Source organism: Vibrio sp. E14, assembly GCF_020515785.1.
Lineage (GTDB): Bacteria > Pseudomonadota > Gammaproteobacteria > Enterobacterales > Vibrionaceae > Vibrio > Vibrio diabolicus.
Genome location: NZ_JAHPJI010000008.1, coordinates 57672 through 115342, shown reverse-complemented (window position 1 = coordinate 115342; position 57671 = coordinate 57672). Strand labels below are relative to the sequence as shown.

The window sequence follows — 57671 nt, the reverse complement described above, 5'->3', positions numbered from 1 at the left end:
AAAATACCGACGATGTTAAGCCATGCCATTAGACCTACACCTACATCACCCATCGCCCAGGCTAAGTTGGCGGTTTTCACGGTTCCGTAGAACACGGATGAAATAATGATGACTTTCAGAATAAACATCAGCCCATTTACTTTGAATGTACGACGAATGTAAGCAATGTTCGTTTCTGCAATGTAGTAGTAAGCCAGAATGGTCGTAAACGCAAAGAAGAAGAGTGCGATTGCGATGAATGGCTTACCCACACCAGGTAGCGCACTTTCGATCGCCATTTGCGTAAATACAGGACCATTCGCACCAATATCAGCCGGTAGGTTTTGAATTAGGAACGTACCTTCAACTGCACCATTTACGTTGTACGCGCCAGTGATAAGAATCATAAACGCGGTTGCTGAACACACAAGTAGTGTATCGATGTAAATAGAGAAAGATTGAACAAGACCTTGCTGAGCTGGGTGATCAACACTCGCTGCAGCTGCAGCGTGAGGACCTGTACCTTGACCTGCTTCGTTGGAGTAAACGCCACGTTTTACACCCCAACCGATTGCCGCACCAACACCTGCCATTGGTGTGAACGCGTCACCAATGATCATGCCGAAAATGCGTGGAACCTCACCAATGTTTAGAAGGATGATGACAAATGCAGTGATGATGTAAGCCAGCGCCATAAATGGCACAACGATTTGGGTAAAGTTCGCAATACGTTTTACGCCACCGAAGATGATGAAGGCCAGAATGACACAGACAACCGTACCAGTGAAAATTTTAGCAAAACTGAAGGTACCAATAGCGGTTTCAATCATGTCACCTGAGCCAAATGCTGCTTCTACTGCGTTACCGATGCTGTTCGATTGAACGCCTGGAAGTAGAACACCACATGCAAAGATGGTTGCGATAGCGAAGATCCAAGCGTACCATTTTTGTCCCATTGCTTTTTCAATGTAGTAAGCAGGACCACCACGGAATTCACCTTCGTCTTCTTCTTTATAGATTTGTGCAAGTGTCGACTCTGCGTATGCGGTTGCAGCGCCAAAGAAGGCAACGACCCACATCCAGAATACGGCGCCTGGGCCACCGAAACCGATAGCGGCAGCAACACCAGCAATGTTACCTGTACCTACACGGCCAGATAGTGAAACGGCAAGTGCCTGAAATGATGATATCCCTTTTGTTGAACTCTTCCCTGAAAGTAATAAGCGCCACATCTCAAAGAAGTGACGAATTTGTACAAAACGCGTCATGATTGAATAGAACAAACCTGCACCAAGGCACAAATAGATCAGTACCGGGCTCCAAATAATTCCATTCAGAAAATCAACTAATGACTGCATGAGTATTTTCCCTGTTAGTTGTGTTTGTGGTTGTTTTTCACACAATACATTACCCTTTATGTAATGCAATTGTTAACTTTTTTGGCTATAAATCCTTTGTAGCGTGATGGTGAACACAGAATGGAGAGTGATTGTTAAAATTTAGTTCTTGTTGCTTATTTGCTCCTTTGAGGTAGAAGATTTGTCTGATGATTAAATATGCAGCACATTGTCATTAAAATGTGCTGCACATTTGATGAGTTAAAAATGCCAAATAATATGCATTTTGTGGAGTAAAGGCCTGTTTGTTTTTTATGCAGATATGTCCTTATGCATAACGGCAAAGGTTAAGCTCTGTGTCATCCATCACTTTCGCTTTTTCACCAGTCATAATGCTCGCTAGTAATTGACCAGAACCACAAGCCATAGTCCAACCCAGAGTGCCGTGTCCGGTGTTAGTAAAAAGGTTATCGTATTTAGTTGCGCCAATAATCGGTGTGCCATCAGGCGTCATTGGTCTAAAGCCACTCCAAAACTCGGCTTGGCTAAAGTCGCCGCAGCGAGGGAAAAGATCACGGATGACCATTTCGATGGTGTTTTTTCGTTTTTGCGGAAGGGAGGCATCAAACCCTGCTAATTCTGCGGTGCCCGCTACGCGAATTCTGTCATCAAACCGAGTCATGGCGACTTTATAGGTTTCATCCATCACAGTAGAGCGAGGAGAGAAGTGCTCATCTTCCATTGGGATGGTGAGCGAATAGCCTTTTACTGGATAGACAGGAATCTCAATGTCGATTTGCTTGAGTAGCGCTGTAGAATAGCTGCCAGAGGCAACCACATATTGGTCCGCTTTAAACTGTCCTCGATTCGTTTGGACACCTATGATCTTTTTGCCTACTGTAACCCAATTGCTTACTTCGGTGTCGAACTCGAACCTCACGCCATGGGCCTTAGCGAGTTCTGTTAGTTGTTGGCAAAACTGATAGCAATCGCCTGTTTCGTCATCTGGCAGGTGCAAGCCACCAACCAGTTTATCTTTCACAAGATCCAGTCCAGGTTCTTGTTCAATGCAGCGTTCTACGTCCATCAACTCAAACCGAGTCCCGCTTTGCTCTAGAAGCTGCATATCCTTTTCAATGGCTTGCAGCTGTTGAGGCGTTCGAAATACTTGCAAGGTGCCGAACTGGCGACCTTGATATTCAATGGCATGTTCTTGACGTAATTGTTCCAGACACATACGACTGTGGTTAGCTATCGAAAGCATGCGAGCTTTGTTGACTTGGTAGCGAGACAGGGTGCAGTTGGCCACCATCTTACTTGCCCAACTGATCATATCGGCATTGAGGGTTGGTTTGATTTTGAGTGGAGCATGCTCTTCCATTAACCACTTTATGGCTTTAACAGGAACACCAGGCGCAGCCCAAGGCGAAGAATAGCCGTACGAGATCTGCCCAGCATTGGCGAAACTTGTTTCCATTGCACTGCTTGGTTGACGGTCAATAACAGTAACTTGATAGCCTGCTTGAGATAAATACCAAGCAGAGGTTAAGCCGATGACGCCGCTGCCTAATACGATGACTTCCATTGATGTACTCCACACATTTATCTGAGTGGTTAGTTTCTTTTCTTTACCTTTTGTTAACAATCGATATAAATTACATACAGCGTTTAGAAAAACTATAGGCTCAAGGATGAGAAGTAATTTAATAAGTGGCTTGTGTCTGTTTAGCCAAGTCGCGGAACACAGCAGCTTTACTGGCGCGGCTAAGTTTTTGCACCTCACTACGGGAGCCGTGAGCCAACAAATTATTCATTTGGAAGAGTTATTAGGTTTTACTTTATTTGAACGCCATTCCCGCGGTATTCGTTTAACCGCTAAAGGCACTCAGTTACACCAAGCAACGCAGTTTCACTTTTCTGAGCTGAGCAAACTGCTTGATGAGCTCAAAGTAGAAAAGCACACCAATGAGATCCGCTTAAAATTAACGCCTTCTTTTGCTTTTAAATGGTTAGTCCCAAAGCTGGAAAGTTTTCATCACGAGAACCCGGATATCCAAGTGCAAATCTTCGCGGAAGGGGCGTTAGTGAATAGTGAGATAAAAGATTATGACGTCGCGATAGACTATGGTCTTCATCCTTACCGAAATGCTAACGCGGAGTTGATTTTGGATGAGCAACTGCTGCCCGTAATGAGTCCGAAGTACCTTGAGGATCATGGTTGGCTAAAAGTGCCTTTTGATGAACAAGAATCCTCAATGTCAGTGAAGAAATGGCAGGAGGCGACGCTACTACACGATGCGATGCCATGGGAAAAAGCGACGCGTGACTATGAGTGGCTATATTGGGCGTCAGCAATGGGATTAGACTTTAAAACCGATGTTGGACACTTTTTTAATCGAACGGATATGGCGATGTCTGCAGCGGAAGCAGGAGTTGGGATTGCGATGGCACGAATGGCACTGATTGAGGATGAATTGACGACAGAGCGTTTAGTTTCTCCCTTTCAGCCGGTTCCAGCCAATGCAGGGTACTACTTGATCATGAACACACGAAGCCAGTCCACAAACAAGTTTCGTACTTGGTTATTACAGCAAGTGGAGAGTAAATAGATATAGTGCTTGGTGAGTCAGATAGAAAACACCGCCTCGATGACGGCGGTGTTTTATTTTGGATTACTGTCGTTGATAAACCGACTCGCCTCGGCTGATGGTTTCTTCCACGTTTAGGTCTTTTAGCGCCTTAGGTTCAATCTTCATCGGGTTGTTATCGAGGATGATTAAATCCGCATTCTTACCCACCTCGATAGAACCTTTATACGACTCCTCAAAGTGTTGGTAAGCCGGCCAAATGGTCATGGCTTGCAGCGCGGTATACGTGTCAACACGCTGATCTGGTCCCAGTACTTTATCGGTTCTGGTGGTGCGATTGACGGTCGCATCTAATACTCGGAATGAACTTGGCAGCGCCACAGGTGCGTCATGGTGTGTACTGAATTTTAACCCCGCCTTTCTCACCGCTTGAGTTGGTGAAATGAAATCGGCACGAGGATGGCCGAGTACCGAGTCCACATGCCAGTCACCCCAATAAAAAGTATGCATTGGAAATAGAGAAGGGAAGATGCCTTGCGCAGCTAAGCGATCTACTTGGTCTTGGCGCATGGTTTGGCCGTGAATGAGAACAGGTCGGCGGTCTTGCTTTCCTAGCTTTTCATTTGCTTTGGTTACCGCATCGATAAATTGCTCGATCGCCGCGTCACCATTGGCATGCGTCAGCACTTGCCATTCATTTTTAAAGGCTGTTTCTACGTAATCGTAAGCTTGTTGATCTTCGAAAGTTGGGTAGCCAGCGTAGTCTTTATCTTGTCCATGTGGTGGGTGGAAGTAAGGCTGACTTAGCCATGCCGTTTTACCTTGTGGAGAGCCATCAAAGTTCAGCTTTACGCCACCGATGCGGAAATGGTTGGTGTACTCTGGCGTGTTGTATTCCGAGTCCATAAAATCACTGCTCGATACCATATCGGCGTACGCAACCAAGTCGATCATCAGTTTGTCGTTTTTCGACGCGCGTTTCATCGCTTCATAACCTTCTGATGTTGCTCGTCCTTCTTGAGCCGTGGTATAGCCATATTTCGCGTACATACCTTGCGAGGCTTCTAACATGCGATCTTGAAGTTCAGAATCAATCAACTTATTGAGGTTGAACAGCATTGCAAAGTGCGCGTTTTCTTCTAGAACACCATTTGGTTCTTGGCTGTTTTCCATTCGGCGGATAATGCCACCTTTTGGATCTTCCGATTCTGCCGTGATACCTGCTAGCTCTAACGCTTTACTGTTCGCGACACTCAAATGCCCCGAAGTGTGGATGATTAATACAGGCTTATCTGTGCTGACTTTATCGAGATCCGCTTTGGTAGGGTAGTAATCCAGTTGGGCGTCGTCGTAACCAAAACCTAAAATCCATCCGGTTTTCTCAATGAATAGGCGTTGCGTATTATTGTTCTCGGCATTTTTCAGAGTTTCTATGATTTTCGCAACGGTATCGGCTTCGCCATCAGGAGATGGCAGCACGTTTGCGACCATGGCTTGCAGACCAACACCATACACATGACTGTGCGGATCAACAAAGCCAGGCAACATAGTTTTGCCTTTTAAGTCGACCAACTGTGTTTTACCGAACTTGTGTTCCATCGCTCCATCTTTGCTGCCGACATAAATGATTTTCTCGCCTAATGTGGCGACGGCTTCGGCGTACTCTGGCTTATCGCTAGCCATGGTTAGGATATCGCCACCATAATAAATTATGTCTGCGGCGGTTACTTTTAGCGGCTCGGCGACGGCTTCTACTTCTTTCGCTTCTTCAGAAAAACACCCCGTTAAAGCAAGCCCAGAGAGGGCAATAGGGATCCAGTTTTTGTTCATCGGTCATCTCCATACAGAGTAAGGTTTTTGCCTATTGCCCCCATCTCAATGAGTTTGAGAACTCAATAGGTCACATTCACTTTAGTTCATATTGAAGGAGGATTATCAACAAGATTAAAGACTTTCAATCAAGCGCAAGTTATACCTATCGATGAATATCAAAAATGTTACCTTTTCCCATTTCATAAACGTTTCTGGACTTGGGCAATGTGACCCATAACGAGGTTCTGTGGTTAAAAAATCGGCATGATAAGTCCACGATTTATCTCGATGACGCTCAAGGAAGAAAATGAAAGACGAAACGCTATCCATCCATTTTGGTTACGAAACTGACCCTACCACTAAATCTGTCGCGACACCGATTTATCAAACGGTCGCGTACGAGTTTGATAACGCGCAGCACGGCGCTGATCTGTTTAACTTGGAAGTACCGGGGAATATCTACACTCGCATCATGAATCCGACTAACGACGTTCTGGAAAAGCGCATGGCGGCGTTAGAAGGCGGCATTGCAGGGTTGGTCGTGAGTGCGGGGAGTGCAGCGATTAACTATGCAATTCTGACGTTAGCGCAAGCGGGCGATAACATCGTTTCTACGCCGCAACTTTATGGCGGTACTTATACCTTGTTTGCGCATATGCTGCCAAATCAGGGTATTCAGGTGAAGTTTGCCAAAGATGACAAGCCAGAAAGTTTGGCCGAGTTAATTGATGAAAATACCAAAGCGGTATATTGCGAGAGCATTGGTAACCCTGCAGGTAATATCATCGATTTAGAACGTGTGGCGGAGCTTGCTCACGCACAAGGCGTACCTGTGATTGTGGACAACACCGTTGCGACGCCAGTGCTTTGCAAACCCATCGAATTTGGTGCGGATATCGTAGTTCACTCTCTCACTAAATACGTTGGTGGGCATGGCACCACATTAGGTGGCGTGATTGTGGATTCCGGTAAATTCCCTTGGGCGCAGTACAAAGACCGCTTTCCTGTTTTCAACCAACCAGAACCTTCTTACCACGGCGTGGTGTATACCGAAGCGTTTGGTGAGGCGGCATTTATCGGGCGCGCGCGTACCGTACCATTGCGTAATACCGGTTCGGCATTATCACCGATGAATGCATTTATGCTTATGCAAGGGCTAGAAACGTTACCGCTGCGTATGGAACGCCATACTGAGAATGCACTCAAAGTGGCTGAATTCTTGGAACAGCATGACAAAGTCAGTTGGGTGAGTTATGCCGGCTTGCCAAGTTCAGCACACTTCAACCTCGCCGAAAAATACATGAAAGGTAAGCCTTCTGCGATTTTGTCGTTTGGTTTAAAAGACGGTTATGAAGCAGGAGTGCGTTTTTATGATGCTTTGAAAATCTTTAAACGTTTGGTGAACATTGGCGATGCAAAATCATTGGCTTGCCATCCAGCATCGACGACTCATCGTCAGTTGAGCAAAGCAGAACAAAAACAAGCTGGTGTGTCACCAGAGATGATTCGTTTATCTGTAGGTATTGAGCATATTGACGATATCCTAGCCGATTTAGAACAGGCACTAAACGCGTAAAACGATTCTGTTTTTAGCTTTTGGTTACCCATAGGCCAGCCTTTAAAAAAGCTGGCCTTTTTTTGTTTTATTATTTAAATATCAAAGGCTTTGGTTCTTTTGGTTTGTGGTATTCCAAAAGCTCATAGAGGGTGAAATTTATTCCCTTGTCACGCTTGGGGTTGTTCCTGATGATGTGTGCAAATATTACACATTGGAAGGGACTCAAATGTCTTACGTATTTCACCGTCATTGCCATGCCACGCTGCCAATCATCGATAAAGGTGAAGGTGTTTATCTATTCGATAAGCATGGAAAGCAGTACCTCGATGCTTGTGGCGGCGCTGCGGTATCAAACCTTGGCCACAGTCACCAAGCCGTTAAAAAAGCCATGTTGGAACAGATTGAGCGAGTGCCGTTTGCTCATACTGGATTTTTTACTAGTGACAGCAGTGAGCGACTAGCGGAATTGATTTGTCAGCACATGCCTGAGCAGTTCAACCATGTTTATTTAGTCAGTGGCGGGTCAGAAGCGGTGGAGTCGGCACTAAAAATGGCACGGCAGTATTTCGTGGAATCAGGTAAGCCAGAGAAGAAGCAAGTCATCGCGCGTCAGCAAAGTTATCACGGCAATACGTTGGGAGCTCTAGCGGTCGGTGGCAATGAATGGCGACGTGAACCGTTCAAGCCTATCTTGCATCCGAGTCATCACATTGCCCCTTGCTATGCTTATCGTTATCAGCAGAGTCATGAGTCGGAATTGGATTACTCATTGCGAGCGGCGAATGAACTAGAGGCAAAAATTTTTGAGTTGGGGGCTGAGAATGTAATGGCTTTTGTCGCCGAGCCTATTGTGGGAGCCACCGCTGGAGCTGTGCCAGCGACTCAAGGTTACTTCAAACGTATTCGCGAAATATGCGACCAATACGATGTGCTATTGATCTTGGATGAAGTCATGTGTGGCGTTGGGCGAAGTGGCAGTTTCTTTGCATTTGAGCAAGAAGAGGCAGAGCCCGATCTGGTTTGTATGGCTAAAGGGCTTGGTGCGGGTTATCAACCTATTGGTGCGGTGGTTGCGAATGATCGAGTCTATCAAGCTATTGCTGATGGAAGCGGTTTTTTTCAACACGGTCATACCTTTATGGCGCACCCTGTGGCGTGCGCTGCCGCCGTGGCAACAATTGAAACCATCTTCCAAGATGACTTATTAACGGCGGTGAATCAGCAAAGTGTTTTGCTGCGTAATGAGCTTACTTCTGCATTGGCCCATTTACCATACATTGGCGACATTCGTGGTAGAGGCTTGTTTTTTGGCATTGAGCTGGTGGCGGATAAAGAAAGCAAGGCGCCTCTGAGTAAAGCCACATTGGCAGACAAACGCATCAAACAGCGAGCAATGGAAAATGGCTTAATGTGCTACCCAATGGGCGGAACGATTGATGGCGTTAATGGGCACCATATTTTGCTCGCACCGCCATTCATTATTCAGTCTCATCATATTGATGAACTAGTCGGCAAACTCTCACTGACGTTAAAAGAGGTGGCGGAGACATGGAAGTAGCAAACCAATATTTGCGAGAACCTATCGCCATTATCGTGGCTCCAAACGGCGCAAGAAAAACCAAGCACGATCACGTCAACTTACCCATGACAACAGACGAACTGGTTGCAGAGGCTATCGCTTGTCAAACAGCAGGGGCTGCCATGATCCATTTGCATGCTAGAGACGCCAAGGGACGTCATTCATTAGACATCGACGACAACATGGCAATTTACCATGCCGTGAAAGAAGCGGTGGGAGAAACCATGATGGTTCAGCTCACCACAGAGGCGGTGGGTTTATATTCTCCGCCACAACAGCGGGCGTTAGTTAAAGCTGTGAAACCAGAAGCGGCTTCTTTCGCATTGAGGGAGTTAATCCCCGATCGCGCAAGTGAGAAAGAAGGGAATGCCTTTTTCCATTGGTTGGCAGAGAACAGCATCGTGAGCCAAATTATTCTCTACGATACAACCGACATTGAACGTTATTTCCAACTGCGTGATGCGGGCGTGTTACCTAAAACGCATCTGCATGCATTAGTGGTGTTAGGGCGTTATCACCAAGCTCAGCAGTCTTCACCATGGGATTTACGAGGTTTGAGTTTGGCGCGTTTTGTCGAGGAAGAAATTCGATGTGCCATTTGTGCTTTTGGCGCGCGAGAACAAGACTGTTTAGCGAGTGCGATGTTACTTGGATTCGATGTGAGAGTGGGGTTTGAGAACAACCACGTCGATGTGGCAGGCGAATTAGCAATCAGTAATGCGGCTCAGGTGGAAGCTCTACGCGATGTGGCTAGACACTTTGCGATTCCTTTACACAGTGCGCAAAGTTTGCGTTCAGTTTTGAAGTAAATCTGTTCGCGGCAAGGAAAATAAAGAAGAAAGTAAAAAGGCTCCTTCGGAGCCTTTTCGGTATTTGTCGCTAGTTCTCAGTTTGCACTTCAGGTTGACGTGCGGGATGTTTGATAAACACCGCAACAACAGCAGCTATCGCTAATGCAAAGCAGTAGTAAGAATTAGCAACCACTTCAATTGGCGATAGGTTGAATACGGAACCTAGCAGCAACACTTGAGCGCCGTAAGGCAACACGCCTTGCACCACGCATGAGAAAATGTCTAACAAGCTTGCTGAGCGGCGAGGAGAGACATTATTCTCTTCCGCCAGTTGGCGAGCAACGCTGCCCGAGACAATGATGGCTACGGTGTTGTTTGCCGTACAGCCATTGACCATCGACACCAAGCCTGCGATACCTAGCTCGCTCGCGCGGCTGTTGGCATGCTTAGAGTGGTTAGAGCCAAACGCGTGGATAAGGCTGCTAACGAAATTGGTTAGAAAAGCAAGGCCGCCTTGACGACGCATCAGTTCACTCAAACCACCAATTAGCATGGACAACAAGAAGATCTCTTGCATGTTGCCAAAGCCTTTGTATACGTCTTGGGCTAGATTAGTCAGTCCGTAATTGTCAATCGATGCCAAGCTCACGCCGCCAGCCAAAAGGATACCAATCGACAGAACCACAAACACATTCACACCAGATACCGCTAAGATCAAAATAGTGATGTACGGCAAGACTTTCAGCCACTCAATATCGCCAGTTGCAGGCACTTGAGTCGCTGTACTGTTGAAAGCGAACACTGCAATCGCGATCAACGCCGCAGGCAAAGCAATACGAATGTTCTCTTTAAACTTGTCTTTCATCTCACAACCTTGAGAGCGTGTCGCCGCGATGGTGGTGTCAGAGATGATAGAAAGGTTATCACCAAACATAGCGCCGCTCAGCACAACGCCTGCGGTTAACGGTAAGCTCATTCCTGCTGATTCAGCAATCCCCAACGCTACGGGGGCAACGGCTGCGATGGTACCCATCGATGTGCCCATCGCTGTTGCGATAAAAGCAGAAATCAGAAAAATGCCCGGCAAAATCATGCTGGTTGGAATTGCGGATAAACCAAGGTTCACCGTTGCATCAACACCGCCAGAGGCTTTTGCTACCGCAGCAAAGGCACCAGCAAGCAGATAGATCATACACATTGCGATGATGTCTGGGTGGCCAACACCACGCATGAAGTGTTCGATTGAGCGGTTAAGTTTCTCTTTACTTAAAAGAAACGCAATGATGATGGCTGGTAATACCGCGATGGGTGCAGGCAGCTGGTAGAAGGCAAATTCAACGCCTTGCAAAGATAAGTAAGTGCCTACGCCAATAAACAGCGCAAGGAATACAATCAATGGGATCAGTGCGACCGCAGAAGGTGCAACTGTTTTAGTTGTTTGTTGAGAACCGGACATGTAAACGACAATGTTAATAATAAGAGAGAAGAGCAGACTAATATCACATTTACGCATTGTCAACGTCTAGACGTCTAAATGGCTGTTTAAATTTTGCACGTAAAGAAAAAGATAAAAGCTCGTATTACGCATCTCACTGATACCACGAGCTTTAGTTATGCGCTAATGAAGAGACTGTCGTTATTGCATTGATTTGGCTTTTTTGCGTTTAACAATACCTAAAACCATCCACGTAAATAAGACAGCAGCAAATGCCCATACCAGATATTTGTATTCGGTGTACAGGTTGCTCAACACGCTTAAATGTTCAAATGCAAAGTGAGTTAACAAGCTGAATACCAATACCCAAACCGTCGCCGCGAGGGCGTTACCGAGCAAAAACTCTCTACGTGGCATTTTTGCGATACCGCATGCAAGAGGCATAAATTGCTTCATTCCTTCAATAAAGCGACTGACGACCAAGCACGTAGGGCCGTATTTCTGGATAGTCAGTTGAAGTGTTTGCATCTTCGGGCCAGAGATATAGCCTTTTTTATCCAACCAGCCTTCAAAGTAATAACCGATTAGGTAACCACAGGTATTCCCAAAAAAGCAGCTTAGCCACGATACCATCATAACCATACTTAGGTTCATGACTTGTTCTGAAGAGAGCAAAGATGCCGCGATCATCAGCGATTGACCAGGCATCGGTACACCTATCCCTTCTAGAAATATACTGACAATCAGCGCCAAGTAGCCGTATTGCTCGAGCAAAGGCTTCATTGACATGAGAAGTTCGTTAATGTGTTCCAAAAGCTTTCCCCTAATAAAAGCGGAACGAAGTTGGAGTGATACTCCGAATGTCCTACTGGGTCAATTCTTGTTTCTCACCGCTGAGAAAAACTGACATGCCTCTGATTATTGTGCGGAATCAATCTGCTGCTTGTTTTATTCGCTGCCACGCTCCCGTGTGGCGGCGAATAAGGCACACCATTATGACTCTTTAGCTTTAGTAAATGCGCCATACAAATCAAGGCGTCGGTGACGTAAGTTGGTTACTGAACCCTCGGTATTAAGTTGCTTCAACTTAGTCAAATCAACATCGGCGAAGATCATCATTTCGGTGTTGGCGCTTGCTTCTGTCAAGGTCGCATCGTGCGGGAAGTAGATATCCGACGGTGAGAATACGGCAGATTGTGCGTACTGGATGTCCACGTTATCAACACGAGGTAAGTTACCAACACTGCCACCAATTGCAACATAGCATTCGTTTTCAATGGCACGCGATTGGGAACAAATTCGTACTCGTTGGTAGCCATTTTTTGTGTCCGTCCAGAAAGGAACGAATACAATTTGTGCGCCTTGTTCTGCTAACATTCTTCCCAATTCAGGGAATTCGCTGTCATAACAAATAAGTATGCCGACTTTGCCCGCATCGGTTTCGAACACTTGAACATTGTCACCACCGTCGATCACCCAGTCTCTTTGTTCATGAGGCGTGATGTGGATTTTATATTGAGCGTTAATTTCACCATCTCGTTGCAGCAAGTAGGCCACATTATACAGTTTGCCATCTTCGATAACGGGCATACTGCCCGCAATAATGTTGATGTTGTAGGTGACCGCCATCTGCGAGAAACGGTTTTTGATCTCTTCTGTAAAGCTAGCCAAAAAGCGGATTGCTTCAACGGAATTTTTGTCGTTTTGCAAGCCCATCAGCGGTGCGTTAAAGAACTCAGGGAATAGGGCGAAATCGGCTTTATAGTTCGCAAGAGAAGAGATGAAGAACTCAGCCTGATCGAGCAAATCCTCCAGGTCATTCATCGCGCGCATTTGCCACTGTACGACACCAATCCGAATCAGCGTTTTTTCTACATCGTGTACGGATTGAATATCCTCTTCGTAGAAAAAGTTATCCCACTCCAGCAGTGTCGCGTAACCTTTAGAAGCGCTATCCTCTGGTAAGTAGCCGCGCATGATTCGTTTTACATCGAAGTCGTTAGCAAGCTGAAAAGACAAAATAGGGTCATGAAGCTCACGGCGTTTTACTTTGTCGATGTACTCTGCAACGCTCAGTTCATCTGCGTATTGGTGGTAATTAGGAATGCGACCACCGGCTAAAATGGCTTTGAAGTTCTTACTACGGCAAAGCTCTTTACGCGCATCATATAAACGTCGACCCAAACGTAGCCCTCGATAGTCTGGGTGGACAAATACATCGAGACCATACATTGCATCACCGGTTACTTGATTCTGTATGACGTTGTTTTCGGTAATGATGTCGGTATACAGGTGAGGAAGAGAAAAGCGGTTGTAATCCACTTTAATGGTTAATGCTGCACCGACTATTTTGCCGTTATCTTCAATACAGATTTGGCCATCAGGAAACTGATGAATGAGATCCATAATCGTCAGCCGTGGCCATGAGCCGCCAACATCAGGAAACACTAAGTCCATTAGTTCTGCAAGCTCAGGGTAATCCGTTGGCTCAATGGTACGTAATGAGAGTTTGGGCGAATTGCTGTCCATATCTTTCAATCCATTTATCCTTTTGAAACAGTGTTAATGAGAATGCCACAATTTGGAGCAGACAGATACTGAAGTCTTTGAGTTGTTTTGGATTACCAAAAGTATTTCAAGAAAACAATATTAGCTTAGTTTGCTCTTCAACCATTCGTAAAACGCCGCCACTTTCTTAGCCGATAGGCGATAATTTGGGATCATCACGTAATAACCATAACCACTCTGTAAAGATAGGTTGAGAATACGTTGGATATCCCCTCTTAAAATAGAATTCTGCGCCATAAAATCAGGAAGTAAGGCGAGTCCTTTTCCCATTTTGACGGCTTCGTAAGCTAGGTAAAAATGTTCAAAGCCTACAGAGTGATAGGTAACGGTTGATTCTACTGCATGTGCAGCCTTAAATTGCTCCCACAACTGAGGACGAGTGATTTGAGGTATCAGCGGATAGTCGCTAACAGCGTGCACATTCTTGAGTGCAGGAGTGTTAGTACAACCGACCAATAGTAGTATTTCTTCGCATAGTAAGTGGCTGTATTCATAATGCGTGGACAATGGAAGACAACGAATATGCAAGTCGCTTTCACCGCTTGAACCTTTGACGTACCCATCTCCGGTACAGATTCTCACACGGATATTGGGATGTCGCTGGTTGAAGTCATCAATATGAGGTACCAACCAAAGGCTAGCGAAAGAAGGAGTAACATCCACGGTGAGCAATTCTTGCTTTGAATCTGATTGGATTAAGTTGGCGGTTGCATTCTGAATAAGTTCTAGTGCTTCTGTGACTTGCGGTAGGTAGCGTTTTCCTTCCTCAGTTAACTCAATACCATTCGAGCCTCTTTGTATTAAAGGTAAACCCACTAGTTGTTCAAGCGCGGCGATTTGTTTGCTTACTGCGCTTTGTGTAATGCATAGGGCATCCGCCGCTTTAGAGAAGCTGAGGTAATTTGCAACCGCGACAAACGTCCTTAATGCTCGGATAGAAGGGTACTCACTGCCTTTTAACATACTTCAGTCCCATGGAGATAGCCTCTTCACAGAGTAGGAGATTTACCTATTGAAGCAAAGAGAGAAAAAGCCGATGTGTGATTACCTGCCTTAATCGTTCATAAAGAACCCAGACCAAAAATTAAGAATCCTAAATATAATGGGTATGTAAATAATTGATGATTGGGGTTTGTTTATTGATTTTCCCTATCTTTTGAAAAAACTACAAATAAAATAGAATGTTTTACATCATTAGTATTTACACAAATCTAATATTGTTTTCTCAAGGTAAATAAAACGGTATAACTTTTATTTTTGTTGTTTTAATTTCAAAATAATGTCAATTTTTTATAAAGTAGAAAATGTTTTTCATTAAATTAAAATTGGCATTGTATTTGCTTTGTATAATTCGAACTTTCAATGGCACTTATATTAGGAGAACGAAATGAAAAGCAATGTTGTTACTTTGATTGGCCTTTTTTCTTTAGCAACGTTTAGTACTTTATCTCACGCAGCGGACTCCAAAGATCATGGTGTTTATGTCGGCGCCAACTATGGTTACTTAAAAGTTGATGGACAAGATGACTTTGATGATGACAGCGATGCTATTCAAGGTTTGGTTGGTTACCGTTTTAACCCTTACTTAGCGTTAGAGGGCGGTTACATTGATTTTGGTAGCTATGGTAATAACCTAGCAAATGCCGAAACGGACGGTTACACCGCAGCACTAAAAGTTACAGCCCCTATTGCTGATCGTGTCGATCTTTACGCAAAAGGCGGTCAAATGTGGTACTCGACGGATTACAACGTTGCGGGCTTCCAAGGCAACAAAGATGACGAAGGTGTATTCGCTGGTGCCGGTGTTGGTTTTAAAGTTACTGATAACTTCTTAGTTAACGCAGAATATATGTGGTACGACGTAGAACTGAATGCAGAGAACGTCGCGAATGGTGCAAGCACAAAAACTGATTTTAACCAAGCATCGCTAGGTGTGGAATATCGCTTCTAATATTGTTAACCATGTTTAACCCAATAAAATTGCGAAGCTAAATGGCTTCGCATTTTTATTTTTTAAGAGATTTAATTATCTGCATAAAATTACTAATGAATAAAATATTTATAAAGTTGGAAGTGTTGATTATTAGAGATCGTCTGCTTATTTTTCTATAGGCTATAAAAGAAGCCGTGCACTAATAGAAAGTAACATCGTAAAAGTAGATCGTGTACTGTTGCAACATAAGTACGGATAGCAGATACAAAAAAGGCCACCCGAAGGTGGCCTTTTCCAAACGTTTGGTGGAGCTGGCGGGAGTTGAACCCGCGTCCGAAAACCGTTCATCATTGGTACTACATGCTTAGTCGATCTTTAATTTCGCCACCCACCTGCGAACCGACACGCTAATGAATGACTAGCCTGAATTAAAATTCGCCGTTCATCTCTCAGGCGGGAGAATCCGGGCTAGCGCGTTTGGGTTTGATCCCTCGTTATTCCCCGTCTTACGTGCGGAAGCTAGGGCGAGAGAGCTCTGAGCAGGTTATTAAGCTGCTAGTGCGTAGTTTTCGTCGTTTGCGACTATTTTTTTGCGGTTTGTTAACGAGGCCTACCGCACCTCGGCATGCACCTCAGACTTCTGAATTCCCGTCGAATCCTAAATCAGCCCCAGGTAATATTCGCATAGTAACAGAAAAGCATTGGCTGTCCAGTACTATGCGTTTAAGTGGTCAAGATTAACGCAGTGTACTCTTCATTACGCGTGCTTTCTCTCTTGCCCAGTCTTTTTCTTTTAAATCCGTACGTTTATCGTGCAGCTTTTTACCTTTTGCTACGCCAATTTTTAGTTTCACCCAAGAGCGAGACCAGTACAGAGAGAGGGCCGTTAATGTCATACCTTCACGGTTCACACGTCCGAATAGGTTGTCTAGTTCACGACGACTCATTAGTAGTTTACGCACACGTGTGGGGTTCGCCACAACGTGTGTCGATGCCTGATTTAAAGGAGTGATTGTCATGCCACTCACAAAGGCTTCACCGTCACGCATAAATACGTAACTTTCAGAAATATTGGCTTTACCTTGGCGAAGGGCTTTCACTTCCCAACCTTGGAGCTCCAAGCCAGCTTCGATTTCATCATCGATGAAATACTCGTGGCGAGCTTTTTTATTCAGCGCGATAGTATTGCTACCCGCTTTTTGTTTCGTTTTTTTCTTTGCCATAATAGCGACATTATACGGGTTGGATATCGGATAGGAAATCCTTTTATTTGCGCAATCGTGGAATAAAAGTAAAATTGGCAGGAGCTTTAAATCTGTACATGTATCGATAGGAGTATGTATGAAGCAAGTCAGCCGTTCTGCGCTTGTGTCTTTTAGTGCTGAACAGATGTTCAATCTGGTTAACGATGTTGCTAAATACCCTGAGTTTCTGCCTGGTTGCTCGGGCTCTAGAATCATTGAGTCTTCGGGTAATGGTATGGTGGCTTCTGTCGATGTGGCGAAGGCTGGTATCAGCAAAACGTTTACTACTTCAAATGAGCTGATCCCAGGCCAAGCAATTATGATGAACTTGGTGGATGGCCCGTTTAAGACGTTGCGTGGTGGTTGGATTTTTACCGCGCTAGATGAGCAAGCTTGCAAGGTTGAGCTAAAGCTTGAGTTTGAATTCTCAAGTAAAATGATTGAGATGGCCTTCGGTAAGGTTTTTAACGAGCTTACCAGTAACATGGTAAATGCATTCACTAAACGCGCAAAACAGGTCTACGAGTGTTATGAGTATTGAGTCAGATATGATTCACGTAGAGGTTGTCTATGCTCTTCCTCATGAACAGCGTGTATTTAATTTAGTGGTGAATAATCACGCAACGGTAGAAGAGATCATTCGACAATCTGGCGTGTTAGAGTTATACCCTGAAATTGATTTATCTAAGAATAAAGTGGGTGTGTTTAGTCGTAATGTGAAGTTAGATGCGACCGTTCGAGATCGAGATCGAATAGAGATATATCGTCCGTTACTAGCAGACCCGAAAGAGATTCGTCGTAAGCGGGCGGAGCAGGCTAAAGCCGAGGGGAGTGCAGACCCAGTCACCGGTGGTAAGCCTAGCTCTGTACGTAAGAATAAGTAGACTTGATATCAATCCCAATGGATGGCGTCATTGATTCAAAGTGTGATTGCGCGATATCTAGATAATAAAAAACCTCTCATGTGAGAGGTTTTTTGCAAAAGTCGTTTACTGAATCTGTTCGTAAAAAGCGTCACTTTTTGGGAAGTCACCACTGATATCTGCGAGTGTGCCTTGATCGTTAAAGTTAACGATCAGGTCTTTTTGCACTGGATCACCGTGACCAGGAGTATGGTGATAAATGTAGTACCAAGTGTTTGGGTAGCCGTTTTCAATAAGCATTGGCGACCCTAGTACGAAGCGAACCTGTGCTTTAGTCATCCCAAACTTTAATTTATCTACCGCACTTTGTTCTACATAGTTGCCTTGGTTGATATCAATGCGATAAACCAGTTTTTCCAATACCGAACATCCTGTCAGCAATGTCATTGCTAATGGTACGGCAACTAACCACTTCTTTAATTGCATAATAATTTCTTAGTAACCTTTAAAATACTGCGCTGATAATAAACAAGCTCGACGCAGATGTAAAAAGCTATGCGTCGTATGATAGGAAATCTGACAACGAATTTTGAGTTGAGTTGCATTTATTGATTCTCTCACATGTATGTTTATGTCGATGAGCGATTTTCTATCCAGTTTAAGCGGTAACTAATGACAAATAGCCAAGTTATTGAGCTATGGGGTAGCACTGACCATTATTTCGAAAGGGAATCAGCACCCAAGCACTTTGATATGGTGATGGGGGAGGTAGAGTCACGGAGTAGTGTTCGTGACTCTATCTTTGAAAGAGCATGGCTAAGCGGCGATGAGGAGCTCTTTGGCGTTTGCAAGGGTAGAATCTGTAATTTGGCTACCTCCAAGTAGGCGAGCTAATTCTGCCACACGTTGTTGTTCATCTAATGCGTGCATTTGTGTTTCGGTTTGGCCAGCTTTTGTTTGTTTAGCCACGAACATTTGTTGATGGCCACAACCTGCAACTTGAGGGAGGTGAGTGACACACAATACCTGAGTAGACTCGCCAAGCTTGCGTAGCATTTTGCCGACTACAGCTGCTGTTGGACCACTAATACCGACATCCACCTCATCGAAGATCAAGCTTGGTGTATCCACTTTCTGAGCGGTAATCACTTGGATAGCTAATGAGATGCGTGATAGCTCACCGCCTGACGCAACTTTTGCTATAGGTTGCAATGGCTGTCCTGGGTTGGTCGATACTAAGAAGCACACACTGTCCATGCCAAGTGGTGATGGGTGCGTGTTTTCATTGCTGACTTCGATATTGAATACCGCTTTTTCCATGCTCAATTCGTGCATGCTTTGTGTGATCAGTTTGTTCAGTTCTTTTGCGTAACGGCTGCGTGATTTGTGTAGTTTTTCTGCTTGGTTTAGGAAGCTTTGGTACTTTTGTTCCACTTCTTGCGCGAGTTCATCTAAACGTTCATCAGAGCAATCTAACGCTTCTACTTGAGCCAGAAGATCTTGGTGATGTTGGTATAGTTCTTCTGGCATCACGTGGTGTTTGCGAGCAACAGACATCACTTTAGAAAAACGTTCTTCTACATAAGCCATACGAGCAGGATCCACATCTATGCCATCTAGATAACTGCGTAATTCGTTCTTCGTTTCTTCCAGTTGAATCATCGCTTCTGACAACATGTTGGGTAGCTCAGATAGCTTTTCATCTAACTCAGCTAGTTGAATTAGGGAGTGATTGGCCGATTGCAAAATACCAAGCGCATTGACTTCTTCACCTTCGTAAATAAGTTCGATGGCTTGCTGACAGGTAGTGGCGAGTTCACCACTATTGGATAGTCGTTTGTGCTCTTGCTCGAGCTCTGCAAATTCTTCTTCACCTAGCGATAACTCATTTAGTTCTTTGATTTGGTATTCAAGCAACTGTTTTTGCGCCTGGTTTTGCTGGCTATTTTCTTTTAGTTGCTTGAGGTTATTGTCTGCCTGACGCCAATGCTGGTAAGCACTTCGTGTGCTTTTTAGTAGGTTTAGATGACCTGCATATTGGTCGAGCATAGCCATTTGGTGTTCGCTTTTCATCAATTGATGATGAGCGTGTTGCCCATGGATATTGATCAGCAGTTGCCCTAGAGATTTGAGTTGTGATAGTGGGACAGGACTGCCATTAATGAAGGCTCTTGAGCGACCTTCTTTTGTGATGATGCGACGCAAAATACATTCACTGCCATCAAGCAGATCGTTATCTTCTAGCCAACGCGTTGCATGTAGGTTGTTGTCCAGTAAAAAAGCGGCACTAACTTCGGTTTTTTCTTCACCTTGTCGAACCATGCCAGCATCGGCTCGTCCGCCTAAGCAGAGCCCTAAAGCATCGATAGCAATGGATTTACCCGCGCCTGTTTCACCTGTGATGGTGGTCATGCCCTTAGACAGCTCGAGTTGTAAAGACTTAACAATCGCAAAATTATTAACACTTAGATGAGCCAGCATTTTTTATTTACCTGTATAACTGAACAATACTGTGTAAGAGAACAGTATATACTGTTTCTTTATACAGTAAAGACAGGTGGGAAAAAATTTCTGTGTGGGGTGCTTTTTTGTGATGAAGTGGGAAAAATGAGCCGAAGTGATTACAACGACTCATTAAAATTGAACAGGTTACGGACGAGTTGGGTTAATCGTGAGCGGCTCTAATGTGACTACTGCATTCACACCAGCACCTGGATGATCCACGTATGATGTGTCTTGCATTAGTGTGTAGTAAACGTCGACGAAGTCATCATCATTCGTTAGGACGCCGTCAGGGATCGTGTCGATGATCTTATTCGTGATTTGCGGAATAATCGCGTAAGCCTGAACTTCTGGATCTGGAATCGCTTTCAGCACTTCCCCAGCAACTTGAACAAGGAGTTTTGCCAACTGTTTATAGTCTGTACCATCATCTTGTTCCATGAGCACGATGTCCGCAGCGCCCCAACGGTAACGAGACCAGTGAATAATGATCTGATTTGGGTAGTAATCTTGGTTATCGTAGTCTAAGTATGGAAGCTCTACTAAATCGAGAGTAGGTTCATCACGACTTGGATTGACGCCCGTTACGATAGCGTAGATTTCTGCCTTGCCAGAGATCCAAGGTTCTTTGTCATCGGCTAGACGGATCTTTTTCAACTGCGTTGTTTGAATTGGAGCCGCTTCGCCAACAGTGCTACTTGACAATAGCGGTGCATTTTGACGCTGTTCATCAGAAAAATACGGCTGAACTAAAGTAGGCTGACCGAGTTTTTTCATTTCAGCCTGCATAGCTTGCAAGCCAGCCTTTAGCTCTGCAGAGCTGTTGTTATCAACAACGAGTACAGGTACATCTGGGAGTTGGTAAACATCGAGTTGATGGATGTTGCCATACACATCAAATGCTTCGATATATTGCCAATTCTCATCATCACCACTTGGTTCAAATGCAAATAATGGCTCGACCTCGCCACTTTGCCATGCTGTTATCATGTTCTCATTAGCTAAACGAACTTCCAGCAACTGATCTGAGTATTCAGAAATACCTTTCCAGCTACGAATTTGAGTGTCAGCTTGTACAAGCTGACGGCTAAACTCGGAGTTGGGGTTTTGTTGAACAAATGCTGATACAGAGACGTTAGTCTGTTGTGGAGTAATATCTCTTCTCAACATGGGTTCAATGGCAGCATAGTTCTCACTCAATTGTTGAGCGAGGGCACGCTTCGTCTTAGTGATATCTTCCGCTTTTGCGTTGGATACACTGTTGACTTGCGTTTCCTCTGATTGGCAGCCAATAAGTGCTAATGTACTGAGAACAGACAGAATGATGGTTTTCTTCATAATATGTCCTTTATTGATTTTATGAAATAGAGTTAATAATCTATTCATGGTGAGAATATCACCGGACATAGATCATTGAATTTGCTTTTCTATCTTTTGTGTAAACTTTGCCCACAGGATCAAAATTTATAAACTTCTCTTTAATGACAGCAAATATCGTGTCGCCTCACTACTTTGTGTCTATTTCTTGTCTAAGAAAGCCAAAAGCCAGTGGCAATTAAGCTACTGGCTTTTTTATTGAAGTCATTTCCCTGAGTAACAAGTGTTAGAACAATTTACTAGACCAACCAAGCTTGTTACGTAAAACGTGATAGTAGCTGTAGTCTTTGGGATGGATGAGTTTGAGCACATTTGGACTTTGATAGATGTGGATTTCGTCTCCTGGAGAAACAGGGAGAGACACTTGTCCATCACAGCTAACTTCTTGTGTTCCTCGGTTCTCTGGTGACACCACCAATTTAATTCGACGCTTTCCATCAACCACCAAAGGTCGACTCGACAAGGTATGAGGGAACATTGGCACGAGTGAAATGGCATTCAAGCTCGGCGAAAGAATTGGACCGCCGCCAGAAAGCGAATATGCAGTTGAGCCCGTTGGTGTGGAAACAATCAAACCATCGGCTCGTAAAGAGAAGGCGAAGCTTTCATCGATGTACACTTCAAATTCAATCATATGGGCAATTTGCCCTGGGTGAAGTACAGCTTCATTTAGCGCAGCGTTGTGGCTTTTAATTTGCCCGTGACGGTGTACTTCCGCTTCTAAGAGAAAGCGCTCTTCTTCAATATACTCACCGTCGAGTACCGCTTGCAGAGACGCTTGGAACTCGTCTGGGTTTAAGTCAGTTAAGAAGCCCAGGTTTCCACGGTTAACCCCTATGACTGGAACATCAAATCGGGATAAAATTCTTGCCGCGCCTAGCATGTTGCCATCCCCACCAACCACAATGGCTAGATCGGCATTTTTTCCTAGTTCAACTAAACTGGCAAATTGACTCTGCGGGATATCATCCAGTATTGCGGCAAGGCGATCGTCAATAAATACTTTATAGCCTTCAGAGGTCAGCCATTGGTACAACTCTTTATGAGTTTGAATTGCTTGTTGATCTCTTGGTTTTCCGATAATCGCGATCACGTTACATGGATTTTTCATAGCATTTCCGCATTAAAGAGGCTTGAATCAGGAATCTTCATCCCCATAATAATGGCAAGTCACCTAAATATGCGAATTTTTATGTGGTTAAAGCCCGCAAAAACGCGCATGGCTTTAAGGGCATTATGTTGAATTCTGGAGATATCATGAGCAACGAAGAAAACAAAGTTACAGAAGAAGAGCTTGATCAAATCATCGAAGAGGCTGAAAAAGTAGAAGCTGAAGCACAAGAAGTTGAAGCTGAGCTTGAAGAAATTGGTGATGAGACAGACGCTAAGATTGCTCAACTAGAAGCGGCACTACTGTCTAGCGAGGCAAAAGTAAAAGAGCAGCAAGATGCGGTGTTGCGTTCTAAAGCTGAAGTAGAAAACATGCGTCGTCGTACTGAGCAAGAGATCGATAAAGCACGTAAGTTTGCGTTGAACAAGTTTGCCGAAGAGTTGCTTCCTGTTATTGATAACCTAGAGCGTGCAATTCAAGCGGCAGATACAGAGAATGAAACGGTTAAGCCGTTCCTAGAAGGTGTTGAGTTAACACACAAAACGTTTGTCGACGTTGTGGCGAAATTTGGCTTGAAAGCAATCAACCCTGAAGGTGAAGCATTCAACCCAGAGTTCCATCAAGCGATGTCGATTCAGGAAAGCCCAGATCATGAATCAAACACAGTTATGTTTGTTATGCAAAAAGGCTACGAACTAAACGGCCGTGTGATTCGTCCGGCAATGGTAATGGTTGCTAAATAACCTTAACTGCCTGTTTTTAAATATAAAGCGCCCATCATTTTTTGATGGGCGCTTTTTTGTTTTAAACGTAAGTTATTACAATGAGCTTCATTGTATATCGACAAAATGGAAGTTTGATCCCCTTCATATTTTTTCTTATTGGTTAATTATTTTCCTATAGGAGATTTCTTCTCATCTCACTGCGTGTTTATGAACGAAGAGGGCTATAAGTAATTGTAATCATTCGTTGTGTGAATGTTTGTGCTGCATAGGAATGTAAAGATAGTCATTTTTTCTACAACAATTCCGTTAACAAAAATGTAAATTATCACTTTATTTTGTAACCTTCGTGTGTATGATTTGCGACTAATGCTTTAAAAGTAAGCATATATAACTACAAAGATGTAAATAGCAAACACAACATATCGGAGATTTATAATGGATAAATCGCTTTCTAGTAAGATTTTTATAGGCTTGTTTGCCGGCCTTGTGCTGGGAACAGCAATTCAGTACTTATTTAGCGGTATTGCGATTTTTGATACATACCTACTTGGAGCAGCAGAAGGCGTTGGCGGCATGTTTGTCTCGCTGATCAAATTGCTTGTTGTTCCTTTAGTTTACGTTTCAATCGTATGCGGCATTGTTGACTTGAAAGACATCAGTGCATTTGGTCGTCTTGGTGGAAAAACTTTTACCCTCTACATTCTTAACACCATCATTGCGATTACGGCGGCTTTGACTATTGGTTTGATTTTCCAGCCAGGAGCTGGTGCTAATCTGGCAGGAACGGTATCTGAGGCCGTACAGCTGACGACGACAGAAACGCCGGACATTTTCTCTCTAGTTGTTAACATTGTTCCTAGCAACCCAGTACAAGCGTTTGCTAACGGCGACATGCTGCAAATCATCTTCATGGCAATTCTGACAGGTCTTGCAATTCAAGCTTTGGATTCTCGTGGTGGTCCTGCCATCCGCACGTTCAAAATGGCAAATGAAATCATGATGAAACTGGTTGGGTTAGTGATGAGTCTTGCGCCATATGGTGTGTTCGCGCTAATGATTCAACTAGGTGCAACTCTAAACGCCAATACATTAATGTCCGTTGCCGGTTACGTGGCTTTGGTGGTTGCGATGTTGGTGTTCTGGATCTTCTTCTTCTACCCAATGGCAGTGAGTATTGCGACAGGAACTTCTCCAAAGACTTTCCTGCGTGCAACTCGTGAGCAGATTCTTTTCTCTCTATCTACCGCGAGCTCAAACGCGACTATCCCGGTAACGATGCGCACACTGACAGAAAAGCTTCAGGTCTCTAAATCAGTTGCTGGCTTCGGTGTACCACTGGGCGCAACGATGAATATGTCTGGTGTATCTATCTATATTGCTCTAGCAACGATGTTTGTTGCGAACGCTTTTGGCCAGCCAATTAACACCGCAGACATCTTCACACTTGGCTTAACTATTCTTCTGTTATCTATTGGTGCTGGCGGCGTTCCTGGGGGCGGCGTGGTAATGGTAGGCGTTTTGCTTCACCAGCTAGGTTTACCACCTGAAGGTTTGGCAATCATTGCAGCGGTCGACCGTATTAATGATATGTTCTGTACGTCATCTAACGTGGTCGGCGACACGGCAGTGAACACCATTGTGGCAAAAACAGAAGGTGAGATAGGTAAAGAAGAAGGTGTTGATGCTGAGCCTGCTCAAGCGAACGCCTAATTCCTTGAATAATTTATTTTAACCCTAATATTGAAGCGAGCTCTTATGAGCTCGTTTTTTATTTAGGAAGAGTCGGGCATAAATAAATTTATCTGGGAAATGACGTTTTGTTGCGCTACAGCAGTGTGACGAGTTCCCAACTAATCAGAAAGAAACACATAAATTTCGAAAAAAGACGCTTTTTTTTAATTCTGCCCTTGAAAAGCATTTTGCCGCCCTTATCTATGTGGCATAGAGAAGCAAACATTGATTATTTTTGTTTGTGAGCAAGGGTTGAAACCCGATTCTCCTCCCCCCACATTGGGGTTATAACCAAACGAAAATAGAATTTATTCGGAGATAGCCAGATGGGTAAAATCATTGGTATTGACTTAGGTACTACTAACTCATGTGTTGCTGTATTAGACGGCGACAAACCACGTGTAATTGAAAACGCAGAGGGCGAACGTACTACTGCATCGGTTATTGCTTACACTGACGGTGAAACGCTAGTAGGTCAACCTGCGAAACGTCAAGCAGTAACTAACCCAGAAAACACGCTATTTGCAATTAAGCGTCTAATCGGTCGTCGTTTTGAAGACGAAGAAGTTCAGCGTGACATCCAAATCATGCCTTACAAAATTGTTAAGGCTGACAACGGTGACGCTTGGGTAGAAGCAAAAGGCCAAAAAATGGCGGCTCCTCAAGTTTCTGCTGAAGTTCTTAAGAAAATGAAGAAAACTGCTGAAGATTTCCTTGGTGAGGAAGTAACTGGCGCAGTTATCACAGTACCTGCTTACTTTAACGATGCTCAGCGTCAAGCTACAAAAGATGCTGGCCGTATCGCAGGTCTAGAAGTTAAACGTATCATCAACGAACCAACAGCAGCAGCGCTAGCTTACGGTCTTGATAAGAAAGGCGGCGATCGCACTATCGCGGTATACGACCTTGGTGGTGGTACATTCGATATCTCTATCATCGAAATCGATGAAGTTGAAGGCGAGAAAACATTCGAAGTTCTAGCGACTAACGGTGATACTCACCTTGGTGGTGAAGACTTTGATAACCGCCTAATCAACTACTTAGTAGACGAGTTTAAGAAAGAGCAAGGTATCGATCTTAAGAACGATCCACTAGCAATGCAGCGTGTTAAAGAAGCAGCAGAAAAAGCGAAAATCGAGCTTTCTTCTACTTCTCAAACTGACGTAAACCTACCTTACGTTACTGCAGATGCAACTGGTCCTAAGCACATGAACATTAAAGTGACTCGTGCAAAACTAGAATCTCTAGTTGAAGACCTAGTACAACGCTCTCTTGAGCCACTAAAAGTAGCTCTAGCTGACGCTGATCTATCAGTAAACGACATCACTGACGTAATCCTAGTTGGTGGTCAGACTCGTATGCCAATGGTTCAAGCGAAAGTTGCTGAGTTCTTTGGTAAAGAAGCGCGCCGTGACGTAAACCCTGACGAAGCAGTAGCAATGGGTGCTGCAGTTCAAGGTGGTGTACTTGCTGGTGACGTTAAAGACGTACTACTACTAGACGTAACTCCACTGTCTCTAGGTATCGAGACAATGGGTGGCGTAATGACTAAGTTAGTTGAGAAGAACACAACTATCCCAACTAAAGCGAACCAAGTTTTCTCTACAGCGGAAGACAACCAGAGCGCGGTTACTATCCACGTTCTACAAGGTGAGCGTAAGCAAGCGATGTACAACAAGTCTCTAGGTCAATTCAACCTAGAAGGCATCCAGCCTGCACCACGTGGTATGCCACAAATCGAGGTTACTTTTGACCTTGATGCGGACGGTATCCTACACGTGTCAGCGAAAGACAAGCAGACTGGTAAAGAGCAGAAGATCACTATCCAAGCTTCTGGCGGTCTAAGCGATGAAGACATCGAGAAAATGGTTCAAGAAGCAGAAGCTAACAAAGAAGCGGACAAAAAGTTCGAAGAGCTAGCGACTGCACGTAACCAAGCTGACCAAATGATTCACGGTACTCGTAAGCAAGTAGAAGAAGCTGGTGAAGCACTACCTGCAGAAGAGAAAGAGAAGATTGAAGCAGCAATTTCTGAGCTAGAAACAGCGCGCAAAGGCGAAGACAAAGAAGCTATCGATGCTAAAGTTCAAGCACTGATGACCGCTTCTCAAAAACTGATGGAAATCGCTCAACAACAAGCTCAAGCGCAGCAAGCACAAGGTGCTGACGCCGATGCACAGTCTAAAGAAGACGACGTTGTAGATGCTGAGTTCGAAGAAGTTAAAGACGACAAGAAATAATATTTCTTAACCAGATGGCTGCAAAGCCATCAGGGGTCGATAAGACTTCGTGTGCGGGCGTTTGGGGCAACTCTTACGCCCGTCTGTTTGTAAACGCTGTCTTTCTAGTTAAGTATGTTGCGGATAAGTACACTTACCTAGAACGATACAAACACCAAGCGGTGAATCGATGCCGTTTGTAGTAATTAACTGGTGACGAAGAACATGTCAAAACGTGATTTTTACGAAGTATTAGGCGTAAGCCGTGATGCCTCAGAGCGCGATATCAAAAAGGCGTACAAGCGTCTAGCGATGAAATTCCACCCAGACCGAAACCAGGGTGATGAGTCTGCGGCGGACAAGTTTAAAGAAGTAAAAGAAGCGTACGAAGTTCTGACCGACCCTCAAAAGAAAGCGGCGTACGACCAGTACGGTCATGCTGCTTTTGAACAAGGCGGCGGTGGTTTCGGTGGCGGCGGCTTTGGTGGCGGCGGTGCTGATTTCGGCGACATCTTTGGCGATGTATTCGGCGACATTTTTGGTGGTGGTCGTCGTGGCGGTGGTGGTCACCGTGCTCAACGTGGTGCGGACTTACGTTACAACATGGAACTGACGCTAGAAGAGGCGGTTCGTGGTGTAACGAAAGAGATCGAAGTACCAACACTAGTACACTGTGATACCTGTGATGGTAGTGGCGCGAAGAAAGGCTCATCTGCTGAAACATGTGGTACCTGTCATGGTCATGGTCAAGTACAGATGCGCCAAGGCTTCTTCGCAGTGCAACAAACCTGTCCAACCTGTCACGGTAAAGGCAAGATCATTAAAGACCCTTGTAATGAGTGTCATGGTCAAGGTCGTAAACAGAAAACCAAAACACTTAACGTTAAGATCCCTGCAGGTGTTGATACTGGCGACCGTATTCGTCTATCTGGCGAAGGTGAAGCGGGAGAGATGGGAGCTCCAGCGGGTGACTTGTATGTACAAGTGCACGTGAAAGAGCACCATATCTTCGAACGTGATGGTAACAACCTATACTGTGAAGTGCCTGTAAGCTTTGCGATGGCGGCTCTAGGTGGTGAAGTTGAAGTACCAACTCTAGATGGTCGCGTAAGCCTAAAAGTACCTTCAGAAACGCAAACAGGTCGTATGTTCCGCATGCGTGGTAAAGGTGTGAAAGGCGTTCGCGGTGGCGGTATCGGTGACTTGATTGTTAAGTTGGTTGTTGAAACACCAGTAAACCTAAGCTCACGCCAAAAAGAACTGCTCAAAGAGTTTGAAGAGTCTTGTGGTGGTGAAGCGGCGACAAAGCACAAGCCTAAATCAGAAGGCTTTTTCAACGGTGTGAAAAAGTTCTTTGATGATTTAACCAGCTAGACGTTAGTGAAAAGCACAAATACAAAGGCCTGCTAAAATGCAGGCCTTTTTGCATCTCGGTGTTCTTTCTAATTCCAGCAATCACTTGGTTCTTCGACATTTGTTGACGTTAAAGTAATCGTTTTAGCGCCAGTCAAGCACTCGTCGTCGTCTTGTCCCAGAGCCGATTTTGCTGTTGCTGTAATGGTATAGGCCGTACTTGCAGAGCTCGCAATATTGAAAGAAAATCTATCTGTGTCTGAATCACATAGAGTGCATGTGCCTCCAGAGATAATATGACTCCAGTCGTACCCACCATCATAAGATGTCTCTAGCTCTAGCTGAATTCGACTAAGATCGCTCAAGGCAACCGTCCTATGAGACTTAATTACATGATTGATGTAAGAAGGGTAGGCGACAGCCGCAATGATCCCAACAATCACTACGGCTATCAGTAATTCGATCAATGTCATCCCTCCCAATCTTTTTTTGTAGCTGTTACAGCGAGAAATTCGAATCATCACGAGTAGTTTCCTTTTCACTTTTCCGCCTATTTTTGGCAGGTGATAGCATCTGTGCAAGATGAATTACGGCCCTTTTGCCGTTTACATAGGAATTTGGGAAATGCCTCGCGGGTTTACGTTGTTGGAGCTTCTTATTACTGTTGCTGTACTGAGTATTATATTGGCGTTTGCAGCTCCAAGCTTTAGCCGTGTTTCACAAACTGTGCAAATGCAGCGATTGGCAACTGAATTAGCTGGTTTTCTAAGCCAAAGTAAGTCCGAGGCGGTAATGAGAAATCAAAAGTTATATATACATTTCTCAATGGCTAAAAACGTTGTTGTAAGTCAAGGTGCATGGTCTCTACAGTTAACTGACTCATCTAGCGGCTCAGGGGGAATAATCTTAAACCTTTCCGGCTCCGCATACTCTGAATTATCTTTGAAGCACAGTTACGATAATCAAAAAATAAGCTTCGATGAGGTCCGTGGACGGCCCCAAGGAGGAAATATAGAGTTTTTCCCAACCAATGCTCAAAACATAAAACTACAAGCAAAGCTCTCAAACCCTCCTGGGAGGATTAAGATTTGTAGTAATTCTGGAGCGAAGTTATATGATTACCATCAGTGCTAACAAACGCTATCAAAGAGGTAGCTCTTTAATTGAATTAATGATTAGTTCTTTAATTGGGTTAATTGTTCTTAGTGTAGTGGGCTCTATATTCTTGAGTTTACAAAAAACAGCAAAAGAAAAAAGCTTAGAGCTAAATTTATTGCAAGGTCTTAATATCACTTTATCTGTTATGAAAGAAGATATTCAAAGAGCAGGTTATGATGGTGGGAACGGTAGTTCACTCAAATTATCCGGAGCTACAGGAACCATAATGCTGAGCGGCGCCTCTTCTGTTGGTTTTGTGTATTTTAAAGAAGACTCAGCTGCCAATGAAGACTATCGAAATATTAAGTATGAGAAGAGAGATACTCGGTTTTTTATATGTGAAAAAGGCGTTGTATCTCAAACACAAATATTATCTTTTGATGGTATAGATTTTTGTCGTTCTCTATTTGATGATGATATTTTCCAAGTCACCCAATTCACCGTTAGTTCAGAAACAGTGACTAATGGAGGAAATGTAAGTTCGGTCACGAACGTTAAGTTAGGTTTGCAAACGATTGATGGAGTCTTTAGTGAAGTCGCGGAGTTTTCTATCAAACAAAGGAATTGGCAATGACATCTAAATATAGCTATTCCGGTTATACCACTTTGCTTGTGACTTCTATACTTTTATTACTTGCTTTAATTGCATCATTAGCATCATCCAAAGGTGTCTTTTTTCAAATAAAAGTTGCGCAAAACGAAATAAAATCTCGACAAGCACATTGGTTAGCTGAAGGAGGTGTTGAATGTGCATGGGCGCAATTTAGAGTTAGTAATATTGTACCTGCAGTAATAACAGATTGTGGCTCAGGGCTTTGGACGGTTCCGAATTTTACGAGTACTTCCAATGGGTATTTGGTTACTTCTAATGTTGGATTTACAAGCATTAGTAAGGAGATTATTTTGGGAGGTAACTTGAGCTATGGTGCAATGCAGTCTAGTGCCGACATTTATTTTCATTCTAGTGCAACGTTTTCTACTCCAGATCCAGGGGAATTGAGCAGCGATGGGTGGGAGTGTATTGCGTTAAGGTATAAAAAGCGCTTTTACTCCTCTTCAGTTGATAATAAAGGCGTAACTCATGGAGAGTCTCCCTATGCCGATTTTAACAACCCTACAAATAAAGATTGTGCAAACACGACGGCAAACCGTCATCTCTCATCTAGTGTTGGCGGGGTTGGTGCTGGTGATGATTTTACTCAAGATACAGATTTAAAGCCATTTGAATCCTTCTTTGGAGTAAAGGCTGAAGAGCATAACGATGTCCGAGATAATGGTGTATTTCATGTTATGACGGGCTCAGTGGCTGGTGGCATACCTAATTGTGGTGCTGCTTTAACAGCAGAAATTCAGTCAGGGAAGCATCATTTATGGGTTGAAGGGAGCTGTGAAATCAAGCAATCGGAATACAATGATTTGGTGAATGCTACATCATCGACCAATGGCGTAACAGTGCTCATTCATGATGGTCTTTTCTCCGTGATGGGACCACCGAGCTCCGGCGCTACATCAAATAAGTTTAAAGGGGTCTTGTTTCATTTCAATCATGATTATGCTCCGGCAACAGCGGATTGGGTTGGGTTCGAAGCCAATGCTCACCTAAATCATGTGCCAAGTGTTGTAGAAGACTCATACAGGACAATAGCTTCTTATTATCAGCATGGTTCTTTTACGGTATCTGGTGGTCAATATTTTGATAGTGAAGATCAGGCAGCGGTTTTCTTCGATTCTTTGGACTTTAGATACAATAAAGATGTGATAGACAATTCAAGGAATGCGCATGCAATTCCTAGATGGAAAAAGGGCTCCTGGAATGATCTCTAAACAAAAAGGTTTTAACCTTCTTGAAGTTCTAATTTCTTTTCTGCTTATCGGTGTTGGGGCACTAGGTTTAACAAAGCTAAACGTGTATCTCGAACGTGAATCCGAATATGCCATAAAAAGTATTGAAGCACTGCGTCTAACAGAGAACCAGCTTGAATGGTTCCGAACGCGTGGTGCTTCGGATGCGCTTTCTACGATTTCTACTGCCAGTTTTGCCTCTATCGTGACAGGATCTTCCGCCACTGGAGCGTACACGGTGGAGTGGGATGTGCCACCTGCTACTGTATCAGGTTCACTAAAGACGATCATCATCACAACAAGTTGGGAAGATAGAATGGGGCAGACGCAATCCGTTCAGCTGAAAACTATGATTTCACAGTACAGTGAATTCGAAAACTAAGTTCAATTGCATGCATGCGCTGAGACAAATGCGGGTGTAATTCCTGTTTGATACCGGATTTGTCGCGGTTAATAAATGGTTTTTGAACTGTTAATCGAGTTGATCTGCTACTGTTTTTATTATGTTTAATTGAAGTGGTGTTTTTGCAAAATATGTCTCCAATTATGAAAAAAAATATAGAACCTTGTGCTTTCTCCATTAGTGTTTACTAGAATACTCGTTGGATAGTAGGCCGTTATAATTATTCAAATAGGCCTTGGCACCAACATCATTCACTATGGAGTTACCATGAGTAACCAAGCTGTAAATAAGGCACCATCATCGAAGCCGAGCGGTATGGAGCGCTTTTTAAACTTTATCGAGAGGACAGGTAACAAAATTCCTGATCCTGCGATTTTGTTCTTCTGGGCATTGATCATTACTTGGGCGGCGTCAGCACTTTTGTCGAATGTATCATTCGATCTTCCAAACCCTCGAACGGGCGAAGCTCTTACCATCACTAATTTACTTACGGGCGAAGCGCTAGCAAGTTTCCTTGCGAACATGGTGACGACGTTTACTGGCTTTGCGCCACTGGGTATCGTACTTGTCGCAATGCTAGGTGTGGGTGTTGCAGATTCTTCGGGCTTTATTACGACGGGTCTTAAGAAGATGCTGAACTTCACGCCAGCTAAGCTTCTTACTCCAATGCTGATTTTGGTTGCTATTGTGTCGCATACTGCGGCAGATGCAGGCTATGTTCTGGTTATTCCTCTGGGCGGTATTATCTTCCATGCGGCAGGTCGTCACCCTCTAGCGGGTATTGCGGCAGCATTTGCAGGTGTATCTGGTGGCTTCTCTGCAAACTTTATCCCTTCTGGTATCGATCCACTACTTGCAGGCTTTACGCAAACCGCGGCGCAGGTTCTTGATCCTGAATATGTGGTTAACCCATTAGCGAACATCTTCTTTACTGGCCTATCTTCCATCATTATTGTAGCGATTGGTTGGTACGTGACAGAAAAAATCATCGAGCCTCGTTTATCAAAAATGCCAATTGATGACGATGCGGAAACTGCGCCAAACCTAGGTTCATTTACTGAACTGGAATCAAAAGCATTCCGTTATGCAGGTTGGGCAATGATGGCGGGTATTGCTTTACTTGTTGCAGCGTTAATTCCAGAAACATCAGCACTTCGCTCGCCTGAAGGTGAAATTACGGCCTTCTCAGCACCGATAATGAAGTCTATCGTGCCGTTGATCTTTATTCTGTTTATCATTCCTGGTTACGTTTACGGGAAAGTGTCAGGTACGTTCAAGACTAGCAACGACATTATTAAAGCGATGGCTGACACCATGTCAACCATGGGCGCATACATTGTAATGTCGTTCTTCTGTGCTCAGTTCTTATCTGCATTTGCTCAGTCAAACATCGGTACGATGCTAGCGTTGTATGGTGCAGAAGGTCTGAAAGCGATGAACTTACCTGGTGAAGTGACCATCATTGGTATGATCCTTCTAACTGCGTCTGTAAACCTACTTATTGGTTCTGCATCGGCAAAATGGGCTTTAATTGGTCCAATCTTAGTGCCAATGCTAATGGCGGTTGGTATCTCGCCTGAGCTGTCTCAAGCGGCTTACCGTGTGGGTGACTCTGTATCGAACATCATTTCGCCTCTAATGGTATTTTTCCCTCTTGTAGTGGTTTACTGTCAGCGTTATGTGAAGTCGGCTGGTATCGGTACGCTTGCGTCACTAATGATGCCATTCTCGATTGCAATGCTGATCGGTTGGTCTATCTTCCTAGTTGCTTATTGGATGGTAGGTATCCCGCTAGGCATTCAAGCTCCTTACACTTACACAATGTAAAAACGTGTAGGTAATTGGCAGCCGAAAAGCGCAGGTCTTCGATCTGCGCTTTTTTGTTCTCGCAAAACGAACATCGATAGGTCTTGGAACTAGGTTTTTTGGAGTTGCAAACTTTGTCTCGTGATGTGTTGCTGTAGTGAAGCCGAAGTTGGTGATAAAATTCCTGACTTCAATCGTTTTTTGTTTCTTTGGAGCCTCCTTTGTCTAACCATCCGTTTACCCCTCAAGATGAATTGTTTATGCGCAGAGCGATGGTGCTTGCTGAGCAAGCAGAAGCTGAGGGGGAAGTACCTGTCGGCGCAGTGCTTGTCAAAGATGGTGAAATTATCGCTGAGGGGTGGAATCGCTCTATTGGTACTAATGACGCTACCGCACATGCTGAGATTCAAACACTGCGTAAAGCAGGCCAAAAGATAGAAAATTACCGCCTTCTGGATACGACTTTGTATGTAACACTTGAGCCATGTCCAATGTGTGCCGGAGCCTTACTGCATAGCCGCGTTAAGCGGGTCGTTTTTGGAGCGCCAGATTTAAAAGCTGGAGCAGCAGGAACAGTGCTTAATTTGTTTGAAAGCCAAGCCGCTTACCATTACGCCTTAGTTGAAAAGGGGCTGCTAGAAGATGAGTGCCGCACTCAGCTACAAGCGTTTTTTAAGCGTCGCCGAAAGGAAATTAAAGCGAAGAAACAAGCACAAAAAGCATTAGAAAATGGAGAGAGTGGACAAAACTATGGAAATAGTCAGAGTTAGCAAACATCTACTACGGGGTAGATGTTTGCCTGAACGTACTAGTGATTGACTAAGTGTACAAAAACACGATTACGTGAACTTACTTTCTTTTTCATACATGTCAGTTTACGTTTACGTCGGATAGCAGCTACTGTGTTATTTAAACGCTTTGACTGCACTCTACGTCTTCTCATATTCAAAACCTCCTGCAGACAAGACTTATACCAGTAAATAGCGGTTCATCGATGCTTTACAATAGGCTCGATAATCGCACTAAACATTTGATGGTTTAACGTTCTTCATTTGACTTCTGCATTGCACAGAGCCAGCAAACAATTTCAATACGGTGCTTAATAATATGAGTGACGTTATTTCGGCAGAGCGTAGCCGATAGCGCCGCTTCATCAACTGAGCTAAACCATGTGGTTGCGAAGCAATCTGTTACAAAGCAATCAGTTTAACTAACGGTGAAAAAAGGCGGCCAACCAAAGGAATAGTTGAGTGTGGTTGGTGTCACTCAGAGTCTTGGATTCTAGATAAGTTTTCGCTAGGACTCAACAAAAATGACGAGCTCATGGGCTCGTCATTTTTTAGTTTACAGCGGGTCTATTCTTCAAGGCTTTCTTGTTCGGTGTCTTCTTCAACCGTGACGTCAGAAGCACCTGAGACTTGCTCGACGACAGCCTCTACTGCTCCTGATATCAAAATGTCGGGGTTGAGCGGCGGAATCACTTGTAAGTCATCGCTATTCTCATCAATCGCTGGCTGTTGGCTGACATGGCCAATGATGGATTGATAATAACGTCGAATATTTTCTACGTAATTACGCGCTTCATCACCTCTGGCGTACCCATAGCGAGTTTGACTGTAGTAACGCTTCTGACGCAGTAAAGGCAATCTGTCTTTTACATCCGCCCAAGCGTTTGGATCGCCACCTTGCGCTTTAGTAAGTCGTCGTGCGTCCATCATGTGGCCATAGCCAATGTTGTATGAAGCCAGGGCAAACCATATTTTTTCATGCTCGTTGATGCTATCAGGCACGCGACCTACAATGCGACGTAAGTACTCGACACCACCACGAACAGATTGCTCAGGGTCTAAACGGTTTGTTACCCCAACGCTTTTCGCTGTTGGCAGAGTAAGCATCATCATCCCTCTAACACCTGTTGGCGATTTTGCCGCTGGCTTCCAGTGTGATTCTTGATACGCCAATGCTGCAATTAAGCGCCAGTCGAACTCTTCGCTGTACTTTTGGAATAAAGGTGCCCACTTAGGCAATTTGTCATCCAGAGCTCGAATGAATGCGCGAGTATCAACGTAGTCAAATGCTTCAATATGACCAATGTACTTCTCTTCGAGAGTGGACAGTTCTCCTGATTGTTTAATGTTACCGAAAAACTCTATCAGCATCGCATACAAACTTTCGTCTTCAGAGCGTCGAGTAAACCACGATACTGGTTGATCTTCTGTAAGTTCAAACGCGAGCGCAAGATCGGGGTAAAGGCGCTGAGCTAGGGAAAGTTCTACAGAGTCAGTCACAGTAAAACGCAACTCACCAGTGGATACATATTTAAGTAAGTCTCTCGTGTCAGCATCGCCAACAATTTCAAACTGCAGCTCTGGGTATTGCTTCTTTAATGCGGTTAGGGTCGGAACATATTGCGATTGTTCGACGATCTTTAATGTTTGCGCGCCTGCATTTGTATCTGCGTCAGATTCGCTGTCTTTCGATGCTTGGTATTCAATCAGTTGTTCGATATCACGTGGTCGAAGTTGCCCCTTTTTATACACAACTTGTTGGCTTACATAATAATAAGCAGGGCCCGGTCTAAAGCGTTTTACCGCTTGTGACGTTTGATTTAAGCCCGTAGCGATGAGATCAATATCTCCTTTCTTAAGAGCAGGAAAAAGCTCGGCTTGGCGAAAGGCAGGCTTAATCTCGAGCTTGACGCCGAGCTGCTCCGCAAACTGACGCGCCAATTCGTAATCCAAACCAGCGGGACCATCGGGACCAATATAATAGGAAAGCTGATTGTTTAGCGTGCCAACACGAAGCACGCCACGTTCCTGAATTTTTTCGAATTCACTTTTGGGTTCCGACTCAATCTGGCAGGCAGAGAGTAGTAGCACAGAAACAAAAATTAGGGCGCTGCGCTTGAGTCGGTTGAGCTGGCTTATTTGCATTAATAGGTACATCTTAGGAAATTTCTATTTGCCTTTATATCAAAGCGAGCTCATGGGGCAAAGTGAATCACACACTTATAGCGTGACATTGTGTGTTTTATCGACATTTTAGTCGTAATTCAAATTTGACAAAAAAAATGACGCAAACGGTTGCTTTTGGTGTTACATCACAAAAACAATTGCTATATAATGCGCTCGCAATGACGAGGTGGAATCGGCATAGGTTCGACAGGGCTTATTTTAAGTGTCTGAATTTATTCCAATATCACCTTAATCAATTGCATAAGAGACCTAAGCACATGAGAATTTTGCGTGGCTCCCCAGCTCTTTCTGAGTTTCGTGTTAATAAACTACTGGAACTTTGTCGTGAACAAGATCTGCCTGTAACTGGCATTTATGCCGAGTTTATGCACTTTGCCGATCTAAAGTCTGACCTTGATGACCAAGAGTTAGAAAAACTTGAAAAGTTACTAACTTACGGCCCAACCATCGAAGAGCATGAGCCAGAAGGTCTTCTACTTCTTGTTACGCCTCGTCCAGGCACTATCTCGCCTTGGTCTTCTAAATCTACCGATATCGCTGTTAACTGTGGCTTGGATAAAGTGAAACGTCTAGAGCGCGGTACGGCTTATTATGTCGAATCTTCAGTTGTTCTATCAGAAGCTCAAGTTGACGCTGTCAAAGCGTTAATTCATGACCGCATGATGGAAACGGTATTTACAAAATTTGAAGCTGCGTCAGCGCTGTTTACAGTCGCAGAGCCTAAGCCTGTCGCACATGTTGATATCTTAGCGGGCGGTCGTCTTGCGCTTGAAGAAGCAAACGTTTCCCTTGGCTTGGCACTCGCAGAAGATGAAATTGATTACTTGGTAGAGAACTTTACTAAGCTTGGGCGTAACCCAAACGACATTGAATTGATGATGTTTGCTCAGGCGAACTCAGAGCACTGTCGCCACAAAATTTTTAACGCAGATTGGACTATCGACGGGGTAGATCAACCTAAGTCTTTGTTCAAAATGATCAAAAACACGTTCGAAACGACACCTGACTATGTGCTGTCTGCATACAAAGACAACGCGGCCGTTATGACGGGCTCTAAAGCGGGTCGTTTCTTCCCAGATCCTAAATCTCGTCAATACACTTACCACCATGAAGATGCGCACATCTTAATGAAGGTAGAGACGCACAACCACCCAACGGCAATCTCTCCATGGCCGGGCGCATCGACTGGTTCAGGCGGTGAGATCCGTGACGAAGGCGCGACGGGTATCGGTGGTAAGCCAAAAGCAGGTCTGGTTGGTTTTACAACCTCTAACTTACGTATTCCTGGTTTTGAACAGCCATGGGAAACCGACTTTGGCAAGCCAGGTCGTATTGTTAACGCGCTAGACATCATGCTTGAAGGTCCTCTAGGCGGCGCGGCATTCAACAATGAATTTGGTCGTCCAAATCTATTGGGTTACTTCCGTACTTACGAAGAAAAAGTGACCTCTCACGCGGGTGAAGAAATCCGTGGTTACCACAAACCAATCATGATTGCTGGTGGTATGGGTAACATTCGTGACAAACACGTGCAGAAGAAAGAAATTCCAGTGGGTGCGAGCTTAATCGTACTTGGTGGTCCTGCAATGAACATCGGTCTTGGTGGTGGCGCGGCGTCTTCAATGGCGTCTGGTCAGTCAGCAGAAGATCTGGACTTCGCGTCAGTACAGCGTGAAAACCCAGAGATGGAGCGTCGCTGTCAAGAAGTGATCGACCGTTGTTGGCAGCTAGGCGACGACAACCCAATCGCATTTATCCACGATGTGGGCGCGGGTGGTATCTCTAACGCATTGCCTGAACTTGTCGACGACGGTGAGCGTGGCGGTAAGTTCCAATTACGCGATGTACCAAACGATGAGCCGGGCATGAGTCCGCTAGAAATTTGGTGTAATGAATCACAGGAGCGTTACGTTCTTGCGGTAGCGCCAGAAAACATGGAAGCATTCGATGCAATCTGTAAGCGTGAACGCGCACCATATGCAGTGGTGGGTGTGGCGACAGAAGAGCGTCATCTAACGCTAGAAGATTCTCACTTCGACAATACGCCAATCGATATGCCAATGGATATCCTGCTTGGTAAGCCACCGAAGATGCACCGCGACGCAACCACACTAAAGGTGGAAAGCCCTGCCATTGTTCGTGATGGTATTGAGCTTAATGAAGCGGTGGATCGCGTACTTCGTCTTCCAGCGGTTGCAGAAAAAACATTCCTAATTACTATCGGTGACCGAACAGTAACGGGTCTGGTTGCTCGTGATCAAATGGTTGGCCCTTGGCAGGTACCAGTAGCAAACTGTGCAGTAACAGCGGCAAGCTATGACACTTACCACGGCGAAGCAATGTCGATGGGTGAGCGCACGCCAGTGGCATTACTAGACTTTGGTGCATCGGCTCGCCTAGCTGTTGGTGAGTCACTAACGAACATTGCGGCAACAGACATCGGTGATATTAAACACATTAAACTGTCTGCGAACTGGATGTCGCCAGCGGGTCACCCAGGTGAAGATGCAGGTCTTTATGAAGCAGTCAAAGCGGTGGGTGAAGAGCTCTGTCCTGCATTAGGTTTGACGATCCCAGTTGGTAAAGACTCCATGTCGATGAAAACCAAGTGGGAGGAGAACGGCGAGAGTCAAGAAGTCACTTCTCCACTGTCGCTAGTTATCACGGCATTTGGTCGTGTGGAAGACGTACGTAAGACCGTGACTCCACAATTACGCACATCTGATACCTTGGAAGGATTAGGCGACACTTCTCTAGTTCTTGTTGACTTGGGTAACGGCAAAAACCGCTTAGGTGCGACAGCATTGGCACAAGTATACAAACAGCTGGGTGACAAACCTGCTGACGTAGATAACGCTGAGCAGCTAAAAGGCTTCTTTGATGCAATGCAAGCGTTAGTACGTGATGACAAGCTAGTGGCTTACCACGATAAAGGCGACGGCGGTCTGTTTGTAACACTGGCTGAGATGGCGTTCGCGGGTCACTGTGGCGTAAAAGCGAACATCGCAGAGCTGGGTGACGATGCGCTAGCCGTTCTATTTAACGAAGAGCTAGGTGCGGTTGTTCAAGTTAAGAATGATGATCTGGATTCAGTTCTATCTACTCTGGCGGCAAACGGTTTAGAGGCATGTTCACATGTGATTGGTTCTGTTGAAGCTTCAGACGACTTTATTATCACTTCTGGTGATGCAGTTGTGCTTGAACGTTCACGTACCGAACTACGCGTTATCTGGGCTGAAACAACGCATAAGATGCAAGGTCTACGTGATAACCCAGCGTGTGCTGACCAAGAGCACGAAGCTAAGAAAGACAACTCTGACCCGGGTCTAAACGTTAAGCTCAGCTTCGACGTAAATGAAGACGTTGCAGCACCGTACATTGCAAAAGGTGCTAAACCTAAGATGGCGATTCTACGTGAGCAGGGTGTTAACTCCCACGTTGAAATGGCAGCAGCGTTTGATCGCGCAGGTTTTGAAGCAACCGACATTCATATGAGCGATATCCTAACGGGTCAAGCGGTACTGGATGAATACCATGGCCTAGTAGCTTGTGGTGGCTTCTCTTACGGCGACGTACTAGGTGCGGGTGAGGGTTGGGCTAAGTCTATCCTGTTTAACGCACAAGCTCGTGAACAGTTCCAAGCCTTCTTTAACCGTAAAGAGACGTTCTCTTTAGGTGTATGTAACGGTTGTCAGATGCTTTCTAACCTGAAAGAGCTGATCCCGGGTGCAGACTTGTGGCCACGTTTTGTTCGTAACGAATCTGAGCGTTTTGAAGCGCGCTTTAGCCTAGTTGAAGTTCAGAAATCTGATTCTGTATTCTTCGACGGAATGGCTGGTTCGCGCATGCCAATCGCGGTTTCCCACGGAGAAGGGCGTGTAGAAGTACGTGGTGCAGAGCACCTAGCAGCGATCGAGGCATCAGGTACGGTTGCGGTTCGTTACGTGGATAACCTCGGTAACCCAACACAACAATACCCGAACAACCCGAACGGTTCGCCAAACGCGATTACCGGTTTAACAACAGCAGACGGTCGCGTAACTATCATGATGCCTCACCCAGAGCGCGTATTCCGCACAGTTGCAAACTCTTGGGCTCCGGAAGGTTGGGGTGAAAATGGTGCTTGGATGCGTATGTTCCAAAATGCACGTAAGAATATCGGTTAATTGACCAAAGGTTAATCTAGCTTAAGTAAAGCGTTGGTTGAGAGACCAGCGCTTTCTTTTTTCTTATCACTCTTTTTTCTTTGTCGCTCTTTCTAGTGACTGGGCGAAACGTTGCTTTGTTCTGCCTCTTCTTTGTCATCTATTATCTCGCGTAAAAAACTTGCAGCGTTTAGATTACTTTTATGCTCTAATACCGCGCTTACCAAGGGATGGTGTTAAACAGCTCAGCTTAGATGGAGTTATCAAGTTGACCGAATCCCTGATTGATCCCTAAATCCCTTAGGAAATGAAAGAAATGTCTAAGAATCCAAAATTTGCTATCCGCGTCACTGAAAAACGTAACGGCTGGAGCGCAGAAATCACTCGCCAAGTGACATCTCGTAAGACTGTAGTATCAAAGCGTGAAACTGGCTTTGACAGCGAAGAGAAAGCACAAGCTTGGGCTGAACAAGAACTGGCTGGTTTTATCCAAAACCAAGTGGTTCGTAACGAGCGTAAAGCAGCGCAACGTCAAGAGCGTGAAGCAGAACAATTAGCGGCAAAAGTTCGTAAAGAAGAAGCCCGCAAAGCACGTGACGCTGAAGTAGACGCTGACGAAGAATAGATTCAAGTCGGTGAGATGGTGACGTCACCCATCAAACAAAAAGTGAAAATGCCCTGAGCTTTGTCTCAGGGCATTTTTTATTGTATCGACTTAAAAACAATCCGAAGATACTGACAGACTAAACGTACCGTCTTCAGGGGCTGAAAATTGTTTATTGCCAGGAAGAAGGTGAGGGTTATTAGCATAAGTGCGATGTGTTGACTTACCCTTTGCCGAGTGCCTCTCTGGTAAATCAAAGTGTTGCAATCCGTCAGATAGATCGTTTGCTTCACCGTAGTCGAAATGTGTTGCGACGTCCTTGGGCTGCTTGGCGTAACGACAGTGATCCGGCTTGCCATCTTCGTGCCAAGTTAACGCGTTTGCTTTGGCGTCTAGATTCAGATTATTTGTTGTTGGTTGTGCGTAATGATCCTCAATAACTTGGTGCTGACTCTGCTCTTGTAAGTAGTCAGCAATGCTCTCGGAAGTCTGTGCCAGGCTTTGACTTGCTGGAACGAAGCAAGCAAGAAGAAACAGTGTTTTTAAGTTGTTCATAGTGTGTATGCAAGCAAAAAGAAATGATAGTACTGGTAAATAAAACGGTGTGCAATTATGTCCGTTGGACACGATATAGCAGGGCAGTTAATGTCTGCCCTGCATCTTTTAGGTATGGTTAGTATTGATAAGTGAGATGCAGTTTGACTTCGCGACCAGGCGAAGGCACGCCATTAGATAGGTATGCTTCGTAGTAACGATCGGTTAAGTTTTTCACAACAGCGCCAACACTCAAGCCTTCGATTTGTTGTATTTCCCAAACCACGTAAGCGTTTTGTAGCGTGTATTGCTCACTTGGCGATTTCACTTTTAAATTGTTACCGCTTGCCTTGGTTTTGGTTTGCGCATCATACCAACGGACTTCCCAGCCCGTACGTAAACCCGGAATCCATTCGTAACCTAAACCCAGATTAATGTTTAATGGTGGCACATCAGGGTGATCATCATCTGAACCTGTAGAGTCAGATAAACTGCCTTTGTTTTTGCCGCGAATGTAACTTGCTGAGAAATTACTGTAGAAATCTTCAATCCGGTATTGTGAAATTAGCTCAAAGCCGTAGTTTTTAAAGCCATCTAGGTTTGTATTCCAGCTTTGTAACTCAGTAGTATTTGTGTCGAGGTTTTCGCCCGTTCGTATATCAACCGTGTCGCTAACATCGTTATAGAATAAAGTTAACTCTGTTGCGAGGTTATCGCGAGTATTCACCAGCCCTTCCGTTAAGTTGATAACGCTTGCTTGATAAGCATGGATACGAGACACGTCCAGATTCAAAGCAGTAGCCGTAGCGGTAGCTCGTGCATATTGCACTGAGTAGATGTTATCAACGGTTGGTGCTTTTAAAGCGTAGGCGTAGGAGGCGTTTAAACGCGTATTATTGGTCGCATTAAAGTCGATATCCAAACGTGGGCTAAAGCCTTTATGCGTCGTTTCACCGTAGTCATGTCCGGCAGCTGGATCATTATAATCCGGCGCGGCGTTCCCTTTTCCTTCACTCTTGATGTATTCGTAACGCAGAGAAGGTGTGATGGTTAGACGGTCTGTTGCTTGATAGTGATCAGCAATGTAAGCAGCATAAATTGACTGAGTGCCAGATGGTTCGTAGTAAGGGGTATACCAACCGTAGTTTTTGGCTTCATTACTGTCGTATGATGCGTTGAATACTAATGAGTCTCTATCGGTTTTTTGATATTGAAGCCCTGTCACTAGAGTGTGGTCTCCGAACTGCGCTTGGTTAAACACATCAGCATAGTCACGCTCGTAACTCAACCAAGACTCGTGACCGTAACTGCCAACAGAAACGAACATTTTCTCGAATGCCACGTCAGGGCGAACCCAGTGACGATCGTTTTCAGAACGTGCCATTTTGATATTGAAATCAATATACGGGTTAGTCGGCATGTAGTGGTAAGAGATGGTCGTGGTGTTATCCGTGTATTTATTATCGACGGTGTATGCGTATTTGGCTTTTTCTAATGAGCCGTATTTCTTGATGTTGTACTCAGTGATGTTAGGCATTTTTCCGCGGCGGTTAGCCCAAGGTTTACGACCTTCATCTTTGTAGCGAGTGTGGCTAATTTCAAACTCGTGATCGTTGTTTTCATAACCGACTTTTACGAGCATGTTTTCTTGCTCATAACCTGAGTAATCCAGCGTTTCACCACCACCGACTTTAATGTCATCAGAATCTTTTACCGAGCCATTCGCTAGAAAATAAAAACCAGTATCGTTTTTACCATAGAGTGTTAGCGTGTAGGCATTCTCATTGCCGTTGGTGTTGTATGCACTTGAGATGCGAGCATCAAAGTTTCTGTCGCCGTAAAGGAGATCATCGACACTTTTGGTTTTAATACGAATGGAGCCACCAAACTTTCCGTTGAGTGCTCGATAGTCGTGCGCGCCCTTGATAATTTCTGCTTCACCAATCAAGAACGGATCAAAAAAGAAAGTTCCGTAGCGGTATTGTTGAAAGCCAATTGGAGCGCCATCGACAAATACGGCGATATCGCTTGGATCATCAAAACCACGAATATTAATACGTTCGCCGCCGGAACGGCCGCCGCCATCTAATGATGCGCCCGGAACAGCATCGATCATTGAGGCAAAATTGGAGTACTGTTGCTCGTCAATCTCTGACCAATTAATGGTGGTTTGCGCAGGCTCTGCAATGGTAATAGGTTTGGCATAACGCACACCGATGACTTCAAGCTCTTCATTTGGCGTTGTCTCGGCATATGAATAAAGAGGGAAGAGCAAAGTCAGTGAAATGAGATTTACTTTGAATGGATGACTTTTTAATCGTTTCATATTGATGATTTATAGTGTTTTTATGAAGCTCGGATTATAAGAACATTATTACGATTAATAAATGATAATGAGATTAATTATCAAATGTGTTTTTGCGATGGCTTGTAAAGTTTTTTATCCATTCGTGGAAACTACGATGAGTATCGTTAGCTTACAGAAAACAAAAAGCCCAGCATCATGGACGCTGAGCTCATTGGCTTTTAAACAAGATGGTGCGAGCACTGTTGCTCCTTTCGAGCTAATCAAGTGCGTACTTGGTAGGAATTACTGAGTTTCTAACGGGATCTGTCCGGTAGTCAGTGGCTCGACATCGAACTCGGTCAGTCCTTCAATGTAACTTTCAACGGCTTGTTCTACCGAATCATCACCTTGGTTGAAGTAAGCAAGGTGGAAGATCGCATCGCCTTCATTAACCAGTGGCAAAGTTTGTTGACCGATCACCAAGCCACGCTTAGGCGCTTTGAGCTCTACCTCATCATGTCCAAGAGGAGAGCTGATATAGGCGAGCGTTTCACCTTGTTCTACTTTGTCTCCCAGATTAACGACAGTACGCAAAATACCGTTACCAGACGCACGAACCCAGCTGGTGGACTTCGCTATGATAGGCTCAGGCAGCTTTTTTCGGCTAGCGCGCAACATGCCAATGGCTTGCATTACGCGCCGAACCCCGAGTACACCAGCGCTGATTGACAATGGATCAAAACGCAATGCTTCGCCAGCCTCGTAGGTGAGCACGGGGATATCACATTTTTCTGCCTCACTGCGTAAAGAGCCATCACGCAATGCTGAATCAACAATCACTGGCGTCGCAAACGCCTGAGCAATACGCAGAGTTTCTGGGTTGCTTAAGTTTGCGCGAATCTGTGGCAAGTTCGTGCGGTGAATGGCCCCGGTGTGCAGATCCAAAATGTAGTCACAACGCTTGGCAATGTTGTTAAAGAACCCGTGTGCCATTCGAGACGCAAGCGCGCCTTTTTCACTGCCAGGAAAACAACGGTTGAGATCTCGTCGATCGGGCAAGTAACGTGATTTATGGATGAAACCAAACACGTTAACAATAGGTACCGCAATGACAGTGCCTTTCAGTTTTTGTGGATCCAGTTGGTTAATGATCTGACGAACGATTTCTACGCCATTAAGCTCATCACCATGGATAGCAGCATTCACCATTAGCACAGGCCCTTCTTGTTTCCCATGGATGATTTCCACGGGAATAGATAAAGGCGAATGTGTGTATAGCTTCGCTGCTTCAAATTCGATCTCTAATCGTTGTCCTGGTTGTATTTGATGCCCTAAGAGCTCAAACACTTTGCTTTTTTTACTTCTGGCCATAAACCATCTCTGTCAAATGCGTTATCAGCAATGTAACAATTGCTGCAAAATCGCACTAATCATTCTCATTAAGGACACGACAAATTACTTTAATCGTCATGCGCGAAATCTCAGCATGTGTGACGTTTTTGTTTTCAATATGATCTTTTATATCAGTTTAATACATAACGAGAGGTACAGAAGGAAGAGCAATCATAGGCTTAAAAAATGTGACTGTATTAAAAATAATACTGATAATGAGGGACAAAAAAACGAACTTTTAACCCTACTTTTTATCCGATAATATCCGCGCCGAATTTGAGGTCTAACATTTCTAACTAGAGGTTTTGATGAAAAAGGCAATTGCTAAAATTGGTGCATTGACTGCTGTAGCAGTTTCACTTTCAGGTTGCGTTGGCAGTAATGCCGTGACAGGTTATGTCATGGGGTTTAACTTGAAAGCTGTAGATAACCGTTACGCTCGAGGTGGTCTAAACATGCTTTTAGCACCTGTTTATGGTGTCGCAATCGCAGCGGACTACATCGTGTTTAACTCTCTAGAGTTTTGGACGGGTAAGAACCCTTTAAATGGTAAGCCACATATCTTCGATACAAAGATGGATACTTACATCGATGTAAACCACCAGTTAGATAAATCGTTAACGACGGCGCCAATTGCACCGTTAGCGAATAACCGTGTTATTGAGCAGGGTCGAATGCAGCAAATCGATGAGAATACTGTTCAAATGGATATTACTTACAATAACGGCGAGAAGGCGACACTCATGGGTGTGCGCGATGGTGAGTTTGTCACTTACTACATTGATGGCGAAGTCGTTGCACAAACCTCAATGGATGAGCTAGCTGCTTATACGCAAAATCGCGTGTAATTTGGTCCAGCCAAACAAAAAAGGGTGCCGTAAAGCACCCTTTGTCGTTTTTCGTGGTTGAATTACGCTTTCTCTGGAATTGCCTCTAGAAGCGCTACCATTTGGTCCCAGTACAGCTGAACGGTATCAATCTTCACTTTCTCATCTGGTGAGTGAGGGAATTTAATTGTTGGACCGAAAGACACCATATCCATGTGTGGGTATGGTTCTTTAAATAGGCCACACTCAAGACCAGCATGGATGACCATGATGTTCGGCTTATGACCGTAAATGCCTTCATACATATCACGGAAAATTGCCATGATTTCGGAATCTGCATCTGGCTTCCAGCCAGGGTAAGCACCTGAGAACTGAATTTGTGCGCCTGCTAATTCAGCAATTGAACGTAGCATACTCTCAACTTGGCTGCGGCCAGAGTCAATCAAAGAGCGAATCAGACACAGAACTGTCACCTTGTTTTCTTCAGTAGTGATCACGCCAACGTTCAGTGACGTTTCGACCACACCTTCAATTTCGTCGCTCATGCGCATGACGCCATTTGGGCATGCGTTAAGTGCGGCAATGAAGCGTTGCTGATCGGCGATTGAAAATACTTGCGCGTCAGTAGCGAGCAATTCATTAAAGGTTACGATACCTGTTTCGATTTTACCCAGTTCAGTTTTAAGCAGCTCAGTGTAGTGGTTGAACAGCTCAGCAAGCTTGTCTTGGTTTTCAGCAGGAAGCGCGACAGTGACAAAAGCTTCGCGAGGGATTGCATTACGTAAGCTACCACCACGGAATTCTACCAAACGTAAATCAAGCTCTTGCGCATGACCCGCGAGGAAACGACCAAGTAATTTGTTGGCATTGCCGCGACCTGTGTGAATGTCACAACCTGAGTGACCACCTTTTAGGCCTTTCAGCGTCAGTTGGCGTGTTACGAAACCTGCAGGTGTTGCTTCTCGAGAAATATCGAAAGTCATGGTGCCATCAACACCACCGGCGCAACCCATGTAGACTTCGCCTTCTTGTTCAGAGTCTGTGTTGAGAAGAATCTCACCTTCTAACCAACCAGCCTCAAGACCAAATGCGCCAGTCATGCCTGCTTCTTCATCAATCGTAAGCAGAACTTCGATTGGGCCGTGCTTAATGTCTTTAGATGCCAATACAGCAAGGCAAGAAGCCATACCAATCCCGTTATCTGCACCAAGCGTAATGCCTTTCGCCGTTACCCATTCGCCATCGATGTAAGGTTGGATTGGATCTTTGGTGAAGTCGTGTTCGGTGTCTTCGTTTTTCTGCGGCACCATGTCGATGTGTGCTTGAAGTACAACAGCCTTCTTATTTTCCATTCCAGGTGTCGCGGGCTTTTTGATGAACACGTTACCGGTTGGATCACGGCGAACGTCAAAGCCTTGCTCTGTTGCCCAGTTGATAATGTACTGTGCTAATGCTTCTTCATGTTTAGATGGGTGAGGGATAGAACAAATCTTATCGAAAAACTGCCAAAGTGGAGCAGGTGATAAGGTACTGATCTCAGAATGGAACTCAGACACGGAGGACTCCTTTTGATGTGCTTTGCCAAATATATACCGTAAAAATATTGTCGAGATAGCATTAAATGCTAGACGATTTGGCCTTCAAATTGCCGTTTAGCATACCACCAGATAAGGAGTACGAGTAGTCGCGTGCACAAGGATTTCTCTCAGAACTGTCACAGTTTGTGAACACAATAACAGGCACTATGTGTTCTTTATCATACATTCTGAAAGTGGCTTTATTTTTTAATTCACAAAACTGTAATTTAATTACATTTAAACTTTGATAAAGGTCAATTTATACATTTTTTGTGATTTTAATCACTAAAATGCTTGTAACTAAATTTCTTTGTGGTATATTTGTAACCAGCTTCTGAGAGAAGAATGAAATGCTCAAAGGATGAGTCCGTTTTATCGCCTCCAAGGAACCGAGAAATCAACGAATGTTTAATTGATTTAAAAGGTGATAGTTATGAAAGGTTTACCAAGTACAATGTTCTGGAATAGCAAGTCTGTTTACACCGGCAACTTTGTATACCCAACAAGCTTTGGCTACTAAGTGAAGTCAACGCATGTGACTCGAACAGTTTGTTCACCCCTATAAATTGGAATTTTTTTTCAGTGATAGTGCTGACATGATTCGCCGCCACCCAAATTGGGTGGCGTTTTTTTATCTCCACTTTCTCTTTCTGACACATTTTCTGCCATCAAGGCTAGATTCTATTCTCCGTTCTTTAGTTTTATCGACTTCCCCGTCAAATCCACCTAGATATGACGCTTAAAACGCCCAGTTTCTATTTGAAAGTTTAGTACATTGTTCAGTTTTTATTCTGTTGTTGGGTTCTGAACGATAATTATTAATTGTTGTTTTATAAGAATATATTTCCTTTTTTGCTTTTAAGAATTAGCGAATGGGTTTCATATCCAAAGAAAAAAATCGCATTAGAGTGAAGATTCTATCTAGAATTTGCTATTTGATAACTTTATAATTCCCGCCAATCGATTACGCAACCGTTTACTTTTTTACCTTTACAGGATTCGATCATGCTCGAGAGGCTTTTTAAGCTCAGTGACAATGGCACAAATGTGCGCACTGAGATCATTGCAGGTGTTACCACCTTCCTAACTATGGCTTACATTATTTTTGTAAACCCAGCGATCCTGTCGGATACCGGTATGGACCGTGGTGCCATTTTTGTTGCAACTTGTCTTGCGGCCGCTATCGGCTGTTTCATCATGGGATTTGTTGCCAACTACCCAATTGCACAAGCACCAGGAATGGGGCTGAACGCATTTTTCACTTACTCTGTTGTGTTGGGAATGGGCTATACGTGGCAAGTTGCGTTAGCGGCGGTGTTTGTTTCAGGCCTGCTGTTTATTCTTTTGAGTATATTTAAGATCCGTGAGTGGATTATTAACTCGATCCCGCATTCTCTTCGAACTGGTATTTCAGCCGGTATCGGTCTTTTCTTAGCATTTATCGCATTAAAAAATGCAGGCATCGTCGTTGATAACCCTGCGACATTAGTTTCTATGGGAGACATCACATCATTGCCATCTGTATTGGCTGCAATTGGTTTCTTCCTTACTATCGCGCTTGTTCACCGTGGTGTGAAAGGTGCGGTGATGATCGCCATTCTTGGTGTTACAGCGCTTGGCCTTCTATTTGGTGATGTGCAGTGGAGCGGCATTATGTCTACGCCACCAAGCATTGCACCCACTTTCATGCAACTGGATTTCTCTGGCTTGTTTGAAGTTGGCATGATTTCCGTTGTGTTCGCTTTCCTATTTGTCGATTTGTTTGATACCGCAGGTACGCTAGTTGGTGTTTCTCAAAAAGCAGGCCTCACGGATGAGAATGGCAACATCCCGCGTTTAAACAAAGCGTTACTTGCAGACTCAACGGCAACGTCAGTAGGTGCATTACTCGGTACCTCAAACACCACATCTTACATTGAGAGTGTTTCTGGTGTGGCGGCTGGTGGTCGTACTGGTCTAACAGCAGTGGTTGTTGGTGTGCTCTTCCTACTTGCTCTGTTGTTTTCACCACTAGCAGGAATGATCCCAGCTTACGCAACATCGGGCGCTCTGTTCTATGTCGCGATTTTGATGCTGTCTGGGCTGGTAAGCATTGATTGGCGTGACCTAACGGAAGCATCACCAGTTGTTGTGACTTGTTTGGTAATGCCATTAACGTTCTCGATTGCAGAGGGTATTACGTTAGGCTTTATCGCGTACTCGGCGATCAAATTATTCAGCGGCAAGGGCCGTGAAGTGTCGATGAGTGTGTGGGTGATGTCTGCCATCTTCATCGTCAAATACCTCGTCGGTTAATTTCTCGAGCAAAAAGCCAGTGTGGATTTATTCACGCTGGCTTTTTCTATTTTCACGTTGTTCACTTAAGACGGTTTTTCTGCGGAATAGGCAGAGAATTTTGATATCACCGTTGGTATTAGCGGTGTGTTTCGGTAGAATAATCGTTTGCGCAGCTTGAAATCCTCATCTCCATACGTTTTGGAGAGGTCAGTGAGCATTCCGCTTTTGAGTGAGTTCGCTAGATTTTGAGGATGCATATTTTCAAATTATTAGGTTATTACAATGAGTAAAAAATTCATTATCACTTGGGATGCAATGCAGACTTACTGCCGTGAACTGGCTGAAAAACAAATGCCAGCTGAGCAATGGAAAGGGATTTGGGCGGTAAGCCGCGGTGGTTTGGTTCCCGGCGCTATCTTGGCTCGTGAACTGGGTATTCGTTACGTTGATACAATCTGTATTTCAAGCTACGACCATGATCATCAGCGCGATATGACGGTACTAAAAGCACCTGAAGGCGATGGTGAAGGTTACCTAATCGTTGAAGACCTAGTAGACAGTGGTGATACGGCGCGCAAACTACGTGAGATGTATCCAAAAGCGAAGATGATCGCTGTGTGTGCGAAACCTTCAGGCAAAGCGTTGCTAGATGATTATGTGGTAGATATCGCGCAAGACACTTGGATTGAACAACCTTGGGACATGTCAATCCAGTATGCTGAGCCTGTAAACCGCAAGCAAAAATAAACGCTATTAAAGAATATTGAGAAATGCCCCTGTATAGGGGCATTTTTTTTATTATCATAACAACTCATGCTAATAGCCTAAGGTTCTTCCTATGTCTGAAGACGTCAGTAAAAATCTTTCCGAAACTTTGTTCGTGAAACATAAGCAAGCAAAAGAAACCTCTGCGCTTACCCAGTACATGCCGACCAGTCAAAAAATACTTGATGAGCGAGAGGCGCAGGGAGATCGTGCTTGGTATCGTCATTTGCGCCGCTTGCAATGGGCTTGGCAAGGGTTGTCTCCGATAGAGATGGAAGGTGTGCTTTCTAAAATCGCTTCTTCTTCCCACTCTCGAACCAATGATGATTGGTTAGACACCGTAATGGGGTACCACAACGGCAACTGGACATTTGAGTGGATTAAGCTCGGCATGGAGCATCAGAAGCGTTCAAATGAAATGCAAGGTGAGGAGGCCGCCGATGAACTCTTCACTGCATCTCTATGTTTTAGTATCGCAGGCTACCCACATCTGAAGAATGATAATTTGGCCTTGCAGGCTCAAGTGCTGGCAAACAAAGCGTATTCTGACGGCGCAGAGAAGACCAAGTACACCATCAAGCAAATTGAAGTGCCTTACCAAAATCGCAAAATCATCGCGAACCTTCATTTGCCAAGAACCGACAAACAACTGCCTGTGGTGATGGTGAGCGCTGGTCTCGATACGTTACAAACCGACATGTGGCGTTTGTTCCGCAATCATCTTGCACCACGAGATATTGCGATGTTGACGGTTGACATGCCTTCGGTAGGGCACAGTTCTCACTGGCCTTTGACTGAGAACTCAAGCTGTCTGCACCAAGCGGTACTAAATGAGCTGTATTCATTGCCTTGGGTGGATCATCACAAAGTGGGGTTAGTTGGATTTCGTTTTGGTGGTAATGCCATGATCCGACTCTCTTTTGTTGAGCAAGAGAAGATCAAAGCTTGTGTAGCCCTCGGCGCACCCGTACATGATATTTTTACTTCCCCTGAGAAGCTGCAAAAAATGCCGAAGATGTATCTGGATCTGTTGGCTTCTCGCTTAGGGAAAAGCGCGGTTGATATTAATAGCATGGCGGGCCAGATGATGGCCTGGTCATTGAAGGTTCAGGGCTTCTTGAGTAGTAGAAAAACCAAAGTACCTATTTTAGCTTTGAGCCTTGAAGGCGATCCGGTGTCTCCACACAGTGATAACCAACTCGTCGCGCTGTTTAGCCAGTATGGCAGAGCGAAAAAAATCAGTTCCAAAACGATTACAAAAGGATATGAGCAATCCCTCGATTTAGCTATAAAGTGGCTAGAAGATGAATTATTAGGGTGACAATTCTCCTAAATTAGTTAAGAGTGATATATCTGAGCAAAAAATAAGCTCATGATAATTAAAAATAATAATCATTCTTGGGTGTTTACTTTTAACTATGAAAACGGAGATTCATATGTCAGAGACGACTCAAGGCCCGACTCACTTTCGCTTGATGTCAAAGTTGAAGGCGATAGGGCCTTACCTGCGCGAACCACAATCGCAAGAAGGGCGCTATTATTTTGATTGTCTATCTGTTTGTGTAGACGACAAAAAATCGCCTGAAAAGCGTGAATTTTGGGGCTGGTGGATGGATTTGGAATCCATCGAAGGAGGCTTTACTGCCAAATATCATATCGGCAAGTACAACAAAGAAGGGCAATGGGTATCTGAAGCCCTGCCTAAAAAAGCGGTAGAGGAAGTGTATCTGACGCAGAGCACATTCCATCAAAAGCTGGTTGATACTTTAGAAGAACACTTCAAATTAGAAGTCGAATATCACACGGAGTCTTTCGATTTCGCTTAATTTGGTTGTTTTCATTTAATACCAAACAAAAAGGTGCGAAAACGCACCTTTTCTCTTGTTAATTCCCTATTTGATTGTTAAAACATCCTCTCTTTATTTGTTTTTCACTTCAGAAGACATCATGACAACGAATCAACAAAATGCAGTTGTTTCACAACCACAAACTGTCGTTGTGAAACTGGGTACAAGTGTGCTGACAGGCGGCACTCTGGCACTCGACCGTGCTCACATGGTTGAGTTAGCGCGCCAGTGTGCTGAGCTTAAAAAACAAGGCCATTCAGTGGTAATGGTTTCGTCTGGTGCTATTGCAGCAGGCCGTGAGCATCTTGGTTACCCCGCATTGCCCAACGAGATGGCGAGTAAACAATTACTTGCGGCGGTAGGGCAAAGTCGCTTGATTCAAACATGGGAGTCTTTGTTTGGTATTTACGGTATCAAGATCGGCCAAATGCTACTAACTCGTGCTGATTTAGAAGATCGCGAGCGATTCTTAAACGCACGTGACACCATCAATTCGCTCGTTGCGAACGATATTATTCCTATCGTAAACGAAAATGATGCCGTTGCGACCAGTGAGATTAAAGTGGGCGATAACGACAACCTTTCCGCTTTGGTGGGCATTTTGTGTGGCGCAGATAAGCTCTTGCTTTTAACTGACCAAAAAGGTCTGTTTACTGCTGACCCTCGTAAAGACCCAAATGCAGAGTTGATCAAGGAAGTAAAAACCATCGACGATACGCTGCGTAAAATCGCAGGAGGAAGTGGTACAACATTGGGTACTGGCGGTATGGCAACGAAGCTGCAAGCCGCAGACATCGCTCGCCGCGCTGGTATCGAGGTTATTATTGCTGCCGGTAGTGCACCGAATGTTATCTTTGACTCTTTGAGCGCAGAGCCACAAGGCACACGCTTCCTACCTTGCGCTGAAGCTTTAGAAAACCGTAAACGCTGGATTCTGGCGGGACCTGCGGCATCGGGCGACATCATTATTGATGACGGTGCGGTAAATGCTGTGGTCGGTAAGGGCAGTAGCCTACTTGCTAAAGGGGTAATCAAAGTAAGTGGTGACTTTGCACGAGGCGAAGTGGCGCGTGTAACAAATTCTCACGGTAAGTTGGTGGCTCGTGGCATCAGCGCCTACTCAAGTGATGACCTAACTAAAATTACGGGTAAGCACAGTAAAGATATCATCTCTATTTTGGGGCATGATTATGGCTCTGAGGTGATTCATCGCGATGATTTGGTCGTCATTCAGGAATAGAATTAGAGGGAAGCAAAGTGGATTTAACGAATATGGGTAAAGCTGCGAAAGATGCAGCTTTCGAATTAGCGACAGCGTCAACTGCGCAAAAGAGCCAAGCTTTAGCGATCATCGCTGATGAGCTGGAAGCAAACTCCGCTGCTATTTTGGCGGCAAACGCTAAAGACATCGAACTTGGCCGTGAAGCGGGTTTAACCGATGCACTGCTTGATCGCCTTTTGCTGAATGAAGAACGATTGACTGCAATTGCTAATGATGTTCGCAACGTTATTAGCTTGAACGATCCTGTAGGCAGCGAAATCGACAGTAAGGTACTGGAAAATGGGATGTCATTGTCTCGTCGCCGCGTACCACTGGGTGTTGTGGGCGTAATTTATGAAGCGCGTCCTAACGTGACTATTGATATTGCGGCGCTGTGCTTGAAAACCGGCAACGCAAGCATTTTGCGTGGCGGCAAAGAGACATTTTTCTCGAATATGGAATTAGTGAAGGTTATTCAGTCTGCGCTAGCAAAGGCGAACCTTCCTGCCGCTTCGGTTCAGTACATTGAAAAGCCAGATCGTGAGCTAGTCTCTCAACTGCTTAAACTGGACGATTACGTCGACATGATCATTCCACGCGGTGGTGCTGGCCTACACAAAATGTGTAAAGAAAACAGCACGATTCCGGTGATTATTGGCGGCTTTGGTATCAGCCATATCTTTGTCGACGAATCCGCTGATCTAGAGAAGTCCCTGAATGTGGTTGAGAACTCTAAAGTTCAACGTCCATCTGCGTGTAACTCACTAGATACGCTGCTCGTGCATGAAAAAATTGCAGCACAGTTTCTGCCAATGATCGTTGAGCGTATGGACGAAAAAGTGACGTTCGTGGCAGAGCCAAAAGCAAAAGAACTCATGGAGCAAGCGAAACAAGTTCGCGATGCTGTTGAAGGTGACTTTGATACGGAATGGTTGAGCTACACCCTTGGTGTAAAAGTCGTGTCTGATGTGAAAGATGCAATTGATCATATGCGTGTTCATAACGCGAGCCACTCAGATGCGATCATGACCAATAGTTTGGAAAACTCAGAACTGTTCATCAATTCTGCCGGTTCGGCGGCGGTTTATGTGAATGCTTCAACGCGCTTTACAGACGGTGCGCAATTTGGCCTTGGCGCAGAAGTCGCAGTATCCACGCAAAAGCTACATGCACGCGGTCCGATGGGCTTAGAAGAGCTAACTAGCTACAAGTGGGTTGGTAAAGCGAACTACTTAGCACGCAGTTAACACATTCGACGAGATCTTGAGTGAAAAAGGGGCCTTTGCGCCCCTTTTTGTTTTGTCTAACATACCAATTCCGCTACACTACATGAGCTTTTATTTCGGTTTGAAAGCGTTATACCCAAATAGCTTTAATAGAGTCCGTATAACCATGAACGTGTGGTTATTCGTGATTGCTCATGAGGTTATTTTGGTATAGATATGGAGGTGATATGCATTGTCCTTTTTGTTCCGAGAACGATACCAAAGTTATTGATTCCCGATTAGTGGCTGATGGCCATCAAGTTCGACGTCGCCGTCAGTGCTTGGCGTGTAGCGAGCGTTTTACTACGTTTGAAAGCGCAGAGTTAGTGATGCCTAAAGTGATCAAATCGAATGGCAACCGTGAACCATTTGATGAAGATAAAATGGTTGGCGGTATTCAGCGCGCATTAGAGAAACGCCCAGTGAGTGCTGATTCTATAGAGTTAGCGATCAGCATGATCAAATCACAACTGCGTGCGACGGGTGAACGAGAGGTTCCGAGTGAAATGATTGGTAATTTAGTCATGGACCAACTCAAAGAGCTCGACAAGGTCGCTTATATCCGTTTCGCCTCAGTTTACCGCAGCTTTGAAGACATTCGCGAGTTTGGCGAAGAGATTGCCCGCCTAGAAGACTGAGTAGCTCATGACTCAACACACTCCTGAAAGAGCGTTTTCTGATTTAGATTTCGCCATGATGTCACGAGCTATTAAGTTAGCGAGACGTGGCATTTATACCACCGCCCCAAATCCAAATGTGGGGTGCGTCATCGTTCGTGATGAAGAAATTGTTGGTGAGGGCTATCACCACCGCGCTGGTGAGCCGCATGCCGAAGTGCACGCGATGCGCATGGCGGGTGAAAAAGCAGTTGGTGCAACCGCTTATGTGACGCTCGAACCTTGCTCTCATTACGGCCGTACACCGCCATGTGCTGAAGGGCTAATCAAAGCCAAAGTGGCACGTGTGGTTTGCGCAATGGTAGACCCAAACCCTAAAGTTGCGGGGCGGGGCATCCAGATGTTGCGTGATGCCGGAATTGAAGTACAAATCGGCTTGTTAGAGCAAGATGCCCTTGCCCTTAACCCTGGTTTTATAAAGTACATGCGTACAGGTATGCCGTTTGTTCAATTAAAAATGGCAGCCAGTTTGGATGGGCAAAGCGCACTCAGCAATGGGCAGAGCCAATGGATCACCTCCCCAGCGGCCCGCCAAGATGTGCAGCGTTATCGAGCGATGAGTGGTGGCATTCTCTCTACCAGCAAAACGGTGATTGATGATAATGCTTCACTCAATGTGCGTTGGGATGACTTACCTACCAGTGTTCAAGCGCAGTATTTACGAGAAGAACTTCGTCAACCAGTACGTGTAATCTTAGACCGTCAGAACCATTTAACGGATGCGCTCAAGCTGTTCCACACCGATGGAGAGCGAGTTATTGTTAGCCCAGATGGAGAATGTATCCCTCTATTGGACAGAGCTGACCAAATTGACTTATCAACGACATTAAAACGTATCTCGGATGAGCACCACATCAATCACTTATGGGTTGAAGCTGGAGCAACGCTAGCCAGCGCGATGATAAAGGCTAATCTTGTAGATGAGCTCATTGTTTACCTTGCGCCAAAACTTATGGGCAGCGATGGTCGGGGGCTTATCGGTGCTTTAGGGTTAAGCGCTATGGCTGACGTTATAGATTTAAACATTACAGACGTTCGTATGGTTGGGGTAGACATTCGCATCACCGCCACCATAAAACGTAATGAAATTAGATAAGAAATAGTATGTTTACAGGAATAGTAGAAGCAGTTGGCAAGTTAGCTGCGATTACGCCGAAGGGCGAAGACATCACCGTCACGGTTGAAACGGGTACGCTTGATATGTCAGACGTTAAGTTAGGCGATAGCATTGCGACCAATGGTGTTTGCTTAACGGTAGTTGACTTCGGAAGCCACTATTACAGTGCTGATCTGTCATTAGAAACCTTGAAGAAAACTGGGTTTG

General features: G+C 44.7%; 48 protein-coding genes and 1 other RNA gene (2 of these 49 cut by a window edge). 30 read left to right on the top strand and 19 right to left on the bottom strand.

Annotated elements, in window-relative coordinates; translation table 11 throughout:
- A protein-coding gene (locus LIX84_RS19140) for an alanine/glycine:cation symporter family protein (protein WP_012842106.1) crosses the window boundary here: on the bottom strand, positions 1–1337 show its 5' portion. Its footprint begins 211 nt before the window's first position; the window shows 1337 of its 1548 coding nt (coding positions 1–1337); the start codon lies at positions 1335–1337; its stop codon lies beyond the left edge, outside the window.
- Positions 1338–1644: 307 nt separating this feature from the next.
- Positions 1645–2901: a D-amino acid dehydrogenase gene (locus LIX84_RS19135; protein WP_104971314.1), complete on the bottom strand. Its 1257-nt coding sequence runs from the start codon at positions 2899–2901 to the stop codon at positions 1645–1647.
- Between the two features lie 106 nt (positions 2902–3007).
- Here LIX84_RS19135 and LIX84_RS19130 point away from each other — a divergent pair, with 106 nt between their 5' ends.
- Complete coding sequence (locus LIX84_RS19130; RefSeq protein WP_139059734.1) at positions 3008–3925, top strand: LysR substrate-binding domain-containing protein; 918 nt, start codon at positions 3008–3010, stop codon at positions 3923–3925.
- A 63-nt stretch (positions 3926–3988) separates the two neighbouring features.
- Here the strand turns inward: LIX84_RS19130 and LIX84_RS19125 are convergent, their stop codons facing one another.
- The gene (locus tag LIX84_RS19125; RefSeq protein ID WP_226421977.1) at positions 3989–5734 is read right to left on the bottom strand and encodes an amidohydrolase; all 1746 of its coding nucleotides are present in this window, start codon (positions 5732–5734) and stop codon (positions 3989–3991) included.
- Positions 5735–6023: 289 nt separating this feature from the next.
- Between LIX84_RS19125 and LIX84_RS19120 the strand changes: the two genes are divergently transcribed.
- The 3 genes from LIX84_RS19120 to LIX84_RS19110 all read left to right on the top strand — a co-directional run bounded on the left by LIX84_RS19120 (position 6024) and on the right by LIX84_RS19110 (position 9662).
- Positions 6024–7292, top strand: a complete 1269-nt coding sequence (locus LIX84_RS19120; RefSeq protein WP_226421976.1) for an O-acetylhomoserine aminocarboxypropyltransferase/cysteine synthase family protein — start codon at positions 6024–6026, stop codon at positions 7290–7292.
- 208 nt (positions 7293–7500) lie between these two features.
- Positions 7501–8832 (top strand): aspartate aminotransferase family protein, encoded by a 1332-nt coding sequence (locus LIX84_RS19115; protein ID WP_226421975.1) that lies wholly within the window; start codon positions 7501–7503, stop codon positions 8830–8832.
- Positions 8823–9662 carry a 3-keto-5-aminohexanoate cleavage protein gene (locus tag LIX84_RS19110; RefSeq protein WP_226421974.1) on the top strand — a complete coding sequence of 280 codons (840 nt, stop codon included), beginning with the start codon at positions 8823–8825 and terminating at the stop codon, positions 9660–9662. Before LIX84_RS19115 ends, LIX84_RS19110 begins: the two co-directional genes overlap by 10 nt.
- 70 nt (positions 9663–9732) lie before the next feature.
- Here the strand turns inward: LIX84_RS19110 and LIX84_RS19105 are convergent, their stop codons facing one another.
- The 4 genes from LIX84_RS19105 to LIX84_RS19090 all read right to left on the bottom strand — a co-directional run bounded on the left by LIX84_RS19105 (position 9733) and on the right by LIX84_RS19090 (position 14610).
- The gene (locus LIX84_RS19105; protein WP_161443215.1) at positions 9733–11100 is read right to left on the bottom strand and encodes a Na+/H+ antiporter NhaC family protein; all 1368 of its coding nucleotides are present in this window, start codon (positions 11098–11100) and stop codon (positions 9733–9735) included.
- Positions 11101–11280: 180 nt separating this feature from the next.
- Positions 11281–11868, bottom strand: coding sequence for a DedA family protein (locus LIX84_RS19100; protein WP_005391489.1), 588 nt, complete (start codon positions 11866–11868; stop codon positions 11281–11283).
- Positions 11869–12072: 204 nt separating this feature from the next.
- A complete protein-coding gene (locus LIX84_RS19095) occupies positions 12073–13608 on the bottom strand; it encodes a bifunctional GNAT family N-acetyltransferase/carbon-nitrogen hydrolase family protein (RefSeq protein ID WP_005391488.1) in 1536 nt (511 codons plus the stop codon).
- Positions 13609–13728: 120 nt separating this feature from the next.
- Positions 13729–14610, bottom strand: coding sequence for a LysR family transcriptional regulator (locus LIX84_RS19090; RefSeq protein WP_226421973.1), 882 nt, complete (start codon positions 14608–14610; stop codon positions 13729–13731).
- Between the two features lie 424 nt (positions 14611–15034).
- On the opposite strand from LIX84_RS19090, the gene LIX84_RS19085 reads away from it, so the two are divergent.
- Complete coding sequence (locus LIX84_RS19085) at positions 15035–15598, top strand: porin family protein (RefSeq protein WP_012842100.1); 564 nt, start codon at positions 15035–15037, stop codon at positions 15596–15598.
- A 285-nt stretch (positions 15599–15883) separates the two neighbouring features.
- On the opposite strand, the gene ssrA is transcribed toward LIX84_RS19085, so the two are convergent.
- Positions 15884–16251, bottom strand: a transfer-messenger RNA (tmRNA) gene (gene ssrA / locus LIX84_RS19080).
- 66 nt (positions 16252–16317) lie between these two features.
- The gene (gene smpB, locus LIX84_RS19075; protein ID WP_005391476.1) at positions 16318–16803 is read right to left on the bottom strand and encodes an SsrA-binding protein SmpB; all 486 of its coding nucleotides are present in this window, start codon (positions 16801–16803) and stop codon (positions 16318–16320) included.
- Between the two features lie 118 nt (positions 16804–16921).
- On the opposite strand from smpB, the gene LIX84_RS19070 reads away from it, so the two are divergent.
- Positions 16922–17365 carry an SRPBCC family protein gene (locus LIX84_RS19070; RefSeq protein WP_005391473.1) on the top strand — a complete coding sequence of 148 codons (444 nt, stop codon included), beginning with the start codon at positions 16922–16924 and terminating at the stop codon, positions 17363–17365.
- Complete coding sequence (locus LIX84_RS19065; RefSeq protein WP_114323832.1) at positions 17355–17708, top strand: RnfH family protein; 354 nt, start codon at positions 17355–17357, stop codon at positions 17706–17708. Before LIX84_RS19070 ends, LIX84_RS19065 begins: the two co-directional genes overlap by 11 nt.
- A 105-nt stretch (positions 17709–17813) precedes the next feature.
- Here LIX84_RS19065 and bamE read toward each other — a convergent pair whose 3' ends face one another.
- The 4 genes from bamE to nadK form a co-directional block, all read right to left on the bottom strand.
- Positions 17814–18173, bottom strand: a complete 360-nt coding sequence (gene bamE / locus LIX84_RS19060) for an outer membrane protein assembly factor BamE (RefSeq protein WP_005391468.1) — start codon at positions 18171–18173, stop codon at positions 17814–17816.
- A 330-nt stretch (positions 18174–18503) separates the two neighbouring features.
- Positions 18504–20168, bottom strand: coding sequence for a DNA repair protein RecN (recN, locus tag LIX84_RS19055; RefSeq protein ID WP_104971335.1), 1665 nt, complete (start codon positions 20166–20168; stop codon positions 18504–18506).
- A 168-nt stretch (positions 20169–20336) separates the two neighbouring features.
- A complete protein-coding gene (locus LIX84_RS19050; RefSeq protein ID WP_226421972.1) occupies positions 20337–21527 on the bottom strand; it encodes a DUF3103 domain-containing protein in 1191 nt (396 codons plus the stop codon).
- 265 nt (positions 21528–21792) lie between these two features.
- Entirely contained in the window at positions 21793–22677 is an 885-nt protein-coding gene (nadK, locus tag LIX84_RS19045) for an NAD(+) kinase (protein ID WP_005391462.1), read from the bottom strand.
- Positions 22678–22823: 146 nt separating this feature from the next.
- Between nadK and grpE the strand changes: the two genes are divergently transcribed.
- The 5 genes from grpE (at position 22824) to dnaJ (ending at position 28726) form a co-directional block, all read left to right on the top strand.
- Positions 22824–23420, top strand: a complete 597-nt coding sequence (gene grpE / locus LIX84_RS19040) for a nucleotide exchange factor GrpE (RefSeq protein WP_012842091.1) — start codon at positions 22824–22826, stop codon at positions 23418–23420.
- A gap of 417 nt (positions 23421–23837) precedes the next feature.
- The gene (locus tag LIX84_RS19035; RefSeq protein ID WP_226421971.1) at positions 23838–25112 is read left to right on the top strand and encodes a dicarboxylate/amino acid:cation symporter; all 1275 of its coding nucleotides are present in this window, start codon (positions 23838–23840) and stop codon (positions 25110–25112) included.
- A gap of 347 nt (positions 25113–25459) precedes the next feature.
- Positions 25460–27373 carry a molecular chaperone DnaK gene (gene dnaK / locus LIX84_RS19030; RefSeq protein ID WP_005391455.1) on the top strand — a complete coding sequence of 638 codons (1914 nt, stop codon included), beginning with the start codon at positions 25460–25462 and terminating at the stop codon, positions 27371–27373.
- 14 nt (positions 27374–27387) lie between these two features.
- The gene (locus tag LIX84_RS19025; RefSeq protein WP_012842089.1) at positions 27388–27555 is read left to right on the top strand and encodes a hypothetical protein; all 168 of its coding nucleotides are present in this window, start codon (positions 27388–27390) and stop codon (positions 27553–27555) included.
- 22 nt (positions 27556–27577) lie between these two features.
- A complete protein-coding gene (gene dnaJ, locus LIX84_RS19020; RefSeq protein ID WP_005391453.1) occupies positions 27578–28726 on the top strand; it encodes a molecular chaperone DnaJ in 1149 nt (382 codons plus the stop codon).
- Positions 28727–28794: 68 nt separating this feature from the next.
- Here dnaJ and LIX84_RS19015 read toward each other — a convergent pair whose 3' ends face one another.
- On the bottom strand, positions 28795–29226 hold the full coding sequence (locus LIX84_RS19015; RefSeq protein WP_226421997.1) for a type IV pilin protein: 432 nt from the start codon (positions 29224–29226) through the stop codon (positions 28795–28797).
- 103 nt (positions 29227–29329) lie between these two features.
- Between LIX84_RS19015 and LIX84_RS19010 the strand changes: the two genes are divergently transcribed.
- The 6 genes from LIX84_RS19010 to tadA all read left to right on the top strand — a co-directional run bounded on the left by LIX84_RS19010 (position 29330) and on the right by tadA (position 34684).
- Positions 29330–29839 (top strand): GspH/FimT family pseudopilin, encoded by a 510-nt coding sequence (locus LIX84_RS19010; RefSeq protein WP_226421996.1) that lies wholly within the window; start codon positions 29330–29332, stop codon positions 29837–29839.
- Positions 29820–30437 carry a PilW family protein gene (locus LIX84_RS19005; protein WP_104974426.1) on the top strand — a complete coding sequence of 206 codons (618 nt, stop codon included), beginning with the start codon at positions 29820–29822 and terminating at the stop codon, positions 30435–30437. The genes LIX84_RS19010 and LIX84_RS19005 overlap by 20 nt, the downstream gene beginning before the upstream one ends.
- Positions 30434–31687 carry a hypothetical protein gene (locus tag LIX84_RS19000; protein WP_226421970.1) on the top strand — a complete coding sequence of 418 codons (1254 nt, stop codon included), beginning with the start codon at positions 30434–30436 and terminating at the stop codon, positions 31685–31687. Before LIX84_RS19005 ends, LIX84_RS19000 begins: the two co-directional genes overlap by 4 nt.
- Positions 31677–32087, top strand: a complete 411-nt coding sequence (locus LIX84_RS18995; protein WP_031780848.1) for a type IV pilus modification PilV family protein — start codon at positions 31677–31679, stop codon at positions 32085–32087. Before LIX84_RS19000 ends, LIX84_RS18995 begins: the two co-directional genes overlap by 11 nt.
- 288 nt (positions 32088–32375) lie before the next feature.
- Positions 32376–33935, top strand: coding sequence for an AbgT family transporter (locus LIX84_RS18990; protein ID WP_005383758.1), 1560 nt, complete (start codon positions 32376–32378; stop codon positions 33933–33935).
- Between the two features lie 239 nt (positions 33936–34174).
- Positions 34175–34684, top strand: a complete 510-nt coding sequence (gene tadA / locus LIX84_RS18985; RefSeq protein ID WP_373925403.1) for a tRNA adenosine(34) deaminase TadA — start codon at positions 34175–34177, stop codon at positions 34682–34684.
- 585 nt (positions 34685–35269) lie between these two features.
- Here tadA and mltF read toward each other — a convergent pair.
- Positions 35270–36859: a membrane-bound lytic murein transglycosylase MltF gene (gene mltF, locus LIX84_RS18980; RefSeq protein ID WP_226421968.1), complete on the bottom strand. Its 1590-nt coding sequence runs from the start codon at positions 36857–36859 to the stop codon at positions 35270–35272.
- A gap of 287 nt (positions 36860–37146) precedes the next feature.
- Here mltF and purL point away from each other — a divergent pair, with 287 nt between their 5' ends.
- Both purL and LIX84_RS18970 read left to right on the top strand, forming a co-directional pair.
- Positions 37147–41055, top strand: coding sequence for a phosphoribosylformylglycinamidine synthase (gene purL, locus LIX84_RS18975; protein WP_226421995.1), 3909 nt, complete (start codon positions 37147–37149; stop codon positions 41053–41055).
- A gap of 295 nt (positions 41056–41350) precedes the next feature.
- On the top strand, positions 41351–41659 hold the full coding sequence (locus LIX84_RS18970) for a DUF3622 domain-containing protein (protein ID WP_005391432.1): 309 nt from the start codon (positions 41351–41353) through the stop codon (positions 41657–41659).
- Positions 41660–41749: 90 nt separating this feature from the next.
- Here the strand turns inward: LIX84_RS18970 and LIX84_RS18965 are convergent, their stop codons facing one another.
- From LIX84_RS18965 to LIX84_RS18955, 3 genes are all read right to left on the bottom strand, one after another.
- Complete coding sequence (locus LIX84_RS18965; protein ID WP_226421967.1) at positions 41750–42193, bottom strand: DNA-directed RNA polymerase subunit beta; 444 nt, start codon at positions 42191–42193, stop codon at positions 41750–41752.
- 118 nt (positions 42194–42311) lie between these two features.
- A complete protein-coding gene (locus LIX84_RS18960) occupies positions 42312–44498 on the bottom strand; it encodes a TonB-dependent receptor domain-containing protein (RefSeq protein WP_226421966.1) in 2187 nt (728 codons plus the stop codon).
- Between the two features lie 264 nt (positions 44499–44762).
- Positions 44763–45830: a succinylglutamate desuccinylase/aspartoacylase family protein gene (locus tag LIX84_RS18955; protein WP_005391426.1), complete on the bottom strand. Its 1068-nt coding sequence runs from the start codon at positions 45828–45830 to the stop codon at positions 44763–44765.
- Between the two features lie 329 nt (positions 45831–46159).
- On the opposite strand from LIX84_RS18955, the gene LIX84_RS18950 reads away from it, so the two are divergent.
- Positions 46160–46699, top strand: a complete 540-nt coding sequence (locus tag LIX84_RS18950; protein WP_047010162.1) for a DUF3332 domain-containing protein — start codon at positions 46160–46162, stop codon at positions 46697–46699.
- Positions 46700–46761: 62 nt separating this feature from the next.
- Here the strand turns inward: LIX84_RS18950 and LIX84_RS18945 are convergent, their stop codons facing one another.
- A complete protein-coding gene (locus LIX84_RS18945; protein WP_226421965.1) occupies positions 46762–48234 on the bottom strand; it encodes an aminoacyl-histidine dipeptidase in 1473 nt (490 codons plus the stop codon).
- 1026 nt (positions 48235–49260) lie between these two features.
- On the opposite strand from LIX84_RS18945, the gene LIX84_RS18940 reads away from it, so the two are divergent.
- From LIX84_RS18940 to LIX84_RS18900, 9 genes are all read left to right on the top strand, one after another.
- The gene (locus tag LIX84_RS18940) at positions 49261–50550 is read left to right on the top strand and encodes an NCS2 family permease (protein ID WP_006741838.1); all 1290 of its coding nucleotides are present in this window, start codon (positions 49261–49263) and stop codon (positions 50548–50550) included.
- A 264-nt stretch (positions 50551–50814) separates the two neighbouring features.
- Positions 50815–51279, top strand: a complete 465-nt coding sequence (tet(34), locus tag LIX84_RS18935) for an oxytetracycline resistance phosphoribosyltransferase domain-containing protein Tet(34) (protein WP_005391418.1) — start codon at positions 50815–50817, stop codon at positions 51277–51279.
- Between the two features lie 91 nt (positions 51280–51370).
- On the top strand, positions 51371–52618 hold the full coding sequence (gene frsA, locus LIX84_RS18930; protein WP_005391416.1) for an esterase FrsA: 1248 nt from the start codon (positions 51371–51373) through the stop codon (positions 52616–52618).
- Between the two features lie 115 nt (positions 52619–52733).
- On the top strand, positions 52734–53123 hold the full coding sequence (crl, locus tag LIX84_RS18925; protein ID WP_005391414.1) for a sigma factor-binding protein Crl: 390 nt from the start codon (positions 52734–52736) through the stop codon (positions 53121–53123).
- Positions 53124–53244: 121 nt separating this feature from the next.
- Positions 53245–54384 (top strand): glutamate 5-kinase, encoded by a 1140-nt coding sequence (proB, locus tag LIX84_RS18920; RefSeq protein WP_053808734.1) that lies wholly within the window; start codon positions 53245–53247, stop codon positions 54382–54384.
- 17 nt (positions 54385–54401) lie between these two features.
- Entirely contained in the window at positions 54402–55652 is a 1251-nt protein-coding gene (locus tag LIX84_RS18915) for a glutamate-5-semialdehyde dehydrogenase (protein WP_226421964.1), read from the top strand.
- A gap of 206 nt (positions 55653–55858) precedes the next feature.
- A complete protein-coding gene (nrdR, locus tag LIX84_RS18910) occupies positions 55859–56308 on the top strand; it encodes a transcriptional regulator NrdR (RefSeq protein ID WP_005381578.1) in 450 nt (149 codons plus the stop codon).
- A 7-nt stretch (positions 56309–56315) separates the two neighbouring features.
- The gene (gene ribD, locus LIX84_RS18905; protein ID WP_170903088.1) at positions 56316–57443 is read left to right on the top strand and encodes a bifunctional diaminohydroxyphosphoribosylaminopyrimidine deaminase/5-amino-6-(5-phosphoribosylamino)uracil reductase RibD; all 1128 of its coding nucleotides are present in this window, start codon (positions 56316–56318) and stop codon (positions 57441–57443) included.
- An 8-nt stretch (positions 57444–57451) separates the two neighbouring features.
- Positions 57452–57671, top strand: partial view of a riboflavin synthase gene (locus LIX84_RS18900; RefSeq protein ID WP_005381574.1) — the 5' end (the start) only. 434 nt of this gene lie beyond the right edge of the window; the window shows 220 of its 654 coding nt (coding positions 1–220); the start codon lies at positions 57452–57454; the stop codon falls past the right edge of the window.

What these genes read in the sequence shown, in the direction of transcription:
- LIX84_RS19135 (WP_104971314.1), bottom strand. Translation starts at nt 2,901, where the DNA reads ATGGAAGTCATCGTATTAGGCAGCGGCGTCATCGGCTTAACCTCTGCT.
- LIX84_RS19130 (WP_139059734.1), top strand. Translation starts at nt 3,008, where the DNA reads ATGAGAAGTAATTTAATAAGTGGCTTGTGTCTGTTTAGCCAAGTCGCG.
- LIX84_RS19125 (WP_226421977.1), bottom strand. Translation starts at nt 5,734, where the DNA reads ATGAACAAAAACTGGATCCCTATTGCCCTCTCTGGGCTTGCTTTAACG.
- LIX84_RS19120 (WP_226421976.1), top strand. Translation starts at nt 6,024, where the DNA reads ATGAAAGACGAAACGCTATCCATCCATTTTGGTTACGAAACTGACCCT.
- LIX84_RS19115 (WP_226421975.1), top strand. Translation starts at nt 7,501, where the DNA reads ATGTCTTACGTATTTCACCGTCATTGCCATGCCACGCTGCCAATCATC.
- LIX84_RS19110 (WP_226421974.1), top strand. Translation starts at nt 8,823, where the DNA reads ATGGAAGTAGCAAACCAATATTTGCGAGAACCTATCGCCATTATCGTG.
- LIX84_RS19105 (WP_161443215.1), bottom strand. Translation starts at nt 11,100, where the DNA reads ATGTCCGGTTCTCAACAAACAACTAAAACAGTTGCACCTTCTGCGGTC.
- LIX84_RS19100 (WP_005391489.1), bottom strand. Translation starts at nt 11,868, where the DNA reads ATGTCAATGAAGCCTTTGCTCGAGCAATACGGCTACTTGGCGCTGATT.
- LIX84_RS19095 (WP_005391488.1), bottom strand. Translation starts at nt 13,608, where the DNA reads ATGGACAGCAATTCGCCCAAACTCTCATTACGTACCATTGAGCCAACG.
- LIX84_RS19090 (WP_226421973.1), bottom strand. Translation starts at nt 14,610, where the DNA reads ATGTTAAAAGGCAGTGAGTACCCTTCTATCCGAGCATTAAGGACGTTT.
- LIX84_RS19085 (WP_012842100.1), top strand. Translation starts at nt 15,035, where the DNA reads ATGAAAAGCAATGTTGTTACTTTGATTGGCCTTTTTTCTTTAGCAACG.
- smpB (WP_005391476.1), bottom strand. Translation starts at nt 16,803, where the DNA reads ATGGCAAAGAAAAAAACGAAACAAAAAGCGGGTAGCAATACTATCGCG.
- LIX84_RS19070 (WP_005391473.1), top strand. Translation starts at nt 16,922, where the DNA reads ATGAAGCAAGTCAGCCGTTCTGCGCTTGTGTCTTTTAGTGCTGAACAG.
- LIX84_RS19065 (WP_114323832.1), top strand. Translation starts at nt 17,355, where the DNA reads ATGAGTATTGAGTCAGATATGATTCACGTAGAGGTTGTCTATGCTCTT.
- bamE (WP_005391468.1), bottom strand. Translation starts at nt 18,173, where the DNA reads ATGCAATTAAAGAAGTGGTTAGTTGCCGTACCATTAGCAATGACATTG.
- recN (WP_104971335.1), bottom strand. Translation starts at nt 20,168, where the DNA reads ATGCTGGCTCATCTAAGTGTTAATAATTTTGCGATTGTTAAGTCTTTA.
- LIX84_RS19050 (WP_226421972.1), bottom strand. Translation starts at nt 21,527, where the DNA reads ATGAAGAAAACCATCATTCTGTCTGTTCTCAGTACATTAGCACTTATT.
- nadK (WP_005391462.1), bottom strand. Translation starts at nt 22,677, where the DNA reads ATGAAAAATCCATGTAACGTGATCGCGATTATCGGAAAACCAAGAGAT.
- grpE (WP_012842091.1), top strand. Translation starts at nt 22,824, where the DNA reads ATGAGCAACGAAGAAAACAAAGTTACAGAAGAAGAGCTTGATCAAATC.
- LIX84_RS19035 (WP_226421971.1), top strand. Translation starts at nt 23,838, where the DNA reads ATGGATAAATCGCTTTCTAGTAAGATTTTTATAGGCTTGTTTGCCGGC.
- dnaK (WP_005391455.1), top strand. Translation starts at nt 25,460, where the DNA reads ATGGGTAAAATCATTGGTATTGACTTAGGTACTACTAACTCATGTGTT.
- LIX84_RS19025 (WP_012842089.1), top strand. Translation starts at nt 27,388, where the DNA reads ATGGCTGCAAAGCCATCAGGGGTCGATAAGACTTCGTGTGCGGGCGTT.
- dnaJ (WP_005391453.1), top strand. Translation starts at nt 27,578, where the DNA reads ATGTCAAAACGTGATTTTTACGAAGTATTAGGCGTAAGCCGTGATGCC.
- LIX84_RS19015 (WP_226421997.1), bottom strand. Translation starts at nt 29,226, where the DNA reads ATGATTCGAATTTCTCGCTGTAACAGCTACAAAAAAAGATTGGGAGGG.
- LIX84_RS19010 (WP_226421996.1), top strand. Translation starts at nt 29,330, where the DNA reads ATGCCTCGCGGGTTTACGTTGTTGGAGCTTCTTATTACTGTTGCTGTA.
- LIX84_RS19005 (WP_104974426.1), top strand. Translation starts at nt 29,820, where the DNA reads ATGATTACCATCAGTGCTAACAAACGCTATCAAAGAGGTAGCTCTTTA.
- LIX84_RS19000 (WP_226421970.1), top strand. Translation starts at nt 30,434, where the DNA reads ATGACATCTAAATATAGCTATTCCGGTTATACCACTTTGCTTGTGACT.
- LIX84_RS18995 (WP_031780848.1), top strand. Translation starts at nt 31,677, where the DNA reads ATGATCTCTAAACAAAAAGGTTTTAACCTTCTTGAAGTTCTAATTTCT.
- LIX84_RS18990 (WP_005383758.1), top strand. Translation starts at nt 32,376, where the DNA reads ATGAGTAACCAAGCTGTAAATAAGGCACCATCATCGAAGCCGAGCGGT.
- tadA (WP_373925403.1), top strand. Translation starts at nt 34,175, where the DNA reads ATGCGCAGAGCGATGGTGCTTGCTGAGCAAGCAGAAGCTGAGGGGGAA.
- mltF (WP_226421968.1), bottom strand. Translation starts at nt 36,859, where the DNA reads ATGTACCTATTAATGCAAATAAGCCAGCTCAACCGACTCAAGCGCAGC.
- purL (WP_226421995.1), top strand. Translation starts at nt 37,147, where the DNA reads ATGAGAATTTTGCGTGGCTCCCCAGCTCTTTCTGAGTTTCGTGTTAAT.
- LIX84_RS18970 (WP_005391432.1), top strand. Translation starts at nt 41,351, where the DNA reads ATGTCTAAGAATCCAAAATTTGCTATCCGCGTCACTGAAAAACGTAAC.
- LIX84_RS18965 (WP_226421967.1), bottom strand. Translation starts at nt 42,193, where the DNA reads ATGAACAACTTAAAAACACTGTTTCTTCTTGCTTGCTTCGTTCCAGCA.
- LIX84_RS18960 (WP_226421966.1), bottom strand. Translation starts at nt 44,498, where the DNA reads ATGAAACGATTAAAAAGTCATCCATTCAAAGTAAATCTCATTTCACTG.
- LIX84_RS18955 (WP_005391426.1), bottom strand. Translation starts at nt 45,830, where the DNA reads ATGGCCAGAAGTAAAAAAAGCAAAGTGTTTGAGCTCTTAGGGCATCAA.
- LIX84_RS18950 (WP_047010162.1), top strand. Translation starts at nt 46,160, where the DNA reads ATGAAAAAGGCAATTGCTAAAATTGGTGCATTGACTGCTGTAGCAGTT.
- LIX84_RS18940 (WP_006741838.1), top strand. Translation starts at nt 49,261, where the DNA reads ATGCTCGAGAGGCTTTTTAAGCTCAGTGACAATGGCACAAATGTGCGC.
- frsA (WP_005391416.1), top strand. Translation starts at nt 51,371, where the DNA reads ATGTCTGAAGACGTCAGTAAAAATCTTTCCGAAACTTTGTTCGTGAAA.
- crl (WP_005391414.1), top strand. Translation starts at nt 52,734, where the DNA reads ATGTCAGAGACGACTCAAGGCCCGACTCACTTTCGCTTGATGTCAAAG.
- proB (WP_053808734.1), top strand. Translation starts at nt 53,245, where the DNA reads ATGACAACGAATCAACAAAATGCAGTTGTTTCACAACCACAAACTGTC.
- nrdR (WP_005381578.1), top strand. Translation starts at nt 55,859, where the DNA reads ATGCATTGTCCTTTTTGTTCCGAGAACGATACCAAAGTTATTGATTCC.
- ribD (WP_170903088.1), top strand. Translation starts at nt 56,316, where the DNA reads ATGACTCAACACACTCCTGAAAGAGCGTTTTCTGATTTAGATTTCGCC.